The 57,671-nt window shown below is 29.1% G+C and carries 45 protein-coding genes and 1 pseudogene (1 of these 46 running past the window's edge); 22 read left to right on the forward strand and 24 right to left on the reverse strand.

The window, feature by feature from the left end:
* Positions 1–80 precede the first annotated feature (80 nt).
* The 4 genes from F811_RS0113965 to F811_RS17040 all read right to left on the reverse strand — a co-directional run bounded on the left by F811_RS0113965 (position 81) and on the right by F811_RS17040 (position 3,128).
* Positions 81–1,046, reverse strand: coding sequence for an Rpn family recombination-promoting nuclease/putative transposase (locus F811_RS0113965; protein ID WP_020005859.1), 966 nt, complete (start codon positions 1,044–1,046; stop codon positions 81–83).
* A 171-nt stretch (positions 1,047–1,217) separates the two neighbouring features.
* The gene (locus F811_RS0113970; RefSeq protein WP_020005860.1) at positions 1,218–1,715 is read right to left on the reverse strand and encodes a hypothetical protein; all 498 of its coding nucleotides are present in this window, start codon (positions 1,713–1,715) and stop codon (positions 1,218–1,220) included.
* A 13-nt stretch (positions 1,716–1,728) separates the two neighbouring features.
* Positions 1,729–2,235, reverse strand: a complete 507-nt coding sequence (locus F811_RS17035) for an HD-GYP domain-containing protein (RefSeq protein ID WP_245555873.1) — start codon at positions 2,233–2,235, stop codon at positions 1,729–1,731.
* A 53-nt stretch (positions 2,236–2,288) separates the two neighbouring features.
* Complete coding sequence (locus F811_RS17040) at positions 2,289–3,128, reverse strand: hypothetical protein (protein WP_245555874.1); 840 nt, start codon at positions 3,126–3,128, stop codon at positions 2,289–2,291.
* A 150-nt stretch (positions 3,129–3,278) separates the two neighbouring features.
* Between F811_RS17040 and F811_RS17045 the strand changes: the two genes are divergently transcribed.
* The gene (locus F811_RS17045; RefSeq protein ID WP_020005861.1) at positions 3,279–3,455 is read left to right on the forward strand and encodes a PAS domain-containing protein; all 177 of its coding nucleotides are present in this window, start codon (positions 3,279–3,281) and stop codon (positions 3,453–3,455) included.
* A gap of 8 nt (positions 3,456–3,463) precedes the next feature.
* Positions 3,464–3,949 carry a helix-turn-helix domain-containing protein gene (locus F811_RS0113985; protein WP_020005862.1) on the forward strand — a complete coding sequence of 162 codons (486 nt, stop codon included), beginning with the start codon at positions 3,464–3,466 and terminating at the stop codon, positions 3,947–3,949.
* Between the two features lie 44 nt (positions 3,950–3,993).
* Here the strand turns inward: F811_RS0113985 and F811_RS0113990 are convergent, their stop codons facing one another.
* The gene (locus F811_RS0113990) at positions 3,994–4,923 is read right to left on the reverse strand and encodes a tyrosine-type recombinase/integrase (RefSeq protein WP_020005863.1); all 930 of its coding nucleotides are present in this window, start codon (positions 4,921–4,923) and stop codon (positions 3,994–3,996) included.
* A 240-nt stretch (positions 4,924–5,163) separates the two neighbouring features.
* Here F811_RS0113990 and F811_RS0113995 point away from each other — a divergent pair, with 240 nt between their 5' ends.
* The 6 genes and pseudogenes from F811_RS0113995 (at position 5,164) to F811_RS0114025 (ending at position 11,489) form a co-directional block, all read left to right on the forward strand.
* The gene (locus tag F811_RS0113995; RefSeq protein ID WP_020005864.1) at positions 5,164–6,252 is read left to right on the forward strand and encodes a sialidase family protein; all 1,089 of its coding nucleotides are present in this window, start codon (positions 5,164–5,166) and stop codon (positions 6,250–6,252) included.
* Between the two features lie 146 nt (positions 6,253–6,398).
* Complete coding sequence (locus F811_RS0114000) at positions 6,399–7,169, forward strand: ABC transporter permease (RefSeq protein ID WP_020005865.1); 771 nt, start codon at positions 6,399–6,401, stop codon at positions 7,167–7,169.
* Positions 7,170–7,195: 26 nt separating this feature from the next.
* Complete coding sequence (locus F811_RS0114005) at positions 7,196–7,981, forward strand: ABC transporter ATP-binding protein (RefSeq protein ID WP_020005866.1); 786 nt, start codon at positions 7,196–7,198, stop codon at positions 7,979–7,981.
* A gap of 72 nt (positions 7,982–8,053) precedes the next feature.
* Positions 8,054–9,049 (forward strand): ABC transporter substrate-binding protein, encoded by a 996-nt coding sequence (locus tag F811_RS0114010; RefSeq protein ID WP_020005867.1) that lies wholly within the window; start codon positions 8,054–8,056, stop codon positions 9,047–9,049.
* 153 nt (positions 9,050–9,202) lie between these two features.
* Positions 9,203–10,203: pseudogene (locus F811_RS0114020) on the forward strand (ABC transporter substrate-binding protein).
* Between the two features lie 92 nt (positions 10,204–10,295).
* Complete coding sequence (locus tag F811_RS0114025; RefSeq protein ID WP_020005870.1) at positions 10,296–11,489, forward strand: ROK family protein; 1,194 nt, start codon at positions 10,296–10,298, stop codon at positions 11,487–11,489.
* Here F811_RS0114025 and F811_RS0114030 read toward each other — a convergent pair.
* From F811_RS0114030 to F811_RS0114050, 5 genes are all read right to left on the reverse strand, one after another.
* Positions 11,478–12,407 (reverse strand): UDP-N-acetylmuramate dehydrogenase, encoded by a 930-nt coding sequence (locus F811_RS0114030; RefSeq protein WP_020005871.1) that lies wholly within the window; start codon positions 12,405–12,407, stop codon positions 11,478–11,480. The two genes, F811_RS0114025 and F811_RS0114030, sit on opposite strands and share 12 nt — an antisense overlap.
* Entirely contained in the window at positions 12,376–13,764 is a 1,389-nt protein-coding gene (gene murC, locus F811_RS0114035; protein ID WP_020005872.1) for a UDP-N-acetylmuramate--L-alanine ligase, read from the reverse strand. Before murC ends, F811_RS0114030 begins: the two co-directional genes overlap by 32 nt.
* Before the next feature lie 65 nt (positions 13,765–13,829).
* On the reverse strand, positions 13,830–14,903 hold the full coding sequence (locus F811_RS0114040; RefSeq protein WP_020005873.1) for a UDP-N-acetylglucosamine--N-acetylmuramyl-(pentapeptide) pyrophosphoryl-undecaprenol N-acetylglucosamine transferase: 1,074 nt from the start codon (positions 14,901–14,903) through the stop codon (positions 13,830–13,832).
* Positions 14,900–15,994 (reverse strand): FtsW/RodA/SpoVE family cell cycle protein, encoded by a 1,095-nt coding sequence (locus F811_RS0114045; RefSeq protein WP_020005874.1) that lies wholly within the window; start codon positions 15,992–15,994, stop codon positions 14,900–14,902. The genes F811_RS0114040 and F811_RS0114045 overlap by 4 nt, the downstream gene beginning before the upstream one ends.
* A 27-nt stretch (positions 15,995–16,021) precedes the next feature.
* Entirely contained in the window at positions 16,022–16,906 is an 885-nt protein-coding gene (locus F811_RS0114050) for a hypothetical protein (RefSeq protein ID WP_020005875.1), read from the reverse strand.
* A 148-nt stretch (positions 16,907–17,054) separates the two neighbouring features.
* Between F811_RS0114050 and F811_RS0114055 the strand changes: the two genes are divergently transcribed.
* Positions 17,055–18,083: a diguanylate cyclase gene (locus F811_RS0114055; protein WP_020005876.1), complete on the forward strand. Its 1,029-nt coding sequence runs from the start codon at positions 17,055–17,057 to the stop codon at positions 18,081–18,083.
* 849 nt (positions 18,084–18,932) lie between these two features.
* Here the strand turns inward: F811_RS0114055 and pta are convergent.
* The 6 genes from pta to F811_RS0114085 all read right to left on the reverse strand — a co-directional run bounded on the left by pta (position 18,933) and on the right by F811_RS0114085 (position 26,518).
* Complete coding sequence (gene pta, locus F811_RS0114060) at positions 18,933–19,940, reverse strand: phosphate acetyltransferase (protein ID WP_020005877.1); 1,008 nt, start codon at positions 19,938–19,940, stop codon at positions 18,933–18,935.
* A gap of 263 nt (positions 19,941–20,203) precedes the next feature.
* Positions 20,204–21,346, reverse strand: a complete 1,143-nt coding sequence (locus F811_RS0114065) for a serine/threonine protein kinase (RefSeq protein WP_020005878.1) — start codon at positions 21,344–21,346, stop codon at positions 20,204–20,206.
* 316 nt (positions 21,347–21,662) lie between these two features.
* Positions 21,663–22,541, reverse strand: a complete 879-nt coding sequence (locus F811_RS0114070; RefSeq protein ID WP_020005879.1) for a DMT family transporter — start codon at positions 22,539–22,541, stop codon at positions 21,663–21,665.
* An 89-nt stretch (positions 22,542–22,630) separates the two neighbouring features.
* Positions 22,631–24,265, reverse strand: coding sequence for an ankyrin repeat domain-containing protein (locus F811_RS0114075; protein ID WP_020005880.1), 1,635 nt, complete (start codon positions 24,263–24,265; stop codon positions 22,631–22,633).
* 162 nt (positions 24,266–24,427) lie between these two features.
* A complete protein-coding gene (gene mgtE / locus F811_RS0114080) occupies positions 24,428–25,795 on the reverse strand; it encodes a magnesium transporter (RefSeq protein WP_020005881.1) in 1,368 nt (455 codons plus the stop codon).
* A 54-nt stretch (positions 25,796–25,849) separates the two neighbouring features.
* Positions 25,850–26,518: a hypothetical protein gene (locus F811_RS0114085; protein WP_020005882.1), complete on the reverse strand. Its 669-nt coding sequence runs from the start codon at positions 26,516–26,518 to the stop codon at positions 25,850–25,852.
* A 156-nt stretch (positions 26,519–26,674) separates the two neighbouring features.
* Between F811_RS0114085 and F811_RS0114090 the strand changes: the two genes are divergently transcribed.
* The 4 genes from F811_RS0114090 (at position 26,675) to F811_RS0114105 (ending at position 33,497) form a co-directional block, all read left to right on the forward strand.
* Complete coding sequence (locus tag F811_RS0114090; RefSeq protein ID WP_020005883.1) at positions 26,675–28,834, forward strand: ATP-binding protein; 2,160 nt, start codon at positions 26,675–26,677, stop codon at positions 28,832–28,834.
* A 110-nt stretch (positions 28,835–28,944) separates the two neighbouring features.
* Entirely contained in the window at positions 28,945–30,324 is a 1,380-nt protein-coding gene (locus tag F811_RS0114095; protein WP_020005884.1) for an NYN domain-containing protein, read from the forward strand.
* Between the two features lie 30 nt (positions 30,325–30,354).
* Entirely contained in the window at positions 30,355–31,209 is an 855-nt protein-coding gene (locus F811_RS0114100; protein ID WP_020005885.1) for a prephenate dehydrogenase, read from the forward strand.
* 290 nt (positions 31,210–31,499) lie between these two features.
* A complete protein-coding gene (locus F811_RS0114105; protein WP_020005886.1) occupies positions 31,500–33,497 on the forward strand; it encodes a ribonuclease R family protein in 1,998 nt (665 codons plus the stop codon).
* Positions 33,498–33,545: 48 nt separating this feature from the next.
* On the opposite strand, the gene yqeB is transcribed toward F811_RS0114105, so the two are convergent.
* The 4 genes from yqeB to ssnA all read right to left on the reverse strand — a co-directional run bounded on the left by yqeB (position 33,546) and on the right by ssnA (position 41,494).
* Positions 33,546–34,373 carry a selenium-dependent molybdenum cofactor biosynthesis protein YqeB gene (gene yqeB / locus F811_RS0114110; protein ID WP_020005887.1) on the reverse strand — a complete coding sequence of 276 codons (828 nt, stop codon included), beginning with the start codon at positions 34,371–34,373 and terminating at the stop codon, positions 33,546–33,548.
* Between the two features lie 6 nt (positions 34,374–34,379).
* Positions 34,380–36,950: a selenium-dependent xanthine dehydrogenase gene (xdh, locus tag F811_RS0114115; RefSeq protein WP_020005888.1), complete on the reverse strand. Its 2,571-nt coding sequence runs from the start codon at positions 36,948–36,950 to the stop codon at positions 34,380–34,382.
* Between the two features lie 98 nt (positions 36,951–37,048).
* The gene (gene ygfK / locus F811_RS0114120) at positions 37,049–40,024 is read right to left on the reverse strand and encodes a putative selenate reductase subunit YgfK (RefSeq protein ID WP_020005889.1); all 2,976 of its coding nucleotides are present in this window, start codon (positions 40,022–40,024) and stop codon (positions 37,049–37,051) included.
* Between the two features lie 138 nt (positions 40,025–40,162).
* A complete protein-coding gene (gene ssnA, locus F811_RS0114125; RefSeq protein ID WP_020005890.1) occupies positions 40,163–41,494 on the reverse strand; it encodes a putative aminohydrolase SsnA in 1,332 nt (443 codons plus the stop codon).
* Between the two features lie 201 nt (positions 41,495–41,695).
* Between ssnA and F811_RS0114130 the strand changes: the two genes are divergently transcribed.
* From F811_RS0114130 to F811_RS0114170, 9 genes are all read left to right on the forward strand, one after another.
* Positions 41,696–42,349, forward strand: coding sequence for a helix-turn-helix transcriptional regulator (locus F811_RS0114130; protein ID WP_020005891.1), 654 nt, complete (start codon positions 41,696–41,698; stop codon positions 42,347–42,349).
* Positions 42,342–43,535 carry a diaminopropionate ammonia-lyase gene (gene dpaL, locus F811_RS0114135; RefSeq protein ID WP_020005892.1) on the forward strand — a complete coding sequence of 398 codons (1,194 nt, stop codon included), beginning with the start codon at positions 42,342–42,344 and terminating at the stop codon, positions 43,533–43,535. The genes F811_RS0114130 and dpaL overlap by 8 nt, the downstream gene beginning before the upstream one ends.
* A gap of 60 nt (positions 43,536–43,595) precedes the next feature.
* Positions 43,596–44,927, forward strand: a complete 1,332-nt coding sequence (locus F811_RS0114140; RefSeq protein ID WP_020005893.1) for a YgeY family selenium metabolism-linked hydrolase — start codon at positions 43,596–43,598, stop codon at positions 44,925–44,927.
* A 56-nt stretch (positions 44,928–44,983) separates the two neighbouring features.
* Positions 44,984–46,177 carry a knotted carbamoyltransferase YgeW gene (gene ygeW, locus F811_RS0114145; RefSeq protein WP_020005894.1) on the forward strand — a complete coding sequence of 398 codons (1,194 nt, stop codon included), beginning with the start codon at positions 44,984–44,986 and terminating at the stop codon, positions 46,175–46,177.
* A 133-nt stretch (positions 46,178–46,310) separates the two neighbouring features.
* Positions 46,311–47,252: a carbamate kinase gene (gene arcC, locus F811_RS0114150; protein WP_020005895.1), complete on the forward strand. Its 942-nt coding sequence runs from the start codon at positions 46,311–46,313 to the stop codon at positions 47,250–47,252.
* 90 nt (positions 47,253–47,342) lie between these two features.
* Positions 47,343–49,478 (forward strand): xanthine dehydrogenase family protein molybdopterin-binding subunit, encoded by a 2,136-nt coding sequence (locus F811_RS0114155; protein ID WP_020005896.1) that lies wholly within the window; start codon positions 47,343–47,345, stop codon positions 49,476–49,478.
* On the forward strand, positions 49,478–49,966 hold the full coding sequence (locus tag F811_RS0114160; RefSeq protein ID WP_020005897.1) for a (2Fe-2S)-binding protein: 489 nt from the start codon (positions 49,478–49,480) through the stop codon (positions 49,964–49,966). The genes F811_RS0114155 and F811_RS0114160 overlap by 1 nt, the downstream gene beginning before the upstream one ends.
* The gene (locus tag F811_RS0114165; RefSeq protein WP_020005898.1) at positions 49,957–50,808 is read left to right on the forward strand and encodes an FAD binding domain-containing protein; all 852 of its coding nucleotides are present in this window, start codon (positions 49,957–49,959) and stop codon (positions 50,806–50,808) included. The genes F811_RS0114160 and F811_RS0114165 overlap by 10 nt, the downstream gene beginning before the upstream one ends.
* 44 nt (positions 50,809–50,852) lie before the next feature.
* A complete protein-coding gene (locus F811_RS0114170) occupies positions 50,853–52,235 on the forward strand; it encodes a uracil-xanthine permease family protein (protein ID WP_020005899.1) in 1,383 nt (460 codons plus the stop codon).
* Between the two features lie 289 nt (positions 52,236–52,524).
* Here F811_RS0114170 and yqeC read toward each other — a convergent pair whose 3' ends face one another.
* The 4 genes from yqeC to F811_RS0114190 form a co-directional block, all read right to left on the reverse strand.
* On the reverse strand, positions 52,525–53,709 hold the full coding sequence (yqeC, locus tag F811_RS0114175; protein WP_020005900.1) for a selenium cofactor biosynthesis protein YqeC: 1,185 nt from the start codon (positions 53,707–53,709) through the stop codon (positions 52,525–52,527).
* 4 nt (positions 53,710–53,713) lie between these two features.
* The gene (locus tag F811_RS0114180; RefSeq protein WP_020005901.1) at positions 53,714–55,471 is read right to left on the reverse strand and encodes a TrkH family potassium uptake protein; all 1,758 of its coding nucleotides are present in this window, start codon (positions 55,469–55,471) and stop codon (positions 53,714–53,716) included.
* A gap of 67 nt (positions 55,472–55,538) precedes the next feature.
* On the reverse strand, positions 55,539–56,663 hold the full coding sequence (gene hydE, locus F811_RS0114185; protein WP_020005902.1) for a [FeFe] hydrogenase H-cluster radical SAM maturase HydE: 1,125 nt from the start codon (positions 56,661–56,663) through the stop codon (positions 55,539–55,541).
* 110 nt (positions 56,664–56,773) lie between these two features.
* Positions 56,774–57,671, reverse strand: partial view of an Rpn family recombination-promoting nuclease/putative transposase gene (locus tag F811_RS0114190; RefSeq protein ID WP_020005903.1) — the 3' portion only. The gene runs 29 nt beyond the window's last position; the window shows 898 of its 927 coding nt (coding positions 30–927); the start codon falls outside the window, past its right edge; it ends in the stop codon at positions 56,774–56,776.

Genomic DNA, 57,671 nt, shown 5'->3' on the forward strand with positions numbered 1-57,671 from the left:
TATTTATTGAAAATTATTTTAATGTTAATTTTAGATTAAGATAATACATGATGTAATAAATAAACCAAATATTATTTATATTATAAATTTTCTATTTCTTCTATACTCAATCCTGTATTATCACTTATAAACTTTATATCTAAACCAGACTTTTTTAAATTTTTAGCTATTGTTATTTTATTTTTTTCAATACCTTTTTCAATACCTTTTTCAATACCTTTTTCAATACCTTTTTCAATACCTTTTTCAATACCTTCTTTAATACCTTCTTCTTTAGCTTTTTTCATATCTAATTCTATGCTTTTATTAAAAAAGTAAGTATCTACTTCTCTTTTTTTATATTTATCCATTACTGGACTATCATTAACAAATGTACGGCATTTTTTTTCTACTTCTTCAAATATAGTATTTTCTTTCATCAAGACAGACATGTCTTCCCCCTTAAAAAATTTTATCCAAGAAATGAATTCTCTATGTATATTATCTAAACTTTCTATTGCAGAAATATTTTTTAAATTGAATTTAGGAAGCTCTAGGAAATGTAATTGACAATGATCGGTCAGAATTTTATTGTTATTTAACTCTTTTAATACGTAACAGCTATGAATTTTATCTTCATCTGTAAGTATAAAGTTTGTAATATTAATGCTTACAGTTGGTTTTAATTCATCATAAAAAGAACCTCTATTTAAACTAGAACTATAATTATAAGCCCAATAGTATAAAGCCCTTTTTATAAAATCTTCATTTCCTCTCGATTGTATTTCTATTAAAACGGTTATACCTGTTTCTGTAGTTGCTTTTATATCAACTATAGACTCTTTCTCATCATAGTTTTCAGCAATATTGAATGGATTAAGTATTTCTATTTTCTTAAAAGTTTCAAAGTTTAAATCTTTAAATACAGCATTAATAAAGTTTAAAGCTATATTTTCATTTCCAACATGAGAGAATAAATAGCGTATAAAATAGTCATTAATTCTATTTAAATTATCAACTGTAACAGGCTCATTTAATATTTGTTTTAATTTATCTAAATATTTCATAATTTTATTATACTAACATTAATAATAAATGTAAAGTAGTATAATTTTATAAAATATAATAACAAAATATCAGAATTATTTCGTAATTAACTTTTTTATCTTGATAGTATTAAAAAACACTAATTTATACAAAATATAATATACAAATTTTCAATAACATTTATAATTTAATCATTTATTATTAATAAATTTTATATAAATCGATGAAAGATTAGTCAAGTCAGCATCATCTTCTGCTTTTGAAGAGAGAATATAATAAATATCATCTATTCTCCATAAAGTAAACTTCTCACCATTTGAAGAAATATTATATTCAACATTGATATCATCTTCTATAAAATTTTTTCCGCTATTTTTATAATCGCCGTAAAATGATAATAGATTATTAGAGTTTTTAGAAGCTCTGTATATATATGAATTATTCATATAATCAAAATCAATCTCTGCAATGTCTTTATTGATTATAAAATATTTTGCATTTAAACTATCTTCAGGAGCTGAAATTTTTATGCCCAAAGGAATAAATGAATTAGGAGAATCCATCTGCACATAATCTAAAACATTTTCCGATATATTATCATTATTTCGTGTTTTTTTATTTTCATCATTTGAACATGAAACAGCAAATAAAAAAGCACAAGTGATTAAACTGATAAATATTCTTGTCATATATTATAAGCCTTTAATCAAAAGTTTTCATTTCTAGCAGATATTTTTTGAATATAGTAAATAATATATAATCAATTTTTACTTCATCTTTCAAAAAATTATCATACATATAATTTAAAATATCATCATCTGTATCAATTTCATTAAAACATATATCTCTTTTATATTTTAGAAAATCATATAAATCTAATATCTCTAAAATCTTTACTGGATAATACACAGAAGATGTAAAATTAAGTATATCTTTAGAATCAAAAGTAATTAAATACTGATATTCAAAATTTGGTCTTTTCGCTCTCATAGCATCGCATAATGTGATTGCAAAGCCGTAACCATATCCGTAATATTCATGATGAAGCCCTACTGCTAAATTAACGTCCTGATTATTTGATATAGAATATTTAAGATAGTTATAAGACTTAATAGCATGAGAGTAAAGTTCATTATTACTATTTTCTACAGGTAAATAATTAATAATTTCAGTTAATGTAATATCATGAAGAAGTGCCGCAATAGCCATATTAACAATTTCAATATAATCAAACTGTCTTATACCAAATTTAAAAATATTATCTAATTTACTTGTATCTTTAATAAATCTATTTTTTTAGATATTTTATCATAATACGGCATATACTCATTTTTCCATTTAGCCCTTATTTTTGAAAGTATACCCATATTAATATTCTTATTATAAAATATCATATATTCTATTATATTTATGAATAGTCTGTTGCTGTGATCTATTATATTATATCCTGTAAATCCTATAGTATTTGTAAACATATCGTTTTTTTCATATGGTTTATTAAGAAGTACAAAAACACTTTCTGCTACACTTCTTAAAAGCTCTTCATAATTTATATTAAAATTATTAGAATCAAATAATTCATTATCAGATATATTTCCGATAACATTTATTCTCTGCATTAATCCCAATTTTATTAATATCTCTCCTACTATTTCAGCAGCTTTACAAGTAAATTTATCTCTATTTTCTTCTATCTCCAATTCCAATATAAGATTTTTAATATTCTCTATTCTCTTAAAATAATTCATAGACAATATATCTTCAAGCATTTTCTCTTGGGTCTTTCTTACACTTTCTATAGGGTCTTTACAGCTTGTGAAAATAGAATAAAAATAGTCTTTACTATTTAAAGAATTAGGATCTATAAAGAACTCTATCATTTCTAAATATGATTTATATATATAATATTCCGATTTATTAAATAAAATATTATTCTTGCAATCTTCAGTGAATAAAAAATCAACTTTATTGTAAGGCACTGCATTTACAATACCATATTCATTTTTAGAAATAATTTCTATTTTATCTTTTTGTATTAAATCCTTATAGTCTTTGAGCTTATCTAATGATATCAAAGCATAATTATCTAAATTTATTTCCATATAGTTACCCGCTTAAAATAACATAATAATTTGTTATTATATATATATAATAACAATAAAACAAACATTTTATTAAAAAAATTTGTAAAAAGAAAAAAAATTATTATATTATTAAATAAGCAGTATATTATGAAGGAGATAAATATATAAATGGATAAATACAGATATACTCAAGAGGATTTTGCTATACTTGATTCTTATAGAACTATATCTCAATCTCTCGGAAACTACTTAGGTGAAAATGCAGAATTAATATTATACTCCTTTGAAGATAAACAGCATTCAATAATACATATTGTTAATGGTCATTTATCAAATAAAAAATAGGCGATTATTTGTCGGAAAGAGATAAAAGCGTACTGAATGAACTTTTAGATAAAAATAATGATTATAAAAATAATTTTGTAGAAAATGTAACTGGTGAATGCTCAAAAATAAATTATACTTTAATAAAAAATTCTAATAAAATTCCAATAGGACTTATGATGATAAATTGGAATTATGACATTTCTTTGATTAATACTCTAAAAATATTTATTCCAGAACACTCTGCTAACAATACCGAAATAAAAGAAAATAAAAACAGTAAATCTGAGGAGATAATTTTAGATGCTATAAAGAAAGTTATTACTGGAATAGACAAAGATGAAGTGGGGCCATCTGTTTATAACAAAACAATTATAAGAAAATTATTTAATCAAGGAATCTTTGAGTTTAAAGAATCAGTTCAGATAGTAGCAAATTATTTAAATATATCTCACCATACAGTATATCTGCACCTTAGAAGTATTAAAAAAATAAAAAAAATCGATAATAAATAAAATATAATTGACTATAATTAAAATTTATTATAATTCAACACTAATCAATTATTAGAATGAGGGTGAAATTTATTATATACTTCAAATAATCTTGAATTAGTAACATGAGTATATCTTTGAGTAGTTGCTATAGTTTCATGACCTAATAACTCCTGAACACCTCTAATTTCAGCGTCATTATTAAGAAGATGAGTTGCAAAAGTATGCCTTAATGTATGAGGAGAAAAATCCATAGATATATTTGCATTTCTGATTAGGCGTTTCATAGATGTTCTTATACTTCTGTCGCTTATTGGTTTTCCAAATCTATTTATAAATAAATAGTCATTATTTTGAGAATACTCTTTTTGTATCATTCTTCTTTTTTCCATATAGATATCCCAATTTTCATAAACTATAGGAAGAACAGGAATATCTCTTACTTTAGAACCTTTTCCGCATATTCTCAATGTCTTATCACCTTTTTTTATCATGCTAAGTCTTAAAGAAGCTAGTTCTGAAACCCTTAAACCAATAGCATACATAAATAAAGCCATCATTTTATCCCTTAAAAGAGTAAAATCTCCGTCATCATCTATAGCTAATATTCTGTCTATATCCTCTAATGATAAAAACTTAGCTATATGCTCCTCTCTTTTAGGGCTTTTCATATCAACTATTCTAGTTTTATCAGACAATCCGTTTCTTATTAAATATTTATAAAATTTCTTTATAGAAGAGAGATGTCTTGACATAGTGGAATTAGTTAAAGATTTAGACTTTAAAAAAGTTAAATAATCTCTTACACTATAATGATCAGCATTATCTAGTAAAATATTTTTACTTTCCAAAAAATTAAAATATTCTTTTAAATCTTTATTATAACTATTAATAGTATGAGCAGCAAAATTTAATGTCTGTAAATAGTCACTGAACTCATCAAGCAAAACATATACTTTTTCATCTTTAAAAACGTAATCGGTATGCATATTCATAATAAAGCCTCATTTTTTAGTAAAAATATATTAGTTTGAAATGTTGTTAACTGTTATTCTATTATCGAATAGTTCAAATCATAAATTTATGAAGTATGTTAACTTGATAATATTTTTTTATTTTTATTATGTAAAAAAAGTATATATTTTATATAAAAAATTAAGCAATATAATTGATTTTAGTTAGTTAGTTTACTATACTAATTTATATATAAATAAATAATATAAGGTGATTTAATAATGAGAGATTTAGAAAAAAAGCTAATGGAGTTTTCTCTAAAACTAATAGACGAAAAAAAGGCTAAAATCATAGTGCCAGTAACACCAGAAACAGGATATTGGTTCGGCGGCGGTAATATGATAGAAGATAAAGACGGCAATTTATATATATCAGGAAGATATAGAAACTCTGGGGATTCCAGAACAGGACTTGATTTAGGAGATAGAGGTGCCGAATTAGCGATATTTAAATCTTCTGATAAAGGAAATACTTGGACAAAAATTAAAAGCATATTAAAAAAAGAGCTTCCTAGAGGTGTTTTATCTATTGAGGGAACCGCTTTAAGATTTAACAAAGACAATGAAGTTGAGCTTTATATATCATCAGAAAAATCAGAAAATAAATATCCAGATCATCTTAAAGATTTTTTAAAACCTGGTACAGGTGTATGGGATATTGACGTAATAGTATCTGATAAAATAGAAAATTTAAGTGCTTCCAATGTAAAAGAACTTATAAAAGGCGAAGATTCAAGATTTATACACCTAAAAGATCCTTTTATTTATGACAGCTATAATGGTGAAAAATATTTATTATTCTGCACACACCCTTATAATTGGACTAGCTCTAATACTGGATATATGATAAGAAGAGGAGAAAACCTTAATTTTGAAGCACCTGTATTTTATTTCTTTGAAAAAGGACATACTTGGGACATCGCTATGACAAGAGGAACTTGTATTATTGATATGCCTCAGGTCGGAATATTAAAAAACAAAAGAATAAGTCTATTTTTCTATGACGGAGGGGAATGCGTAAGAAATTTAGATGAACATGAAAAAGCTGTAAAAAGACCTAGAGGATATTCATGCGAAGAACTTGGAGGAGTAGCATATATAGAAAATGGTTCATTTGCCCATATAGAAAGAATAAGCAAAGAACTTCCTTTATTTGTAAGCCCATATGGTACAGGCTGCTCAAGGTATGTTGATGTGCTTAGAACAAAAGACGGAATGTACGCTACTTGGCAGCAATCGCAGGATAATAAATCTCAGCCTTTGGTAATGAATTTTTTGAGTAATGCTGAAATAGAAGACATTTTAAAATAAGTTTTTGAAAAAAGTTTTATTAACAATATTAGGTTGATGATTAAAAATTAATTATCAGCCTAATATCATAATACTTTTTAATTAAGACTATAAACAAATAATTACAGTATTAATGGATTAATAAAATTTAATCAAGAGGAAAGAAGATGAACAGCAAACCTATGGGAAATAAAAAATACATATTTACTGCCCTTTCCATTATAATAGCATTATTAATATGGCAATTTGTTTCATCATCTGATGCAGGTGCGGTTATAGCAAGCCCTGCTGATGTTTTTAAATCATTCATTAAAGAAATCACTAATGGAAAATTACTGCATCATATAGCAATAAGTTTGTTTAGAGTATTATCAGGATTTGCCTTAGCTTTTATAGTTTCTATACCTATAGCATTTTTAATGGGTTGGTATCAGCCTATACAGCTTTTAATAGAACCTATAATTCAATTTTTAAGAAATATCCCAGCATTAGCATATATACCCTTAGTTGTCGTGGCACAGGGAGTAGGTGAAAGTGCTAAGATTACTGTTATATTTATATCTACTTTTTTGGTTATGATTATCACTGTTTATCAAGGCGTAAAAGAAGTAGATTCTACTTTGATAAAAGCAGCAAGAGTACTTGGTGCTAAAGATAAAGATATATTTTTAAAAGTAGTAATACCTGCCTCTGTTCCTTATATATTAGTTGGTATGCGTTTAGGACTTGGAGCTTCGCTTACCACACTTATAGCTGCAGAACTTACTGGTTCAAATGCTGGTTTGGGTCAGATGATACAGGAAGCAAGTCTTTACTTCAGAATGGATATTGTTATGCTTGGTATAATACTTATTGGTATTACTGGATTAGTATTAAACTTAATAGTAAGTATTATAGAAAATAAATTAACAGTATGGCAGGAAAAAAAGAAAAGATAAATAACGTATAATTAAGAGATTATAATATGATAAACAAAGAAGTCAAAGTAAAAATTTCTAATGTTAGTAAAATATATAAAGGCACAAACAAAGATGTTCATGCTTTGGATAATGTTAATTTAGATATTTACAAAAATGAATTTGTATGTGTTATAGGCTCTTCAGGCTGTGGAAAAAGTACATTACTTAATATACTTGCTGGACTTGATACTCCAAATTCAGGCACTATAGAAATAGACGGAAAAGCTATAGAAGGTACAGGTGTTGACAGAGGCGTTGTATTTCAGCAGTATGCTCTATTTCCTTGGCTTACTGTTGCAAAAAATGTGGCTTTTGGTTTAGAGCTTCAGAAAAAATCAAAAGATGAAATAAATAAAATAGTAGATCATTATTTAAAAGCTGTAGGACTAATAGATTTTAAAAACTCATACCCTAAAGAATTATCAGGCGGTATGAAACAGCGTGTAGCTATAGCAAGGGCATATGCAGTTAATCCTAATATACTTCTTATGGACGAACCATTCGGAGCTTTGGATGCACAGACAAGAGCCCAGCTTCAAACCGAATTATTAAATACTTGGGATAATGAAAAAAAAACCTGCTTCTTTATTACGCATGATGTAGATGAGGCTGTATTTTTGGCTCAAAGAGTTGTTATAATGAGTCCGCGTCCGGGCAGAATAAAAGCAATAGTTGAAGTACCTATACCCTACCCTAGAGTTCCAGAAACAAAATTATCTAAAGAGTTTAATGATATAAAAAATGAGTTGTGGCAATTAGTATATCAGGAATATTTAGAAGCAAAAAAATAATTCTATATAAAATAAATGCTTTTGATATTTAAATATATAATTAGTAATAAAAAACAAAAAAAAGGAGATAATATGAAAAAGATAACACTATTCATATTTATAATGGCTTTTGCAATATCTTGCGGAGGAAATAAGACTTCTTCAGAAAATTCATCATCTGCTAACAAAATAAGAGTTGCATATTTAGCAGATTTTGCTGGAACTTCAGCTGCTGCTATAGCTCAAGAAAAAGGTTTTTTTAAAGAAGAAAATTTAGACGTAGAATTAGTAAAATTTTTAAACGGTCCTTCTGAAATTGCCGCTATGCTTTCTAAAGATATACAATTTGCATACATTGGACATGGAGCACACTCTCTTGCTATTCAAGGCAAAGTTAATGTATTAATTCCTAATGGTTTAGGAAAATCAGAACAAATTATAGTAGGAAAATGGGCTAATGTTAATGATGTAGCTGGATTAAAAGGAAAAACTGTAGGTACTCAGCTTGGAACTTCTGGTGATATAGTACTCGATATAGCTTTGAGAAAGGCTGGAATTACAAAATCTGATGTTAATGTTGTAAATATGGATGTAAGCGGTATAGTATCTTCTATGGTTGGTAAAAAAGTTGATGCTGTATCTGTATGGGCACCTTATACTTTTGAAATATCTAAACAGCTTGGCGACGAAGTATTTGTTATAGCATCTATTACAAACTATTTAGATGAAGCAGTATTCCCAAGCAGCTGGATAGTTACTCCAGAATATCAAAAAGATAATCCAGATATAGTTAATAGATTTACTAGAGCTATACTTAAAGCTATGGATTACAGATCTGCTAATATGGAAGACGCTATTGAAATAGTTGCCAAATTAAACGGAACTCCTATTGATTCTGTGGCATTAGAGGAAGAAACTGCTATATGGCTTACTTCTGATGATGTAAAAAAAGCATATTCTGATGGAGAGGCAGCAAAATGGTATGAAGCTCAGCAGAAAATATTTATAAACTCTGGTGTTGTTACAGATGAAGTAGATGTTAATAATTATGTACAAATAAAATATATGAATGATAATGTACTTAAATAAATAAAAAATATTACTATTTAGAAATTAATTTTAATATTTTTTTTCATATTTACATATATATTTCTTTGTAATTAATAAAAAATATAGTATAATATCAAATGCTGATATTATATCGGTAAAATAATTTTTATTAGAAATAAAGGATATGTAATTATGAGTGAGAAAAAAATTGTATTATTAACATTACTAACAGTGCTATTAATATCATGTACTAATGGAGGTAAAGAGGAAGAGGTAAAAAAATAGCTAGAATAAGAGTAGGATATATGCCAGATTTTTCAGGTACTTCTGCTCTGGCAATAGCCTTACAGAAAGGGTTTTTTGAAGAGGAAAATTTAGATGTCTCCTTAATAAGATTTTTAGATGGTCCTTCTGAAATTGATGCTATGCTTTTAAATAATTTAGAATTTGCATATATTGGTCATGGAGCACATACTTTAGCTATTGAAGGAAAAGTTAATGTATTGTTCCCAAATAGTTTAAGTAAATCTGAACAAATTATTGTAAGAGCTGATTCTCAAATAAATACTGTTTCTGATTTAAGAGGTAAAACAGTAGGTACTCAATTTGGAACTTCTTCAGAAATTCTTTTGAATTTGGCACTTAAAACTTTGGGAATAAACAGAAATGAATTAAATATTGTTAATATGGACGGACCTACTATAGTATCTTCAATGTCAAATAAAACAATTGACGCTGCTGCTGTGCAGGCTCCTTACACTTTTAACATATTAAAAAATCTTGGAAATGAAGCAAAAACTATTGCCAATACAATTGATTATTCTGATGCTGGTGCTTTTCCAAGCAGCTGGATAGTTACACCTGAATATCAGACTAATAATCCAGACATAGTTAATAGATTTTCAAGGGCAATACTTAAAGCTATGAATTATAGAACTGCAAATATGAATGAAGCTGTTGAAATAGTGGCAAAACAAAATAACACTGATACTGATGCTGTAAATTTAGAAAAAGAAACAGCTGTATGGCTTTCTGGAGATGATATAAAAAATGCATATCTTGACGGCACAGCTTCAAAATGGTACAAATCGCAGCAAAATATATTTATTTATACAAAAGCTATTACAAATTCTGTTGATATTAATAACTATGTACAAATAAAATATATGAATGATAATATATTTAATAAATAGTTATTATTTAAGTATTATAAATATTAAGCGGTGTGTATTCTTTATGCATCGCTTTTTTAATCATTTATTATAGGATTATAAGAAATAAATAAATGAAAAGATTAAAAGTTAAAAATTTAAAAGAGCAAAACTATATTGATATAGTTAAACTCTTAAAAATTGGAAATTATTCCAGAGCTGATTTAGCTTATAATTTGGAATTGAGCAAAGCAAGTATATCCGTACTTGTAGAAGATTTAATTAATATTGGTATAGTATATGAAAAATGCGGAGGACAGTCATCTTCTCTTGGCGGGAAAAAACCTATATTACTCGATATTAATAAAAATATTGGATATTTTTTAGCTGTACATTTTAGAAGAGAGTTATGTCATATTGCAATAGTAAATTTAGAAAATGAAATTATATATGAACATAAAATGGAAGTTGTAATAAACAAAGATTATAAAATAACTTTTAATCCAATAATAAAAAAAATTAAAGATATTATATCAAAGCATAAAGAAAAAAGAATATTCTCTCTGGGTATTTCAGTACCGGGTAAAACAGGGAAAAAAAATAATTTGCTTATAGACTGTATGGGAATACCAGAATGGAAAAACATACCTCTCAAAGAATATATAGAAAAAAATATCAATATAGATGTTATAATAGACAGATATGCATGTGCTATGCTTACATATAATATACTTGAAGAGATGAAAAAATATATGCCTATACAAACTTCTTCGGTATATATTTACCTTAGTAATTGGCTTGGAGTATCCGTTTCAAATAATGGAAAAATTTTATACGGTACGCATGATACAGCTGCCAACTACTCGCATACAATAGTAACAGATTCAAATTATATATGCTCATGCGGGAAAAAAGGATGCTGGGAATCTGTAGCTAGTATAAAAGCATTTATGAAAGAACTTCAAAACAAAAGTGATAAATATAAAGATTTAACATTTGATGACATTATAAAAAATTATAAAAATGATGATATAGTTATAGATACATATAAAAACTTTTTAGCTTATTGGGTTTCTATAGGAATATACAATATAGTTAATACTTTTGACCCAGAGATAATATTTATAGGCGGAGAAATGATTTATCTGGGTAATGATTTTATTAATGAAATAAAAAATAATATAAAAAATAAATTTAATTCATACGACTTTCTTACAGAAATCAAAATAGTCGAAAACTTCAAAGAAATTGAAATACATGCAGCGGCAGCGATAGCTATATATGATTTTTATAATAACAGTTTATACAAATATCTTTCAGCTAAGTAGAATAATATTAATCTGCGGATTAAAAGCATAATGCTGCTCTATTTTTTTTCTAGTATCTTCTATTAAATTAATAACATCTTCAGCTTTGCTAGGTTCTGCATCTTCTTTATATAAATGCTCATTAACAATATAATTTGGAAATCTTTTATGCCATCTCATAGCACCAAATTTCATATCAAGTCCGCCTACACGCTCTACCATTTCATAGGCTTTAATATCATGAGAATCCTCAAAAACAGGTCCTATATTTGCCTCCATTGGTGCAACAGATCCTCTTATATATCTAAACCAATCTATTCTGTTATCAATACTTTCTGGCAAATCATTATCCAATTTGAACACTGCTGATAATATTACTATGAATTTTCTTTCGTCTTCAGTTAAATTCAAATATTCATCTTTGCTTAATTCTAATACAGAGCAGTCTTTTTTATTAAAGATTTTTACTGATTCCAAAAATTTCAATAATGATATTCCAAAAGATTCTAATTTATCATAAATAGCAGCCCCTATTCTAGTATTAACTAAAGCTACAAACTCTAATCCAGATAAATTTCTAATTCTGGCTTCATGAGAAAGCCTTTCTAAAATAGCAGAACTATTAGATTTTAAAATTCCGTCTTCTAAAAACTCAAAAGTCTCAAACTCCCCTTCTAACGATACTATTATTCCATTATATCCATTATCAGAAACAATTACTTTGCTAGTATCTCCAATAACAAAATAATCTATTTTTTTATTATATAGGAAATTTGCTATATCCAAAAAATCCTCTATCTTTTTTGCAACTATATACAAATCAATATTTCCGCCAACATTAAAACTGCTGAATTTACTAAAAGGCTGATTTTTATAATATTCTATATTTTTTTCTTCGAGAAAACTCTCAACTATCTTGTAACTGTCTTGCATAGTCATTGCTAACCCTCACTATATTACCAGCTCCTAACGTTATTATTATATCACCATCTTTTTTTATACTCTCTAACACTGGCAATACTTCATCTATATTTTTTATATATCTTACATTCTTATTTTGTTTTTTTACTATATCACATATAATCTCACCATTAACCCCAGCAATAGGAGCTTCTCCTGCAGCATAAATATCAGTAATAATTACCTCATCAGCATCATTAAAAGCATATTCAAAATCATTTACAAGCAATTCGGTTCTGCTGTATCTATGAGGCTGAAATACTGCTATTATACGCCTATTTTTATATCCGTCTTTAACCGATGACAATGTAGCTTTTATCTCTGTTGGGTGATGGGCATAATCATCAAATAATGTTATCTCTTTATCATACAGTTTATTTAATCTTCTGCCTACGCCTTCAAAAGTTTTAAGACCTTCTTTTATATCAGGAACATCTATTCCTAAATGATAAGCAACACCTATAGAAGCTAAAGAGTTTAATACATTATGTATTCCAATAAGCGGCACAGAAAACTCTCCCAAACACTCTTTATTATGATATGCTATAAAATACGTAATAGGAGCTTCTACTCTAATAGAATCTTTATCCACATAAAAATCATATGATTTATCAAAACCATAAGAATAATATTTTTTATTGGCACTTTTAGATAAATCCCTTACAACATCATTCTCAAAACATAAAAATGAACAGCCGTAAAAAGGAACTTTATTAATAAACTCTAAAAAAGCAACCCTTAAAGCCTCAACATTTCCGTAATAATCCAAATGATCATTATCTATATTAGTTACAACATTAATAACAGGAGAAAGCCTCAAAAAACTTCCATCACTTTCATCAGCCTCACATACCATATACTCACTGCTTAAATCATTACAAGCAGCATTACTTTTCAAATTAAAATGATTTCCGCCTATAATACAAACTGGATTAAGTCCTGCATGCATCATTATCTGACTTATAAGCGAAGTTGTAGTGGTTTTGCCATGAGAGCCTGATATTGCTATGCCGTATCTCAAACGCATAAGCTCTGCAAGCATCTCCCCTCTCGATATAACTGTTATCTTTTTTGCCTTTGCTGCAACTATTTCTTCATTTGCAGGACTTATAGCTGATGAAGTTACAACTGCTGTAATATCATCTTCTATATTAGAAGCATGATGACCATAATATACTTTTATACCAGATTTTTCTAAAGATTCAGTTTTTGCTGTTTTTGCCAAATCACTTCCAGTTATAGTAAAACCAATAGCATTTAATACACTTGCTATTGCACTCATTCCTATTCCGCCTATTCCTATAAAATGTATCTTTTCTTTTCTTTTTGTAAACATTATGTAAGTTAATCCTTTAATATTAAATCAAAAAATTCAATTATTATAAAAACCAATCAATTATTTTATTTATTTTTTAAATTACTCATTATATCATCTACTATTGAAGATACAGCCCTTGAACTCCAACTGCTTCTAATTTTTTCACGCATAGCTTTTAATCTTTCATCATTATTTAAATTATTTATAACAACACTTTCTAACTTTTCTTTATCTAAATCAGATTCCTCTATTAAATAAGCCATATCTTTATTAAGCAAATCCAAAGCATTAAAATACTGATGATTATCTGTTGCATATGGAAAAGGTACAAGCAAAGAAGGTACATTAACCGCCAATATCTCACTTATAGAACTGCTTCCAGCCCTAGATATAACAAAATCAGCCGCATGAAGTAAAGTTGCCATATCTTTATAATAGCTATGCACAAAAACATTATCAAATTTAGCATTATTCACTTTTTCTATTATTTCAGAAGCCCATTTATGACCAGCAAGCCATTCTATACGTACATTTTTTACTTTATCTTTAATATCTTTTATACACTCAAAAAATAGTTCATTTAATTTTAATGCTCCCTGAGAACCGCCCATCACAACTAAAAGTTTATCATCATTAGATAATTTCATAACTGTTCTAGCACCCTCTCTATTAACTACAAAAAAGTCATTTCTTACAGGGTTTCCAAAAACTTTTCCTTTAGGCATAAACTCTAAAGTCTTTGAAAAAGTTAAATAAGTTTGTTTTGCATATTTGTAGAATATTCTATTAACTTTACCCGGTATAGAGTTCTGCTCGCATAAAAATATAGGTATATTATTCCATTTAGCCACATACAGCATAGGAAGAGATACAAACCCACCCATTCCTATTATACAATCGGGTTTATGTTTTTTAATAATTTTTAATGACTTCATCAAAGCAGGTATAAATTTTAATATAAATAATATTTTTTTCCAAAAATTACCAGGAGGATTAATATTAATAGTATTAAAATCATAATTATGTGGTATAAGATGATAGTCTTTTTGAGCAACTACAAGTCTAGGTTTGTGTCCCTGATGTTTCACATAATCATATATTGAAATAGCAGGTGTTATATGTCCTGCTGTACCTCCTCCGCATAAAATAATATTCATTTTTCACTCCTTTGAGTTATTTTTAAAAGTATAGCAACCATTATCATATTGATAACTAAAGCATTTCTTCCATAACTAATAATAGGAAGCGGCATTCCAGTAGTAGGTATCATAAGAGTTGCAACCATTATATTTAAATATGCCTGAACACTTATAAACATAGTTATAGCAAATGAAAGATTTTTTAAAAACAGATCATTTGTCCGCGATGATATAATAAAACCTCTTATAGTAAATGATAAAAACAAAAGAAGTATTATTAAATTACCTACCAAACCATATCTTTGAGACACTGAAGCATATATAAAGTCAGTTAATGCTGCAGGCAAATGAGTGCTTACATCTCTTATTTCTTCATCAGGTATGCCAGTAATTCCTCCATAATTAAATGCCAATTTTGCCCTTCTAATTTGATAAATATCCTCTTCCGACTGAGACTGTGGGTCAAGATATGAATTAACTCTGCTTCTCATATACGGTATATTAAATATAAATAAAGCAAATAGTATTGCAAGAAGCAATGCCGAAAAAAGTAAAGATTTAAAAGGTATACCGCCGTAAAAAAATATTGAAAAGCCAACCATAGCAAATAATAATGCTGTTCCAGAATCAGGCTCTATAAGTATAAGTCCGGATACCAAACATAAAATAAGAAGCGGAGGAAAAAGCCCCTTTTTTATATCAAATAATTTCTCGCCTTTTTTACTAAGTACACTTGCAAAATATATACTGCATGTCACCTTTGCTATTTCAGAAGGCTGTATAGTAATTCCAGAAGGAAGTAAAAGCCATCTTTTAGCATAACTTCCAGCCACTGTTATACCAAATAAATATACCCATACTAAAAGAAGCAATGTAAAAAGTAAAAGAAAAGGCACCATCTTATCTAAAAATCCAAAAAAATCTGGGAGAATAAGAACTACTAAAGTACCTAATAACATTATAGATAATAATTTTAAATGATTATTAAAATATCCGCCATTAGGCTCATGTATAGTTTGAGCACCATATATAGCTACTAAACCAGCCACAAGTAAGGCTATATATATAATCAATAAATATCTGTCCGGCATTAATTTTCTTTTTATCATATTAAAATAAACACTCTTCAAATTATTCTATAATATTTTATAAGCTAATGACATTTTAAGCTCTATAAAAGTCTCATTATTATAATAAGGAAGTCCTACATGAAGACCAGCTGAAGCTCCTATATTGAATAATAATCTCTCTTTCAAAAATTTAAAATTGACAATAGCTGCTATTCCTAATTTATGCGATAAATGTTTAGAATTAATCAAATAAGTAAGTCCGTAATATCCGCCTATATAAAATAAACTAATTCTTCCTAAAAGAAAAAAATCATTAATAAGTTCAAACTCGCTTTTTTTATGAAGTATAGAAGTTCTAGGGTCATAATAGTATTCTTTATCTCCAACATTAACATATGAAATATTTAAATTATTTATCAAAACAAAATTATTAAAATTAAATATAAAGTAAGGAGAAACATTTATTATATAGCCAAAAGCACTGCCTTTCTTCATAGCATAAAGTTCATCAAAAGAATAGCTTACATCTTTACTGTCGAAACCAGCATATCCAAAGTTCATTATATTAAACATAAAATCAGCATATCCGCTTATTCTCACACCCAAAAACGAAAGCGGCCTAATATCAGCAAATACTCCTACCATATCCGAAGATAAAGAAAAGTTATTTTCTATACCAAAATCTGCTTTAGTACCTTTGAATAAAAAATTAGTAGCATCTTTATACATATACAATCTATAGTATAATCTGGTTTCTAAATTAAATTTTATATAATTAAATCCTCCTAAAGCAGTTTGTTCTATAAAAAGTTCATTACTATAAATACCAGTGTTTGTATTTAATGATAATTTTCTCTCATACATATCCATATTAAAAAGAGTATTTATATCAGCAAAAACAAGGCTTGGATATAAACAAATCATTACTATAATAATATTTATCTTTTTCATTTAAATCTTTAATATCCAATACAAACTTTTTAATATGATACTTTATAAAACAAAAAAATCAAGATTATATGTATTAAAAATATATTGAAAAAAAATATATATATGTTAATATTAATTTAAGGCTGTATCTTATTTTAAGGTATTTTTAATGTATAGAAGTATTATCAAATCCATAATGGAAAATCGTATTGGAGTGATAAAAAAAGACTCTAATCTATTAGAGTTAGTATCTATTGCATCTAAATCTTCTAATAAAATACTTGCCGTTGTAAATGATTCTGATAAAATTGTAGGTGTTATAAATTGCGATAATATTTTAATAAATGTTATCAAAGATATCTCAAAAAAAAGTTCTAAAAATGCTGTAATCAATAAAGAAGTATCTGATTTTATGAATAAGAATCTTATAATAGCACATCCTGAAGATGATATACTTATGACTTTTGATATTATGAAAAATAATAAAATAGATTATTTAGTCATCATAAACTCAGACAATTATCCTATAGGTATTGTAAATATTTACGATTTATTTGAAAATGTAATAAAAATCAAAATGCGTAATATGAGTTTCAGTGTAAATGAAATCGAAAAAAAATATTCCATAGAAAAAGACAAAGTTATAAAAAAACTTATGAAAGAAATAGATACTCTTCATGCACAGTCTACAATAGATCCGCTGACAGGACTTTTTAATGTACGTTATTTTAATAAAATAATAGAAGAAGAAGTTGACAGAGCAAAAAGATACAAATACAGCATTTCTATAATATTTATGGATTTGGATCATTTCAAAGATATTAATGATATATACGGACATGACTGCGGAAATGTAGTTCTTCATGAAATTGGTAAACTTTTAAGCAATGCTTCTGATAATAATGTTCATATGCTGAGAAAAAGTGATATTGCTATACGTTACGGTGGTGAAGAGTTTATAGTAATATGCCCTAATACCAAAAAAGAACAAGCCTACATAGTAGCTGAAAGAATACGTAAAACTGTAGAAAAAAAGAGATTTAATTATGAATCTACTATAATAAATGTTACAGTGAGTGTAGGAATAGCTGAGCATAAGGGTACATCGAAAAAGCCTATAGCTGACACCATAAAAAATGCTGACTCGGCTATGTATGAAGCTAAACATCTTGGAAGAAATAAGGTTATAATGCATTAATTTATATAAAAGTCAATTCACTAATTCAATTCTTAATCTTTTCACATTTTTTAAATATTAATAATATAATAATTAATCTAAGTATTAGACTTGTTTCAAAACTAAATTAAGAAATATTTATACTATTTTAATTTTTAATATTTTTATTTTTATAACTGGGGCTTTGCCCTTACGAAGTACACAGCGTGACCGCTCTGCGTGCTTCACAAAACCCCACTTCTTTTCCCGTCCGCTCTGCGTGCCATATGCAAGGCACCTACTCGGTGGTGACCCATGCACAGCCCGCCTCACTCTGTGTGCCGTAGGCAGGCGAGAAGCAAAATGACTGCATATTTATATACTAAAAATTTTTAAGTTTGTCAATTTTTTTATTCAACTTTTTCCCGCCGCAAAAAGTTGCAAAAAGTGCAAGTATAAAAATAATACTAAATAGCACTAATTATGTTTTACATGTAGGATAAATTATTAAATTTAGGCTGAAATATTAGCCTTTCGCTACTGCGGGCTGTGCCTGCTTCTTTGTGGCACGCCACAGGCGGACAGCGTCCAAAAGAAGTGGGGTGCTGCGTAGCACACAGCGTGGTGGGCAAAGCCCTGCAATATTTTAAATTTAAAAAAATATTTTCTTGACAAACTATATTTGTTTAGGTATATACTAAAATAATAAGTTATACGACATGTAAAACATTGCTTTTACAATTTATAAATTATTAAAATTTTATATATAATCTTGTCAAGTACTTTTGAAACAAGTCTATTCAAAAAATATATACAATTATAAAAAATAAAAAAAGCCCCGATATTATTAAAATACCAAGGCTTTTTATATAAATTAAAATAAAAAATTCATTACATAGCTTGTAAAGAAGTTAATACTGCCAAATCAGCTATATCCTGAGCAGAACAGCCTCTTGAAAGGTCATTAGCAGGTTTAGCAATACCTTGAAGCATAGGACCTATAGCAGTACATTTACCTACTCTTTGAGCTATTTTATATCCTATATTACCAGCATTTAATTCTGGGAATACAAGTACATTAGCATTACCTTTAATAGGAGAACCAGGAGCTTTTTGAGCACCTACTTTTTCTACTATAGCAGCATCAAACTGCATTTCACCATCATAAGCAAAATTTACATTACGTGAATCTAATATTTTTTTAGCTTCTATAACTTTATCAACACTTTCATGTTTAGCAGAACCTTTTGTAGAGAAAGAAAGCAAAGCAACTTTTGGTTCTAAACCAGTCATAACCCTGTAAGATTCAGCAGTAGATTCAGCAATATCAGCAAGCTGTTCAGAAGTAGGCTCAGGTATAACCGCACAGTCAGCAAAACAAGCTATACCATTTGTAAATAAAGATTTGTCTGGGCTTTCAATGAAGAATGTAGAAGATAAAGTTTTAATGCCTTTTTTAAGACCAATTAAAAATAAAGCAGCTCTTAACATTTCACCTGTAGCATATACTGCTCCTCCTACCATACCGTCAGCATCGTTGGAAGCAAGCATAGCAGCACCAGTATAAACTGAATTGTTAATAATTAAATCTTTAGCCTGATCTTTAGTCATACCTTTTTTTTCTCTGGCTTTAAAAAGCATTTCAATATAACTTTCAGTTTTAGCATCTTTATTAGGGTCAAAAATTTTAGCAAAATTACCGTCTAACTCTAATGCATTTTCTTTTGCTAAAGCTTCTATTTTAGAAGTATCTCCAACTAATATAACGCCTTTAACTAACTGTTCTTTCTTTAAAATAACTGCAGCTTTAACATGTCTTTCATCATATCCTTCAGCCAATATTATAGTTTTAGGATTAGATTTTACTTTTTCTCTTAAATTATCCATAAATGATGCCATAATAAAAAACCTCTTTAAAAATAAAATTACTATCTATATAGTTTAATACATAAATAGTATTTTTGCAAACATATACCATGCATATGTATAATTTTTATATAATATATACGATTTAAAATTAATTTTTTTCAATATTTAAAACAAATTCATATAAAAATAAAAAATCTATTTTTAATAATTAAAATTTCTTTAATACTTGTTATATATAAAAAGGGAGCATTCAATGCTCCCTAGTAAAATTATTAAAAATTATAATTTATAAATCAGCTCCATTTTTTGTATGTAACCAAAGTAGGATCTTCAACTTGTTTAGGGAAATAATCCTCACAAGAACCTTCTCTGTAAACATCAGCAGTAGCACAATGCAAACCGCCTCCAAATGGATAAGCATCTCTAAATGGTACTGGTATAACATTCATTCCAAGTTTGTCCATTTGTTCCAACTGATGTACTTCGCTTGCTTCTACCAATACTGTTTTATGGTCTAATACTAAACAGTTCATAGAAAGCCAAACACTTGAATAACAAAGAGGAGGAGGAGTTTCATGTGCAGGCTGTGCTGCATCAACTATTTCCCAGCCATTAGCTTCAAATATTTTTCTTTGTTCTTCTGGAAGTTTTCTAGTAGGGTTATTAATTATCAAACCAGGTCTTAATGGTACAAATGTAGCATCAATGTGAATTGGATAAGGGTCTCCAGGGAAGTTTACAGCATGTACTCTGAAATCTGGATACTGTCTTCTTAACCATTCCATAGCTTTTCTGTTTGTTGTTAGTCCATGCTGACAGAATAAATCTTTACCTAATCTCATAACATCAGCAGCATCAAAAAGTATTTCATGTTCCGTAGTTACCATATGAAGTTTAGCAGTTCTTTCAAGTAATACCTCTTCTGTTACATCTCCATCAAAATAATGCATATCATAACTAGCATCTCCAAGTTCTGGACGAGGTGCTGCTATCCATCTGAAATCAGGGTCTTCATCAAAATATTTTCTAAGTATTGGAGAATAAGCCAAATATTCAAAATATCTTGATCTGAATGACATAGGAGCTGCTATTATATCACTGCCTACAGTAAGAAGTACATCTCTAGGAGGCATACAGCCGAACATACTTCCAGTCATAAAATGAGGTGTTACAACAGCCTGATTCCATTGAAGAGGTGTAGGTCTGTCAACTTTTACACCATGCTGTTCCAATATTTTACAAAGATTATCCAACTGAGCATTTGCTTTTTCTACTGTATCTAAAGGTCTTGGACCTGTCATACCTCTCATAGGGCTGTTTAAAGGTACTTTAGCTTTAGATGCAGGTTCAGAAGGAGCTATACAGCAGTTATCAGCTCTTCCTACTATAACATGTTTTAACGGGTCAAAATCATTCCACGAATTAACGATTTTCATATTGAGAAATCTCCTTATATTTATTACGGTTTTTTATTTATTAAACTAATAATATTTTAAAAAATAATATTATTATGATAATTGCTTTAGAAAATTAATTGAAGTTGTAAAAAAGATAAAATCACCTCAATAGAGATGAAATAGGATAAGAAAACTTTTTTGCTTTTAGTTTAAGATTTTTCATTATCAGTACTCCTATTGATTATCAAAAATAAGATATTAAAGAATAATCAATAATTAGAAACGTATAAACATATAATATTTATATTGAAAGATTATATATTTTTTATTATTTTTGTCAATAAATAATATAATATTAGTCAGTTTTTTTTATATTGCTTCCAATCTCACATATAAATATAGCTGATATCATACATATACCCCCTATCACAAAATTCACAGTAAGAGGGTCTTTCATGAAAATAATGCCGCCCAAAGCTCCCAAAAATGATTCTAAACTCAAAATAATACCAGCTTTATTTGGATTAACATATTTCTGTGATACTGTCTGAAGAAGATATGCTATTCCAGTAGCCCCTATTGCAAGATAAATAATAGAATATATACTTTCTCTTGATACTGCATTTATATCGAATGGTGTTGAAGTGATAATTCCTGCAGATAATGATATTATACCTGCTACAATAAGCTGTAATGAAGCCATTATTATACCGTCTACATATTCAAGCATTTTATCTATAAGTATTAAATGAACAGCAAACACAACCGCACAAAACAAAGCAAATAAATCTCCTGCTTTAATACTACCAAGCCCGTCAAATGATGTTAATAAATATAATCCTATAACAGTAATCACAGCCGCTATAAATGCTGCAATATGAGGTCTTTTTTTATATAATGCCCAAGCAAGAAACGGTATAAATATAACATAAGAGCCTGTAAAAAATGCTACCTTTGAAGCTGTTATAAACTTAGAACTCATAGTTTGAAGAAAGAAACCCAAAAATAAAGCAGCACCTACAGGTATTGAAAGCAGTATATCTCTCTTTGTTATCTTTTTCATTTTTTTAAAGAAGATTAAAGAAAGAAAAATACCGCCTGCTAAATTCCTAAATCCCACAAGATAAAAAGGTTCTATTTCCTGTACAACAACCTTTACCGCTACGAAACTATATCCCCAAATTAATGCAGTTAAAAATATACCTATAGTACCCAGTCTTTCTTTATTATCCATAATGGTGTCCAGAACATAAAAATATGATGATAGATAATATAATATTTATATTAAAAAGTCAAAATGTATTTTACAAAATAAAGGGCTATTTATGATTTTAATTTACTCTGAAATAAATCAGCTATACTATTATATCCTTTTTCTTTAGCAATAAAATATTCTCTTTCAAATACATTATTAGTATAATTTATTGTATAATATTCAACTAATTTTTCGCATATTTCAAAATAACCGTTTGAAGAAGCTATATATAATGCCGTGTCTCCATTAGCATTTCTATCTTTCACAGAAGCATTATTTTTAAGCAAATATTCTACAATATCAAGCTTTCCATTATCAGCTGCAATCATTAAAGGAGTTTCATCAAGTTTGCTTTTTTTATTAATAATATCAGGCGATAACTGAAAAATATATTTTACAATATCGATATATCCCTTAGCACATGCAAACATAAAAGAATTCCAACCGTTAATATCATTTTCTTCTATATCTTCACCCTTCTCTACTAAATATTTTACAGATTTCAAATTATCATATATAACAGCCCACATTAAAGGCGTAATAGCACCTTCAGTACCATTCAAAGACATGCCATGCATAAGAAGAAGCTCTACTATATCTATATTACCAGCTATAACAGCATGTACTACTGCATTTCTATCTATACTATCATAAACATCTACATCAGCATTATTATCAAGAAGAGTTTTTACTATCTCAATATTCCCAATATAACATGCATACATTAAAGGAGTTACATCATCATCATCAGCCTTATTAACATCAACACCATATTTAATTAATAAATCTATAATTTCCTTGTTTTCTATCTCTATAGCAGATATTAAAGCAGATTTTCCATTATCTGTAACACCATCTAATGGAACTTTATTCATAAGAAAATAATTTACTATATCTTTATGACCTGCTGAAGCAGCTATTGCCAATGCTTTAGGAGCTTTTTTCCTAGAATTATCAAAAAAATATCTCACTACATCTAAATGCCCATTATAGGCCGCTGATATAAATGCACTTGAAAATACATTATGTTTACTTCCGCCTAATTTTGAATGTATATAATGAACTAAAGATAAATTACCGCTTATAGCTGCTATTGTAAGAGAATATTTAGGAATTTCTATATCATTAGTATTAAGTATATATTCCACTATATCAATATTACCGCTTGATATAGCATAAGATAATACAGTCTCTTCGTATATATCAATATCATTAATATTGGCATTATTATCTATAAGAAATTTTACTGCATCAAAATTAGATTTCTGACAGGCATACATAAGAGGGGTTACATTAGTATCAGTTTTAGCATTTACATCTGCACCGTTTTCTACTAGTATTTTTATAATGTCAAAATGATTCTCTGAACAAGCATAATGCAAAGGTGTTTCGCTGTTGCAGTTGCTTAAATTTACTGATGCTCCTCTATTTATAAGCAAATTTACTATATCTGTATGACCATTGGCACAGGCATTCATAAGAGGCGTTATATATAATTGATCCGCCTTATTTACATCAGCACCTGCATCTAAAAGAAGTTCAACTATTTTTTTATACCCTGCTCTACAGGCATGAGTTAATGGGGTTAGCCCCAATATATTGCTTAAATTTACATCTATATCTTTATTTTTAAGTAAAATTTCTACTGCTAATATATTATTTTTTGCTGAAGCTCCATGCAATTCTATTTCAATTTCTCTCATAAATATTAAACCCCATTATATATTTATAATTTAATATAAAAAGCCAAATAGTCAAATATATTTTTATTTATTTAATAATAATTTATTTGTCATTATAAATTATAATATTAATTTAGCAATTTTTTTTAAAAAAAATTTATAAATTAATAAAAAAAATATTACTTAATTAACATTATTTAGTATAATAAAAGCCAAAGTTGCTATAGAACAGTATATTGCTGTACCTATTATATCACATATAGATGTAAGCATAGGAGCACCGCTTATAGCAGGATCTATATTTAATTTTGTTAATATAAAAGGCAGACAAAGACCAATAATACTCCCTATAAATACTATACTAAACATTGATATACCTACAATAGCAGCTATCTCAAATCCTCCGCGTATTACTCCCAATATATAAACACCTAAAGCCATGCTAAGTCCAAGCATAGAAGATACTATTAATTCCTTTGAAAGCATATAAAACCAATCTTTAAGTACAACATCTCCTATAGCAAGCGAACGTATCACAAGCGTAGCAGACTGACTCCCTGCATTGCCGCCACTTCCTATAAGCAATGGCAAAAATACTACCAATACTATATGTTTTTGAAGTGTATTTTGAAATATACCTATAACTCCGCCTGAAAATATATTAATAAATACTAATATTAATAGCCATAGTATTCTCTGTTTATATAAAGTTGCTATAGGTGTGATTTTTAAATTATCATCAAACTGATCCTCACTTGAAGTAATACCAGCCATTTTATGAAAATCATCTGTATATTCTTCTTCGGCTATATCAAGTATATCATCAACTGTAACAATACCAAGCATGGCATGCCTATCATCAATTACTGCAAGAGAATGAAGATTATACTTTTTTATCACTTCAATGGCATTTTCCTGCTCTTCATAAACCAATATATAAGGACAGCTGCTTGTTATTTCTGATATAAGAGTATCTTTGTCAGTAAAAAATAATTTTCTTAGAGGAATAGAACCTATTAATGTACGCCTTTCATCTATAACATATATAGTAGTATAGGTTTCAGCATCTTCTATATTGCTTCTTATATATTCAAAAGCCTCCCCCACTGTCCAATCTGGCTTAATACTTATATATTCAGGTGTCATCAAACGACCTATACTGCCTTCTGGATATGCCAAAAGCCAAGAAGCTATTTCACGCTCCTCACTGCCTAGAAGCTTTAATATATTTGCAGACATTTCCTCTGGTATAGACTCCAAAAAATATGTCCTATCATCTGGATTCATATTCTCCAAAAGCTCTTTAATATCAGCTTCAGGCATGTTTTCTATTATTCTTTGCTGATCTATAGGAACTAACTCTGGAAATACACCTAAATAATAATCTTTAGGAAGTATACTAAAAACTTTATATTTATCTTCATTTTTTAAAGAAGTTATTAAATTGGCTGTTTCAACCTCCTGCCATAATGGAAGTATATCTCTTAATGCGTCCCAGTCTTTTTCTTCTATCAAATCTTCAATTTCAGGCTGTAAAAGTTCTTTAAGCATACACCGCTCCCGCTAAAATATTATAAACCAATTAAATAAAAATATAATTAAAAATTAGTACCTAGTTCCTACTAAATAAGTACCTACCTGTATACCAAAATCAAATGAATGTATATTATATTTTGAATAATTAGGATTTTTATAATTCATAGCAAAATCATAATTAAAATAAAGTCCTGCGGCCACTGCTGCAAAACTGCTTAAATTATACTTAAAATCTATAGTAAATTTCAAATACGGTATCACTGCAGTTTCAAATGAGCTTTCTATTTCAGTCCTATTCAATTTAACTCCGTAATCAGCATCCTGAATATTAGCAGCTAACGGTATTTTTACACCTGTTCCTATACCTAATGATAAAACCAAAGCTGTAACCCTAAACATAATACCTGTATTTAAACTATCAAATGTATACGAAACAACATTGGCATCTTTTGTATTTATATATTTATAAGAACTTCTGTAATATCCAATATCTGCCAAAACATCAAAACCTAATAATCCGCCGAAATCATAAAAATATCCTGGCTGAACCAATACCCCAAAATCAAAAGCACTACTCGTTTTTAATATATTTAATTTACTGCCATCAAGTCCTCTTACATCAGCAAAGGCAAAACTTCCTGTTAATGGCACAAATAATGCCACGCCTCCTCCATGCTGAGCAAATAAACTAAAACTAGAAACAGTTAAAAATAATAATGATAATACAATTTTTTTCATATGATTCCCACTTTATATTTTTATATATTTTCTATAATATAAAAAAATGATAGAATGTCAATTATTTATTTTAAGCGATATTTATAAAATTAATAAATTTGAAATTTGTATTAAAAATGATAAAATGCCTTATATTATAATTGGCTGGAAAATAAAATGATACTAAATTTAAATAAATTCGGAAAGTTTAAAAATAAGTCCTTTGAAATATCTGATAAACTGACCCTATTTTACGGAGAAAATGAATCTGGTAAAACCACAATATTTGATTCTCTTATGCTTTTATTCTCAGAAAATAAAAAAACTTCAACATTTGCAAAACAAATAAAATCAAGATACGGTGATGATATAGATATTAATATTATACCAGAAATAGACCCTTCAAAAAAAATGCATCCTCAGTCTTATAATAATTTATATTCAATAAGGCAAAGCGAAATAATATTTGAAATGTCCGACAGCAAAAAGGATTCCAAAGATTGGGAAAGCGAAATAAAAAAGAAATTATTTGCCTCCGATATAGATGTTGGAAAAATAATATCCGAAGTAAAAGCAGAATACTCTGGAAAATCTCAGTCGGCAATACCAGCTCAATTAAAAAATTTAAAATATAGAAATGAAGAAATAAAAGAAGAGCTTGATAATTTATATAATAAAGCTAATACAGAAGTTAGTAAAAAAGATAAATTAAAAGAGTTACATGAACTTCTAAAAGAAAGCGACAATATCATAAAAGAAAAAGTTAATGAATACAATAAATTAAACAGCCTAAGAGAAGAAAAAAATAAATCAAAAGAAAAAAATACAGCATTAAATATACTTACTATGATAAATGATTTTTATAAAAAAGATAAATTTATAAAAGAAAATCTCAATCTGCAAAATGATCATTCAAAAACAATAAATGACATTGAAAGAAAAATAGATGAATGCAAAAATAGTATAGCATATATTAAAGGAAAAATAGAACCTCTTCAAAAATCCACAGAAGAAAAGAAAAAAACTGATTATGAAAGCATAAGATTAAGAATAGATAAGGCTGTAAAAAAAATAGACGTATTAAAAGAGAAAAATAATAGAATACCAAAAATAGTTTTTTTGTCTGCTGTAATTTTGGTATCATCACTTTTAAGTTTATATTTTAAAAATCCGTATTGGTTTTTGATAATACTTCCTTCCATACCTTTTATGTTTATAAAAGAAGGTAAAAACGAAAAATTTATAAATGATATATTAGACTCACTTCCAGAACTTGATATTGATACTGACAATTTAGAATTATCATCTCTTAAAGATATTCTAAATAAAGAATTGGCAAAAATAGAAATTATACTTTCAAACAATGATGAAGAAGAGCTAAACAATTATAAAAAACAGCTAGAAGAAACTATTATTAATTTGGAAAATTATAATAATGAATTAAACAGTTTTTTTGATAAGCTAAACGTGAAAAATAAAGAAAACTACTATGAAATAAAAACTAATTTTGATAATGTTTATAAAAATACAGAAGAATTATTTGCCAAACTCATCACAGAAGCAAAAAAATTCGGACTTAGAGATATACCTACACTAGAAGCAAACTGCAATAGAATATTAAAAGAACTTGATGATAAAGGCATTAATCCAGACAGCTTTAATGAAATGGAAATGAAAGCTATAGAAAACAAATTAAAAGAACTAGAAAGAGAAATAAACACTATAAAAGAAAATATGAATAAAGTTATATCAAATGCTTCGTATATTAAGGGAGAGCTTAACAGTACTGATAATATACATGACAGCATAATAAATTTTGAAAGTGAGCTTGCAGAAAATAATGAAGAGATAAAAAATTTAAATAAAAGAAAAAAGGCTTTGGAATTGTTAGAAAATATGCTATCTAAAATAAATAAAAAAAATGATGATATATTTAATTCTCTCTCTAATGAAGCTAAAGTATTATACAATCATATCACTGGAAAAAGCTTATCCGATAACGGAATAGAAATGTCTGGATTTGATAAATCAAAAATTATGGTAAAAGATAAACAAAATGAAAGCAGAAATGTAGAATTATTATCTTCAGCTACAAAGGATGCAGTTTATATAGCTATGCGTCTTTCTATACTCACAAAAATACATGAAGCTGGAAGATTAATACTATTAGATGATCCTTTTATAACATTTGACAATAACAGAACAAAAGAAGCATTATCCTTTATAAGAGAATATACCAATAAATATAATATACCTATAGCAATATTTACTAAAGATGTATTTATACGCGACATAATGAAAGACTATAAAGAAGCTGTAATACATGAATTATCATAAGAATTACATATTGTTTAAATAACACAAATTATCTTTAATAGTATTGTATTTTTATTAATTTTTTATACAATATATCTATATAATCAATAATTAATAATAGTGATGGCATTATGAAAAAAATAGGTATATATATAGACTTAGAAAATATAAGATATTTAGATTTTCATGTAAATCTTAAATCAATGCTCAAAAGTATTTTAGACTATTACAAAGAGCAATTAAAAGATGAAGATATTGTATTTTCTATAAAAAAGGCTTATGGAGATTCAAAATCCATAAAGAAATATGCAAAACATTTAAGAGATTTGCATATTGATATCATTCATTCTGTGCCTTTTAAAAAAGCAAAAAATATGGCAGACATGAAATCATCATTAGATGCCTTTGAAGATTTTATCATATATAAAAAAATAGATATTATTATATTCGTAACAAAAGATGTTGATTACAGCATTGTTATGGATAAATTAATGAGGCATGGCTGCATAGTATCTATGGTTACAACATCCGATAATTTTGAAAAAAACATATTTCAAAATGCATGCTGTCATGATCCTTTCAAAATAGAAAAATACAGAGATAATGTTGTTAAAGAAAATAATTCAGAAATAAAAATAGATAATCAAAATAAGAATAAAAAGACAGTTAATGAAAATAATAACAATGAAATAATCAGAGAAAATATAATTGATAATAATAAAAAAAATAAGGAAGCTAAAAAACGTAAAAAAAATAATGAAAATAAAAGTGATAAGAATAAGTATAAACAAAATAAAGACACTATAAAAAATGAAATCCAAAACAAAGAAATTGAAAATAATATTAATAATTTAGAAAATAAAACTGAAAGTATTGAACAAAATAATTATAATAATGATTATAATAAAGAAAATAAAGTAATAGAAGAAAAAGATTTTTGGCAATGCTTCTCCGATGAGATAAAAGATTTTTATGATAAAAATGAAAACTTAGAAATATCCAAATCTTATATATGCAATAAAATAAATGATAAGCTCTGCCAAAAAGGAGAAAGTGCACTAAAATTGGCAGGATATCAAAATATAAATGAAGTTATTGATTTTTTAAATAAAAATGAAATTAAAACAACATCAAATAATTCTTCATTTACTATAGAAGAAACTATAAAATCATTTGAAAATAAAATGAATGATAATATTTTAAACAAAAATGAAATTAATTATACTGATGAAATAAATGATAAGAACTTTATATATGTATTAAAAAAAGTGCTTTCAGAAGATAAAGAAAATAAGGCTATAACATTATCATCTGTAATGAAAAAAATTAATAAAGAGTTTAATATGGCAAGCGGACAAAGTGCTATAAAACATACAAAGTTTAAAAACATAAAAGAAATAATATTAAAACTAGGAAAATATGCTGAACTTACTGAACAGGGTAGAAAATTTATTATAAAAGATAAAGACAAGACATTAGAAACACTGGAGAGTATTGCAAAAGAGTTATAAAAATACTAAATATTATTTTAAGGAAATTTTATGTCTAATATAACAGTAATTGGAATGGGATTAATGGGAGGCTCTTTAATTAAGGCATTAAAGGCAAGTAATGAAAACTATAATATATATGTAGTAGATACAAATAAAGAAAATATAGAATCTGCTTTAAAAGACGGATATATTGATAAAGGCTCTTATAATTACGATAATATAAAAGAATATATTGAATGGGCTGATATTATCATGATATGCACTTTGCCTTCCATAGCAATAGATATTATTTGCAAATATAAACATTTAATTGATGATAATAAAATACTCTCTGATTTTTGCGGTGTAAAAACTGATATTTTTAATAATACTAAAGATAAAAAGTATATATCTCTTCATACTATGGCTGGAAAAGAAAAAGGAGGATATCAAAACTCATCTGAAACACTATTCAAAAACTCTAATGCCATTATAGTAAACAATGACAATGCAAATGAAAATGATATAAAAATAATAGAAAAATTAGCTTATGATATAGGTTCTGGAAAAGTTATAATATCAACAGCTAAAAAACATGATGAAATGATAGCTTTTACAAGTCAGCTAATGCATATAATAGCATGCGGTATTGTCAATCATGATCATTTTTTAGCTTCGCTTGGTTTTGAAGGCAATAGTTTATCAGACCATACTAGAGTGGGAACAATAGATGCTAATATGTGGAGCGAATTATTTTTATATAATAGTGAATATCTTTATGAGTCATTAGATAAATATATAAAATGCTTGGAAGATTTTAAAAATGCTTTGCATAATAAAGACCGAGAAAAGTTAAAAAACTTAATGAATAATTCTAATAATATAAAAAATGAATGGATTAAAAGAAAAAATAATATTAATTAGATATTGACAAAACTTTATAATATGTTAGAATACACTAACAAATATTAATAATAGCTAATAACTTTGTATCTTTTGATACTATTTTATAACCTTCATTTAATTAAACTTTTTACCCCCATATAGTTATGGGGGTATCAAAAATAAATGCTTTCTAATATAGAAAACAATATTAATATGAATATGTAAAAAAATCTTATGTTTGACATTATAAATAATACTGCTATAATGAAACTAATATCAAAAAATTAATTAATATAGTCTATTATAAAACACGGGTAAATTAAAAAACTATGAAAGTAATAAAATTATTAAAAAGAATAAATAAAGAAAAAGAATTAGATATTTCTGCTTATAAAAATAAATACGTAGAAACTAAAAAAGATAAATTACGCTTTGAAAAAATGCTTCAAAAGTCCGTATCAATGGGACTAGTAATGAAAAAATCTAATATACTAAAACTTACCAATGAAGGAAAAGTATATTTAGAAAGAGAATTAAGAAAATCATCTGAAAAAGTAAATAGCACATCAGAAAGTAAAAGAGACAGAAGAAATGCAAAAAATAAAAAATCTGATACAGTAAATAAAAAAACAAGCATACCAAAACCAGAAATAAAAGTAGATATTAACAATGCTAAAAAAGACGCTGAAATAATAGCAAAAGCATATAATGTACCTACAGATTTCCCAAAAAAATGTTTGGAAGAGGCAAAACTTTTACCAGACAGTATGGAGAATGTAGAATTAGAGTTCGACAGGATAGATTTGAGAAATATAAGAACTGTAACTATAGACGGAGCAGATTCAAAAGATTTTGACGATGCTATAAGTATAGAAAAATTAAATGACGGATATAAATTGGGCATTCATATTGCTGATGTAAGTCATTTTGTGGTAATGGGAAGTGCTTTAGATAGGGAAGCTAGAAAAAGAGGAAATAGCGTTTATTTAATAGATACAGTTTATCCAATGTTTCCGCATGAACTTTCAAACGGTATATGTTCTTTAAATGAAGGTGTAAGCAGATTTACTATGACGGTATTCGTAACAATAGACAATAGCGGCAATGTTAAAGAAAGCACTTTTCATAAAAGCGTCATAAAATCAAGCAGGAGATTAACATATGACTATGCCCAAGATGTTTTGGACGGTATAGAGCATGATGAAGATTGGCTTGTAGAATTATTAAAAAATGCTGACGATGTTAAAAAAATACTTCTCCAAAAAAGAATAGAAAACGGCAGTATAGAGTTTAATCTAAATGAAACACAAATAATATTAGATAAAGGCGGTAATCCTAAAGATTTTTTTATTGGTGAAAGAAAAGAAACTCATAAAATAATAGAAGAATTAATGCTTATTGCCAACTGCGAAGTAGCCAAAAGATTAAAAAATATAAAAGGCTCTATTTACAGAGTACATGACAGTCCAGATATGGAAAAGCTCGATACTTTTACAAGAATAGCATTTAACAGAGGCTACAGACTCACAAAAGATGCAGACGGTAATTTGGATTTTCATTCATTTATAGAATCTATAATGGGAAAGCCAGACGAAAAATTACTTCTTACCCTACTACTTCGTTCTATGAAACAGGCTATATACGATGTTAATAATATAGGGCATTTTGGGCTTGGATTTGAATGCTACACTCATTTTACTTCGCCTATAAGACGATATACTGATTTACTTACTCATAGACTTTTAAAACTTTCATTAGAAGGTATAAATAATTTAAAACCTACTATGCAGCAGTTTTATACCAATTCGGCACAATGGTGTTCAAAAACAGAAAGAGTTGCAGTTGAATGCGAAAGAAGTTTGGCAAAGGTAAAAGCTGCAAGATTTATGAAAGACAAAGTAGGAAATGAATACAACGGAATAATAAGCGGTATTACAAACTTTGGAATATTTGTTGAAATAGAAGACAGAGGAATAGAAGGCTTAATAAGATATGCCGTATTAAAATCGCATTATAGATATGATGAAAATGAACAGGCAGCCTATAGTGAAGAAGATGCCAAATGGTACACATTGGGCGACAAAATAAGAATAGTAGTTTATAAAGTAGATATTAAAGAATTATTCATTGACTTTATACCAGCAAGCGAATTCGATAATAGTTTTGATGACAGAGATATAATAGACAGCAGAGATTTCTTAAAGAAGAAAAAAAACAAAAAAGAAATATATTCAAGAAAATCTCATAAATCATCTAAAGATAGAAAAAGAGGAGCAAAAGACAGAAGAGAGAGAAAAGAAAGGAAGAAATCAAAAAAAAGAAGATAATATTTAATTAATATAAAAGGCTTCTTAAACATAATAAGTTAAGCCTTTTTATTTATTATATAAATACATCATAGCAGTAAGTACAGCACCGCCCAAATTTCTAGCCTTATCAGAGATAGTAAAGCAATTATCATATTCAGATTTTCTAGGATCAATATCAGCTATTTTTAAGCCCCTATGCACTTTAAAACCATCTCTTATAATGCCCCTCAAAAGACCGTCAAAAGCAGCAAGCACTTCTATTTTTTCATTATTGTTGTTTATGTATGCTATAACTTCTTTTTCTCTTACAAAATCGCCTATGTTTTTTATGTTTTCAATAATACCATCAGCACTTGCATGTATTACCCTTTCAGCTTCTTTTCCGCCTATATTGCCCGGTATTCCAGTATTTGGTATAGCCTCACCTTTGTTATACATTCTTCCAAGATTATGACCTCTTACAGTTTCTATAACAATGTCAACATCCTTACCAGCAGTAAATCCGGGACCTAATGCTATAGTATATTTTGCCATAGATTTATTAGTGCCTAAATTCTTTTTTGCTATTATAGCATCAATCAAAAATGTAGGTTTTACATGATTTAATATTTCACAATTAGGATCAATAAGAATAGGTATCTTACTATAATTTGTATCAGTAACTATATTAAGAGCTTCTTCATAGCTTTTTACTAAAACAGCTTCAATATCTTCAACTCTGCTTTTACCATCATAAACAGCTTCAGATAATGCAACCTTTCTTCTAATTGAAGAGGGGTATTGTGTTTCTAATAATATAATCTTAAAATGAGCCTTATATAAAGAATACACAACACCAGTAGCTAAATCTCCAGCCCCTCTTATAATTACAAGTTCATCATTAAATAAACTCATAATAAATTATTTTGAATAAGGAGTATTTTTAAGCGGAAGTTCTGTCTGGAACTCACCATTAAATTTGTAATATGCTAAAGCAACAGCAGGAGCAGTAGGTATACTAGAAATCTCACCTATACCAGTAGCCCCATAACCATAAGGCACACCAGGTTTTTCTATAATAATAGATTCAACATCTGGAGTTTTATCAGCCCTAAATAATCCTAAAGTACCAAATTTTACTTTAGGCACACAATTTTCAAGCGGGAATTTTTCTGTAAGAGCATATCCTAAAGACATAACAACACCGCCTTCAATCTGACCTTCCAAAGCTATAGGGTTAATAGCCTTTCCTATGTCATGAGCTGCAACAATCTTTTGTATAGTACCGTCATCATTAAGTAGGCAAACCTGAGTAGCATAACTATAAGCAACATGAGAAACAGGGTGAGGTTTATCAACGCCCATTTTATCAGTTATAGTAAGCCATTCGCCATAAAACTCTTTGCCTTCCAAATCTTTTAAAGTTTTTCCTTTATCAAGTTCTTTTTTAAGCTCCTCGCAGGCTCTCTTACAAGCTTCACCTGTTATAAGAGTTTGTCTTGAGCCTGAAGTGGTACCAGAATCTGGAGAAGTAGCCGTATTAGGCTGATGAATAATAATCTTATCATCATCTAAATCAAGAGTTTCTCCTACTATCTGATAAAGAACAGTAGCAATACCCTGCCCTATACAAGAAGCAGCAGAATATACATGTACTTTTTCATCTTCAACAACTAAACGAACTCTTCCAGTATCTGGAAGTCCCACACCTACACCAGAGTTTTTCAAAGCACAAGCTATACCTACATTTTTATTATTATAATATATATCTTTAACAGCCTCTAATGTTTCAACAAGTCCAGTAGCTTCATCAGCTATTTGATAGTTAGGAAGTACCTGACCAGGACGTATAGCATTTCTATATCTTATTTCCCAAGGATCTAATCCGCACATTTCAGCAAGTAAGTTTATATTCATTTCAGTAGCAAAACAAGACTGCGGCACTCCGAATCCCCTGAAAGGTCCAGTAGGAGGATTATTAGTATAGAAAGATTTACCCTCTATATCTATAACCTGATAATTATAAGGACCAGCAGCATGAGTACAAGCTCTCTGAAGTACTGGACCAGATAAAGAAGCATAAGCACCTGCATCAGTAATTAAAGTAGCTTTCATAGCAGTAAGTATACCATTTTCATCACAGGCAGTAGTCATATCTATACTCATAGGGTGGCGTTTTGGGTGCCAATTAATACTTTCCTGTCTTGTAAGTTTGAACTTAACAGGTCTTTTTGTTCTGTATGCCATTATAGCAGCATAATGCTGAACGCTCATATCCTCTTTACCGCCGAAACCGCCGCCTACATATTTATTTTCTACTACAACCTTATCTGGCTCTATACCCAAAGCCATAGAAACTTCTCTTTTTGTATCATAAACACTTTGATCGCTAGAATATATAAATATGCCGTCATTAAAAGGCATAGCAACAGCAACTTCAGCTTCCATAAAAGCATGCTCTGTCCAAGGAAGTTCATAATGCCTTGTAACTTTATATTTTGATTTCGCTATTACCTCATCAGCATTTCCTTTAACTAATCTTTCATGAGTAAGAAGATTGCTTTCTCTCTCTTCATGAACCAAAGGAGCATCTGCTTTCATAGCCTCTTCTGGATTTCTTACCAAAGGAAGCTCTTCATATTCTACTTTTACTAAATCTCTAGCTTTTTTAGCTGTGGCTTCATCTTCAGCCACTATCAAAGCTAGTCCGTCAGCAATAAATCTTGTAGTCTCACCCTCACCTATAAGTACGTCCCAGTCATGGAAAATATGACCTATTTTTTTGTCACCTGGTAAATCTTTAGAAGTAATAACATCAACTACACCTTTTAAAGCCTTTGCTTCGCTTGTATCAATTTTTAATATTTTTGCTCTAGGATATTTAGTTCTAACAGCTACACCATAAAGCATTCGATCTATTTCAACATCATCACAGTATTCACCAGTACCTAATGCTTTTTCTTTTGCGTCTATTCTTGCAATATTTCTGTCGCCTAATTTTACCTTTCCTTTGTAGTCTTTAACATCAATATTTTCTCTTATCATTTTAGCTGCTAATTCTATAGCATCAATAATTTTTTTGTATCCTGTACATCTGCAAATATTATTTTTTATAGCGGCTACTATTTCAAGTCTAGTAGGATTATTATTTTTATCTATTAAACCTTTAGCACATATAACCATACCCGGTATACAGAATCCGCATTGAACAGCCCCAGCAACTGCAAAAGCATGAGAATATACATCTTTTTCTCTTTGAGTAAAACCTTCTATAGTTTGTACACTTTTTCCCTGAAGTCTTCCTATAGTTTGTATACATGCTTTAGTTGGTTTTCCATCTATTAAAACAGTACAAGTTCCGCATGCTCCCTCAGAACAGCCGTCTTTTACAGATTTGCACTTGCAGTCATTTCTAAGAACATCCATTAATTTTCTGTCAGAATCAAAGCTCATTTCCTTGCCATTAATGATAATATTAACGCTCTCGCCCATATAAAATTACCTCCCATTTTAATAATATTAATAAACATAACAATGGAGATTTATATTCTCCACTGTTATGCCATTATATAATAATAAAAACCCAAAAATTATTTCAATATAAGATATTTATAATTATTAAATACGCTATCGACTATACTATAAACTCCATTAAAGTTTTTAGAACTTCCAGCTTTATAAGATTCTTCCTTGCCGTCTATTCTAAGTTTAGCATTACCTTCTTTATCTAAGAATAAGAAACCGTCATTCTTAGAGTTTTTCATATCATCTGCAGTGGCAAATAATGTAAACTTATCTTTATAAGGTGCTGAACTATAAGGACAGAATGTTTCACAGTTACCGCATTCATTACACATATAGTCAACATGTATAATCTGTGATATTTTAGCTCCGCCCTCAACTTTAACTGATATATTTGCTCTATTAGGACAAACCTCAGCACAGCTTTCGCATATATAGTCGCAAGTTAAACATCTACTAGCTTCAGGGTCTTTTGACACCTCCTTTAGATTACCTTTTTTACTGTAAGAAATCTCTTCAGTAGAAACAGAAGGCAAATTAGGAGCAACTGCTTTTCCTAGTACTGCCTCAGCAATAACTTTAGCATCTCTTATAGCTTCAACTATAGTAGCAGCTCCGTAAAGTCCGTCTCCAGCAATATAAACATTTTTGAGAGATGATTCATTATTAGCATTGCATTTTGGTTTTCCTCTGTCATCAACTTCTATTCCGTTAGATTTATAAAACTCTGATTCAATCTGCTCACCTATAGAAGCTATAACTGTACTTGCAGGAACTTCTACTGTTTCTTTAGTTTCAACAACATTTCTTCTTCCTTTTTCATCATAGTCTGATAATTCCATTTTTCTGCATAAAAGTTTTCCGTTCTCTATTTTTACAGGTGCTAATAATTCCATAAACTCAACACCATCTTCTAAAGCCTCTTTAAGTTCTTCTTCTAAGGCAGGCATATATCTTTTAGTTCTTCTATAAACTAATCTAACATTTTTAACGCCTTTATTTTTCTTAGCAGCACGGGCAGCGTCCATAGCAGTATTACCGCCTCCTATAACTACTACATCTTCTCCTAAATCTACATTGCCGTTAGTTTTATTGAACTCTTCTAAGAATTTGAGAGCATTTATAGATTCTCCAGCCTCAAGCTTCAAAGGCATGTTTTTATGTGCACCTATACAAACAACAGTATAATCATAATTTTTAGAAAACTCTTTTATATCTTTTATCTCTTTTCCAAGTTCAAATTTTACACCCATTTGCTTGCATAAACTCACATCATTTCCAATCTCTTCAGCTGATATTCTAAAATTAGGTATAATATTAGCAACAACTCCGCCAGCTTTTTCTCTTTTATCAAATACTGTAACTTCTATTCCAGCACGTGCCAAGAAAAATGCTGCAGAAAGTCCAGCAGGTCCAGCCCCTATAATACCAGCTTTTTTTCCTATAGAAGGTGCTGGTTTTAAAGTAGAGATAACATTTTTATAACCAGCTCTAGCAGCCTCTAATTTGCAAGCTCTTATACTTACAGGCTCTTCATAGAATTGTCTAGTACAAGTATCCATACAAGTATGAGGACATAATATACCAGTAACAAAAGGCATAGCATTTTTTTCTATAATTACTTTGAAAGATTCATCATATTTGCCTTCAGAATTAAGTCTTATATATGTTGTAAGGTCTTGATGTATAGGGCAAGTTTCCATACAAGGTGCAGTATAACAGTCTACCAAAGGAACTTTTTTCTTAATTTTTCTGCTTGCAAGAGGTTTGATAGGTTTAGTATGATGTTTATCTTTTTTGCTTGCTTCAACTATTTTTTCAGCTTTAGCAACATCTACTTTTGTAAATGGTTTATATTCTTTAAGATTTTTAGCTATTTGTTCAGTTCTTTGATAACCGCCTGTTTTTAATAAAGTTGTAGCAATAGTTACAGGCCAAATTCCTGCATCTATAACATCATTAATATTGAAATAATCACATCCGCCAGAGTATGATATTCTTAAATTTCCGTCAAAATCCTTACTCAATCTTGAAGCTACTGTCATAGAAAGTGGGAATAATGATTTACCAGACATATACATCTCTTCAGAAGGAAGTTCTTTCTGCTTAACATCTACTGGGAATGTATTAGTGATTTTTACTCCAAATAAAAGAGAGTTGTCAGAAGCTAATTTCTGAAGTCTTTGAAGCATTGGAACTGCATCGCTGTACTGTAAATCATCTTTAAAGTGAAAATCGGTAAATGATATATAATCATAACCCATATCATCTAATGTTTTTCTAGCATAATCATAACCTAAAAGTGTAGGATTGCATTTAACAAAGGTATTTAATTTTTTTTCTGTGATTAAATAAGAAGCGATTTTTTCTATTTCAGTAGGAGGACATCCATGAAGAGTAGACAAAGTAACAGAATTACATACATCAGCATTAATTTTATCAATATCTTCTTTTTTGAAGTTTTTGAATCTGTCAATATTATCATTAAGCCACTTTATACATTCTTTAAATATAGGAGTATTAGAAGCGTCTTTTAATCCTTCAATAAACTTATCTATCTTTTCTAGTTTAATACCTTCATAATCATAACCAACAGACATATTAAACTGAAAACCGTCCATATCTCCCAAATCCCATTCTTTAGCTATAACTTTTAAAGCCACCCAAGCCTTAACATACTCATCAAAAGCCTGAGGTACATAAAGCTCTGTTGACCATTCACAGTTATAACATTCATCATTAGCAGCTATACAAGGTTTGGCTACGCATTTACTTAATTCTTCACCGTCCATTTTTTGTACTGTTTTGAGTTCAAAGAATCTGCTTCCAGTATAGTATGCGGCTATTATATTTTGTGCTAACTGAGTATGAGGTCCTGCTGCAGGTCCTATAGGAGTCTCTAATTTTCTTCCAAAAATTTCATAATATTTAGATTTATCAGCTTTAAAGACTCTCGAAATACCAAATACTTTACCTGTCTTTTTTTCTTCCAAAATCCAATTCATAAGATTTCCAAAAGGAATAGGTGTCATTACATCACTCATTATATAATTCCTCCAAATAATTATTACTGTTATTTATTTTATTTCATACTTACTTATATACATAAAATATTTATATACCAAATAATGAACAAATATATATCCATTATTTGGTATAATTCATAAAGAGTCTATTATTAATTATTTATTGATTTGTTTCCAAAGTTTATCAGATTCTTCTTTTATTTTAGCATAAGCTGCTTCTTCATCAATTTTTGTAAGTTTTCTATCTCTCATTAATACTTCGCCATTACAAATAGTAGTATTAACATGTCCGCCATTCATACCGAATAATATATGTCCGTTAATATTTTTATCGCTTAATTCTGTATAGTTTTTATAATCCATTATAATAACATCAGCAGCAGCATTTTCTTTTAGTATGCCTAGAGGAGTTTCAAAATAACGGTTAGCTATTTTAGCATTATTTTCAAAAAGCATTTGAGGTATTTCGCCCCAAGCAGCATTAGGATTGCAAAGACTATGTTTATGAAGAACATTAGCTACTTTGTATGATTCTGTCATATCATGAGTATATCCGTCAGTACCCAAACCTGTTAATATACCTTTTTTCATTAATTCCATAGTAGGAGGACATCCGCAGGCATTACCCATATTAGATTCTGGATTATGAGAAGTCATAGTATCAGTATCTTTTATTGAATCCATTTCATGAGGATTAATATATATACAGTGTACAAGTATAGTTTTCGGACCTAAAACTTTAAAATCATAAAGTCTGTCAACTATTCTTTTACCATGATCTTTAAGGCAGGCATGCAAATCTTCTATACCTTCAGCAACATGTATATGACAGCCTATGCCTTCAGGTAAATCTTTCATACATGCTTCCATAGTTTTGTCAGAAATAGTAAAAGAGGCATGCATACCCATCATAGCTTTAATCATATCAGTTTTATCAGCCATAGCATGTTTAATAAAGTCAAGATTTTCTTTAACAGAAGCCTTAGATTTAGCCTCCCCGTCCCTATCAGAAACTTCATAACATAGACAAGAACGCACCCCCATAGTTTTGGCAGCTTCTTCTATAGCAAATAAAGAACCTTCTATATGCCCGAAACTTGCATGATGGTCAAATACTGTAGTAACTCCGTTTTTTATTGATTCTATATAAGTGGCCATAGCACTTTGTTTTGTCTGCTCTAAAGTAAGATTTCTATCTATAGTCCACCACATTCCGTCTAATATTTCTAAAAAACCTTTAGGATTATAGCCATTAATACTGAAGCCTCTAGCCATAGCAGAGTAAATATGTTCATGCACATTTATAAATGCAGGCATAATAACTCCGCCTTTAGCATCTATATACTCAGCATCTTTATATTTAGCCTTTAAATCAGAAGTTTTTCCCACTTCTTTAATTAATCTTCCATCACAAAGCACCGCACCGTCTTCTAAAAAGGGCATATTATTATCTCTTGTAATTAATTTTCCTCCCCCTATTAATAGCATAAGCTGACTCCTAAAATTATATATTTTAATGAAATTATTTTTTTCTATACATTTTAATAGGATATTAAAAAAAGCACATTTGTCAACGAATTTTCAAAAAAAATTTAGATTTTTCCTTGAAAATCTAAAAAAAAGTTAGTATACTATAAACGTATCTATTGATGATATAATTAACCATAAAAAGTATATTTTAGGATATTTATGAGCTCTAATATAATACTTGAAACATTGATAAGCGTAGCACATGGTATAGCAAGACAATTCGGTAATAACTGCGAAGTGTGTATACATGAACTAAAAGAAGATGATTTAGATCATACTATAGTTTTTATCATTAACGGAGGAATCACTGGAAGAAAAGCTGGAGAAGGTGCATCAAATGTAGTGTTGAATACTATAGAAAAATTAAAAAAAGGAGAACCTATAGTAGATCATTTATCATATCTTACAAAAGCATCAAACGGAAAAATATTAAAGTCTTCAACTGTATTTATAAAGGATATAAACGGCAAGTATAAATATATACTGTCTATAAATTTTGATATAACTAATTTAATGCCTTTTAAAAGCGATTTAGAAAGTCTTTTAAACACAGAAGATAAATCAAAATTAGAAGAAATACCAAATAGTGCTCAGGAACTTATGGAAAAACTTATAATAAAAAGTGAAGAATTAATAGGAAAACCTGCAAGCATAATGAATAAAGAAGAAAAAATAAGAGCTATAAAGTTTTTGAATAATTCTGGAGTATTTTTAATAACAAAATCAGGAGATAAAGTATCAAATCATTTTGGAATAAGTAAATTCACTCTATATAATTATATAGATTCAAAAAAGGAGGATATAAATGAGTGAGCTTAAATGGGCTGAAAATAAGATGCCTAAAACAGATGATAAAAATTTACCAATAATGTCTATTGAGGAAGTAAAAAAAGCAAAGGCATTTCACCAAAGTTTCCCTCAATACACACAAACACCATTATCAGAACTAAAAGAAATGGCTAAATATTTAGGTTTAGGAACTGTAAAAGTAAAAGACGAATCATACAGATTTGGTCTTAATGCCTTTAAAGTATTAGGCGGTTCTTACTCTATGGCTAAATACATAGCACAAAAAATGGGAAAAGATGTAAGCGAGTTCACTTATGATGTGCTCACTTCTCAAAAATTAAAAGATGAATTCGGTCAGGCTACATTCTTCTCTGCTACAGACGGTAACCATGGAAGAGGTGTTGCTTGGGCTGCAAATAAATTAGGACAAAAATCTGTTATATTTATGCCTAAAGGCTCAACAGAAACAAGATTAAAAAATATTCAGGCTGAAGGGGCTACTGCTACAATAGAAGAATACAACTACGATGAATGTGTTAGAAAAGCTGCTGCTGAAGCTGCTAAAGTTCCAAATGGTGTAGTTGTACAGGATACTGCTTGGGAAGGCTATGAAGAAATACCTGCTTGGATTATGCAAGGTTATGGTACTATGGCATTAGAAGCTGATGAACAGTTTGGAGAGAGACCTACACATGTATTTGTACAGGCTGGTGTTGGTTCTTTGGCTGGTGCTATGGTTGGATATTTCTCTAACAAATATAAAGATAATCCTCCTATAATGGTTATAGTTGAAGCTGAAGCTGCTGCTTGTTTATATAAAGGTGCTGAAGCTGGAGACGGTAAAATAAGAATAGTAGAAGGTGATTTAAATACTATTATGGCTGGACTTGCATGCGGAGAGCCTAATATCACTTCTTGGGATATACTTAAAAATCATGCTAACTGCTTTATAGCTGCTGAAGATATAGTTGCTGCAAGAGGAATGAGAATGCTTGCTGCTCCATTAAAAGGAGATCCTCAGGTTGTATCTGGTGAATCAGGTGCTGCTCCTTTCGGTGCTTTGGCTACTATTATGCTTAAAGATGAATATGCTGAGTTAAGAAAACAATTAAAACTTGATTCTAATTCTAAAGTATTATTATTCAGCACTGAAGGTGATACTGATCCTATAAGATGGAAAAACATTGTTTGGGAAGCTAAAGATAGATAATTAATAAATTTAAATAAATTTTTATTAGAAATAAATATATATTTAGGGAGAATAAAAATAATGAGTGCTATTTCAAAAGAACAATTTGAACAAATAAAAGCAAAAGCTGAAGGCTATAAAGCTGATATGACTAAATTCTTAAGAGATTTAATTAGAATTCCTAGTGAATCTTGCGAAGAAAAAGGCGTAATCGAAAGAATAGCTGAAGAGATGAAAAAAGTAGGATTCGATAAAGTTGATATAGATCCTATGGGTAATGTTTTAGGTTATATGGGAAGCGGTAAAACTTTAATAGGTATTGATGCTCATATAGACACTGTTGGTATAGGAAACAAAGCTAACTGGAAATTTGATCCTTATGAAGGTTATGAAAATGACATCGAAATAGGCGGTAGAGGAACTTCTGACCAAGAAGGCGGTATAGTTTCTGGTGTTTACGGTGCTAAAATAATGAAAGATTTAGGTCTTTTAAATGACAAATATCAAGTTGTTGTAGTTGGTACTGTACAAGAAGAAGACTGTGACGGATTATGCTGGGAATATATATGTAAAGAAAGCAAAATTAAACCTGAATTTGTAATATCTACTGAACCTACTGACGGCGGTATATACAGAGGTCAAAGAGGAAGAATGGAAATAAGAGTAGATGTTAAAGGTATTTCCTGCCATGGTTCTGCTCCGGAAAGAGGAGATAACGCTATTTACAAAATGGCTGATATACTTCAGGACATCAGAAGCCTTAATGAAAATGACGCTAAAGATTCTACAGAAATCAAAGGCTTAGTAAAAATGCTTGAAGAAAAATACAATCCTCAATATAAAGAAGCTAACTTCTTAGGAAGAGGTACTGTAACTGTTTCTCAAATTTTCTATACTTCTCCAAGCAGATGTGCTGTTGCTGACTCATGCTCTATATCATTAGACAGAAGAATGACAGCAGGCGAAACTTGGGAAAGCTGCCTAGAAGAAATTAGAAATCTTCCTAATGTAAAAAAATATGGTGCTGAAGTATCTATGTACAATTATGAAAGACCATCTTGGAAAGGATTAGTTTATCCAATAGAATGCTACTTCCCTACTTGGGTAATTCCAGAAGATCATGCTGTAACTAAAGCTTTAGAAGAAGCATACAAAGGTCTTTACGGTACTGAAAGAATAGGACCTACTCCAGAAATAGATAAAGAAAGAAAAGCTCGTCCTCTTACTGATAAATGGACATTCTCTACTAACGGCGTATCTATTATGGGACGTAACGGAATACCTTGTATAGGTTTTGGTCCTGGTGCTGAAGCTCAGGCTCATGCTCCTAATGAAATCACTTGGAAACAAGATTTGGTTCATTGTGCTGCTTTATATGCTGCTGTACCTACTATTTACTGTGCAAATAAATAATTAAATAATATAAAAAATAACCAATATAAAAATAAAATTAAAAAGGATTTTTAAATATGAGTATACAAAAATACATTTCAAAATTAGACAGCCTTGAATTCGGCAAAATGTATAAAAATGATTTCTTCCTAACTTGGGACAAAACTTTTGATGAATTACAAGCAGTTTGGACTGTTGCTGATGCTTTAAGATTTTTAAGAGAAGGCAACATCTCTACTAAAGTATTTGATTCTGGTTTGGGTATTTCTTTATTCAGAGATAATTCTACTAGAACTCGTTTCTCTTTTGCTTCTGCTTGTAACCTTTTAGGTTTGGAAGTTCAGGACTTAGACGAAGGTAAAAGCCAAATAGCTCATGGTGAAACAGTTAGAGAAACTGCAAACATGGTATCATTTATGGCTGATGTTATAGGTATCAGAGATGATATGTACATTGGTAAAGGTCACGAATATATGAAAGAAGTTTCTGCTTCTGTAAGACAAGGATACAATGACGGAATATTAGAACAAATTCCTACTTTGGTAAACTTACAATGTGATAGAGACCACCCAACACAAATGATGGCTGACTCACTTCACTTTATTCATGAATTAGGCGGATTAGAAAACCTTAAAGGTAAAAAAGTTGCTATGACTTGGGCTTATTCTCCTTCTTACGGTAAACCTTTATCTGTACCTCAAGGTGCTGCTGGTTTATTTACTAGATTGGGTATGGATGTTGCTTTGGCTTATCCAAAAGGTTATGAACTTATGCCAGAAGTTGAAGATATTGCTAAGAAAAATGCTGAAGCTGCTGGTGTTAAATTAACTATCACTAATAGTATGGACGAGGCTTTTGAAAATGCTGATGTTGTTTATCCTAAATCTTGGGCTCCTTTTGCTGCTATGCAGGAAAGAACAGACCTTTACGGTAAAGGCGACACTGACGGTATCAAAGCTCTTGAAAAAAGATTACTAGAACAAAATGCTCAGCATAAAGATTGGTGCTGTACTGAAGATATGATGAAAAAAACTAAAGATGGAAAAGCATTATATTTACACTGCTTACCTGCTGATATTAATGATGTTAGCTGTAAAGATGGCGAAGTTGCTGCTTCAGTATTTGACAGATACAGAGTTCCTCTTTATAAACAAGCTAGCTACAAACCTTATGTTATAGCTGCTATGATATTCTTATCTAAATTCAGAGATCCTCAAGCTATATTAAGCAAATTAGCTTCAGATGGAAAACCAAGAGTATTTGGCTGTTAATAATAAAAAAATATAATGGTAAGTATCTATGATAAACATAATAGTACTTACCATTTTATATCTATAATATTGTGAAAAAAAGCACTTATTATAGATAATTAACTTAATTTAATTTTGATTTTAGGATATAAAAATGGAAAATAAAAAAAGAATTGTTATTGCTTTGGGCGGTAATGCTTTGGGAGATACTTTAGCAGAGCAAATGCAGGCTGTAAAAATAACTGCTAAAAATATAGTAGATTTGGTTGAAAACGGATGCGAAGTAATTGTGGCACATGGAAACGGTCCTCAAGTTGGATTCATTAACAATGCTATGAATGAATATACTACTAATCATAAAACAGGTAATGATATACCTTTATCAGTATGTGTTGCTATGAGTCAGGCTTATATTGGTTATGATTTACAAAATGCTATTATGGAAGAGTTTTCTAATAGAAATTTGCAGGTTCCTCCTATAGCTACATTAATTACACAAGTTATAGTTGATGAAAAAGATCCTGCTTTTCAAAACCCTACTAAACCTATAGGTCAGTTTATGACTAAAGAAGAGGGAGAGTCTAAATCAAAAGAATTAGGCTGGATAGTTAAAGAAGACGCTGGAAGAGGATACAGAAGAGTTGTTGCTTCACCAAAACCAGTTGCTATTGCTGAAAGTACAGCTATAAAAGCTATGCTCAATGAAAAAGCATTAGTTATATGCTGCGGAGGCGGCGGTATACCAGTAATAAGAATAGGCAATCATTTAAAAGGTATGCCTGCTGTTATAGACAAAGACTTTGCTGCTTCAGTACTTGCTAAAGAACTTCATGCCGATATGCTTATAATATTAACTGCTGTAGAAAAAGTTGCTGTTAATTTCGGAAAACCTGATGTTAAATGGCTTGATTCTATGACTGTAGAAGAAGCTAAAAAATACTGCGATGAAGGTCAGTTTGCACCTGGTTCTATGCTTCCTAAAGTTCAGGCTTGTATGCAGTTTGCAGAAGCTACTGGAAAAGAAGCTATGATTACATTACTTGAAAAAGCTAAAGATGCTATAAACGGCAAAACAGGAACTAGAATAACTAAATAATTTTATAAATAATAACTTAAAGGACATAATTTATTTTTATATAATATGCCCAAATTTTTATTTAATACTGAGGTAATTAGAGGTAATTAAATGAAGACTTTTATTAAAGAATTGAGTAATTCTATACCAAGAGTAGATGCTTTAGATAAAATAACAGGAAAAACAAAGTATTTAAACGATATAGATTTCGGTAAAGATATACTTTATGCAAAAATGGTATATTCTACAAAAGCAAGGGCTAAAATATTAAAAATAAATATCCCAGAACTTCCAGACGGATATTTTACTGTTGATTACAGAGATGTTCCTGGAAAAAACATGACTACTATGGTTGTTTCTGATTGGCCTCCTTTTGCTGAAAATACAGTAAGGTATATTGGAGAGACTATACTTCTCGTAGTGGGTCCTGATAAAAATATAGTTTATGATATAGCAGAAAAAATTGTAATAGAGTACGAGGATTTAGAGGCGTCTCTTACTATAGATGATTCCAAAAAATTATTGGGTGGTGCTATAGTAGGAGATAATAATATATTTGTATCATTTAAAGCTGGATATGGCGATGTAGATAATGCATTCAAAAAAGCAAAAACCATTATAGAAGAAACATATTATACTCCATATCAAGAACATTTGTATATGGAAGTTAATGGTGCTGTTGGTATATTGGAAAATGAAAAAGTTTCAATTTATTCTTCCACTCAATGCCCATACTATGTACGTAAAGCAGCCGCTCCAGTGCTTGGTGTTGAAGAGGATAACTTAAGAATAATAGCTCCTCCTATAGGCGGAGGATTCGGAGGAAAAGAGCATTATCCTGATATATTGGCTGCTGCAGTTGCTGTTGCCGCATACAAAGCAAAAAAAACTGTTAAACTCATATTAGACAGACAATTTGATATGGCTTACAGTGTAAAAAGACAGCCTGCTCAAATAACAACAAAAGCAGCTCTTGATGAAAATAATAATATCATTGCTCTTGATGTAGTATCCGATATGGATGCAGGTGCTTATGAAGCTAGTTCAAGAGTTATTATGCAAAGATGCACATACACTGCTGCTAATGTATATAATTTTCCTAATGTAAGAGTTTTAGGAAGATTATACGCCACTAATAATGTACCTAGCTGTGCATTCAGAGGATTCGGCGGACCTCAGGCTATATTTGCTATAGAAAGAACTATGGATAATATAGCCAAAAAAATAGGTATTGATCCTATAGAGTTAAAAAGAAAATATTTTGTCAAAAAAAATGATCCTACAATAACAGGCGGTATATTTCATGATAATATAATACTTCCTCAAATGCTTGAATGGGCTTTAAAAGAATCAGACTATGAAAGAAAGTATAAAGAATATAAAAACACTATGTATAAAGGAATAGGAATATCATGCTTTTTACATGGCTGTGCATTCACTGGAAGCGGAGAGAGAGATATAATAAAAGCCAAATTAAAATTAAGAAAAAAAGGAAATAAAGTAACTATACTCACTTCAAATACAGAAATAGGACAAGGACTTCATACCACATTCAAAAAAATAGCCGCATACAATTTATCTATTCCATTAGAAGATATAGAAATAGCCGAATACGATACAGAAATCGTTCCAAATACTGGTCCTACTGTAGCTTCGCGTTCTGTTATGATAGTAGGATATCTAATACAAGAGGCTTCTAAAAAGTTAAAACAAAGATGGAGTGAATCTGAAGAAATAGAAATAATAGAAGACTATAAACACCCTACACATTTAATAGATTGGGATACTTCTACTTTAAGAGGAGATGCATATCCTAGCTACGGACTTGGAATTAATGTTGTAGAAGTTGAAGTTGATAAAGTTACATTAGAAGTAAAAATTGTAGGAGTTTGGGCTGTATTTGACTGCGGATATCCTATAGACGAAAAAATAGTTGAAGGACAAATAAAAGGCGGAGTTGCTCAGGCATTAGGCTGGGGAGCTTTAGAAAAAATAGTAAATAAAAATGGAAGATTCCTGCAAGTAAAAATGTCTGACTATATGATACCTACTTCTTTAGATTTGCCAGAAATAAAAACATGCATTATGGGTGAGCCTTACGAATACGGACCTTTAGGTGCTAAGGGTGTTGGAGAGATAACATTTGACGGAGCTGCAAGTGCTTATGCTTCAGCTATGGAAAGTGCTTTGAATTATCATTTCACAAGTATTCCTATACTGCCTGAAAATATTGCGGAGGTATTATAATGGCTATAAACTTTACTGTTAATGGTGAAAAAATTACTACAGAACTAAATCCTTTAACTAGATTAATAGATTTTTTACGCGATGAATTAAAACTCACTGGCACTAAAGAAGGATGCGGAGAGGGAGAATGCGGTGCTTGTGCAGTATTTTTAGATAAAAAAGTAGTGAACTCCTGCCTTATACCTATAGCATTATGTGAAGGAAAAGAAATAATTACTATAGAAGGGTATACAAAAACAGAAAAAGGAAAAATTGTAGTTCAGGCTTTTTTAGATGAGGGTGCTGTGCAATGCGGTTTTTGTACTCCGGGTATGGTAATGTCTTCTGAAGCTATATTAAGCAGTACTAAAGGAAAACCTACCGAATATGATGTAAGAAAAGGTTTATCAGGCAATCTATGCAGATGCACTGGGTATGACCATATAGTTAATGCTGTATTAAGAGCTTCTGATATGGCTTCTAAGGAGGGTAAAAACCTATGGCAGTAGAGAAAACTTTAAGTGCAAAAAATATAAATGAAGCTTTAGAATTAAAAGCTAAATATAATCCTATAATATTTGCAGGCGGTACTGATTTGATGGTTGAGCATTTGAGAGGAAGTAATTTAATAGCTAAATTTGACAGACCTGTATTATTTATAAATTATTTAGATGAATTAAAAGATATAAAAGAAGATGAAAATAATATCATTATAGGAGCATTAACTACTTTTGATGAAATTATTAAATCTCCTTTAACGCCTCAAGTATTAAAAGAAAGTGCCTCTGGTATAGCAGGTCCTCCTATTAGAAATATAGCTACTATTGGAGGAAATATCTGCAATGCTTCACCTTCAGCTGATAGTCTTCCTTCATTATACGCAATGGACAGTGTTTTGCGATTAAAAAATAAAGATTCTCAGAGAGATATAAAAATTAAAGATTTTATTACTGGAGTGGGCAAAACTATTATTAAAGATGATGAAATACTCACACATATAATAATACCAAAAAAAGATTATAAATATTCTTTCTACAAAAAAATAGGTACTAGAAAAGCAAATGCATTATCAAAACTAGCGATATGTGCTTTAGCTCTTAAAGAAAATGATAAATATAGATTTAAAATAAGTTTTTGTACATTAGGTACTACTATAACAAGAGATGAAGCTATAGAAGAAAAATTTATGGCTTCAAATATCAATGAATGGAAAAATAACATTAATCTTATACAGGAAGCATATTCTAATATTATGAAACCAAGAGACAGTGCAAGGTCAACTGCTTTGTATAGGAAAAAGTGTGCTTTAAATTTAATAAAGTATTTTATAGAGGATATCTGTACAAAATAGTTTATTAATTTAAATAAAAACAATTTAATGAATGGAGAAGAAATATGAGTACGAATGAAAAAACTCAAAATGCTTTGTTTGAATACGAAGCCGTTCCAAAGATGTCGCAGGCTTTTCCGCTAGCCATTCAGCATGTAGTTGCTATGATTGTAGGCTGTGTAACTCCTGCTCTTATAGTATCATCTGCAGCAGGACTTAAGAGCGGAAGTCCAGAACAAATACTCTTAGTTCAGTCATCTTTAGTATTTGCTGCTATTTCTACAATAATAATGGTTTTCCCTATACCTATCACTAAAAATTATCATATAGGTGCAAGACTTCCTATGATTATCGGTGTTAGTTTTGCTTATGTATCTACTATGCAGTCTATAGCAAGAGGTCCTGAAGGTACTGGTCTTGGTGCTCAAGGTCTTGCTATTATATTTGGTGCTCAGGTAATAGGCGGTATAGTTGCTATTATATTCGGGCTTGCTGTTGAAAAAATAAGAAAGTTATTTCCTCCTCTAATAGCTGGTACTGTTGTATTTACCGTTGGTCTTTCATTATATCCTACTGCTGTAAGATATATGGCTGGCGGAAGTACATTATATAGTATAAATGGAGAAGTTGTTCCTTTTGGTTCTTGGCAGTATTGGGCTGTTGCTTTTATCACTCTTATTGCTGTTATCATATTCAATCAGTTTACTAAAGGATTCTTAAAACTAGCTTCTATACTTATGGGTTTAATAGTAGGATATATAGCTGCCTTTTTCTTTGGAATGATTAATTTTACTAGTGTTGCTAATGCAGGTATTTTCCAAGCTCCGAAATTACTTCCTTTTGGTATAGAGTTTGATCCTTCTGCTTGTATTGCTATAGCTCTTTTATTTGCTGTAAACTCTGTTCAGGCTATAGGAGATTTCTCTGCTACTACTTCAGGCGGTATGGGAAGAATGCCTACTGATAAAGAATTAAAATGCGGTATTACTGCTTATGGTCTTACTAACATATTATCTTCTATGTTCGGCTGTCTGCCTACTGCTACTTACAGTCAGAACGTTGGTATAGTTGCTACTACTAAAGTTATTAACAGAATAGTATTTTTAATTGCTGCTATTATCATATTGGTGGCTGGATTATTCCCTAAATTCTCTGCTTTGCTTACTACTATACCTTCATGCGTACTAGGCGGAGCTACTATTATGGTATTTGCTTCTATTGCTATGACTGGTATAAAATTAGTATTCACTGAAAATATGGGACCTAGAAATACATTAATAGTTGGTCTTGCTGTTGCTTTAGGTATGGGTACTGTTCAAGTTGGAGGAGCTTTAGACACTTTCCCTGCTTGGGCTAAAACTGTATTTGGAAGCAGCCCTGTTGTTATAGCTACTTGTGTTGCTATTATACTTAATGTTGTTCTTCCTAAAGAGGAAGCTAAAAAATAAATAAATTATAATAAAAAATAAAGCATAAGTTATTATTAATTTAATACTTATGCTTTTTTATTAGACTTGTTTCAAAACTACTTGACAAATAATTTTATGAGTTTGTTATTTTATGCTAAATTATATAATATTAATTATTAAATAAATCATATGTTTTACATGTCGTATGATTTATCATTTTAATATATAAATATGCAGTCTTTTTGCTTCTTTGGGTCACCAAAAGAAGTAGGGGTGTGGGGGCTAGCCCCCACAATTAATAAATAAAATTAGTTTTGAAACAAGTCTATTAATTTAAATCTTCTCTTGTATCTATATCTTTTAATTTATTTTCATCTATTGTATAAAAAAAACAGTCATCTATATTTTTTTTAATTATTTTTAAAGCTCCATTGTCATGCTCTAAACTTAAAATATCACTAATATATTTTGATGAAAACACCGCAGGATTAGATGGTCTCTCTCCTGTAAACATAGCACCTATATTTTTATGACTATAATAAAAATATTTAAGCATATTAAAAATATCATAACTTTCTAAAACAGGCATATCACATACAAAAAAAGCAAATGAGTCAGCTTTGAGTTTTATAGCCTCATTAATACCAAGTTTTATAGAAGAGCTTATACCTTCATTATGATTATCATTATATACTGAAATATAATCCTTATTTTCAAATGATTTATTTATTATCTCATCATATATACTTACTGCTATTACAGAAGTTTCTATATTTTTTAAATTATCATATTCTTTAAATAATTTTCTTACATCTGATATTTTATTAATAGTATTTTCAAATAAGGTTTTATTATTTAGAGTTTTAAACTTATGAATTAATTTATTGCCCTTAAAACGTTTGCTGTTACCAGAGGCTAATATAATAAATGCTGTTTTTTTATATGTAATATTATTATTCTTTGTAAAATCATTTAAATATAAACTTATATTATCACATTTGTTTTTAAGTTTATTTATATAATATTTATTTGCAATATATTCAATAGTTTCTAAATCCACTATTTTTTCACTATCTATTTCACTGCATAAATTATATCTGAAACATACCTCTTTAAACTTTCTTCCTAAACTATGAAGCCCCATTACTATAACTATTTTGTATATTTTTCCGTATAAAAACTCTGGTATAATAGGCTCTTCATCATTTGGTATTTTTATGGGATAATACTTTGCTCCATCTGCCTCTATCAAAATAATATCTGCAAAATCAATGGCTTTTTTTAATTCATCATCTCCTGCATACATTAGTTTTTTATCATCATACTCTTTGCCTAATATAATAATATTATCATTATCAAAAGAATGCGAACCTATTGTTTCTATGTATTTTTCAGGTTTAAAAATTTTTGCTGTTGTTGTTATAACTACTCTTTTATCTTTATAACTTTCTGATAATCTTTTTATATATGAGGTCTTTCCTCCAGCACCGCATACAACAATAACTTTAGACATAATATTAACCAATAGTTACATCGCTTGTAGGCAGATCTATTATTCCATATTTTCCCTGCTTAATAGAACCTATACTCATAAATAAAGTAAGATACCCTACTCTGCCTATGAACATCAAGAGTATAAGTATTAATTTGCTCCATATTGTAACTGTAGGTGTTATACCCAAAGAAAGACCTACTGTACTTATAGCCGATACTGCCTCAAAAAGTATAGGCATCATAGTTTTTGATTTTTCTATATAAAACATAATAAATGAAGCAAGTACTGAAATACTTATAGCAAGCGTAACTATAGCAACAGATTTATTAACAGTATCACTTTTTATTTTTCTGCCATTAACTACAATATACGGTCTGTTAAAAATTGCTGTAATTACTGAAAACATAAATACAAATAATGTAGTAGTTTTTACGCCCCCTCCTGTACTGTTTGGAGAAGCACCTACAAACATCAAAAATATCACTACTCCTATAGTAACAGTACTCATAGAATTATATGCTATAGTTTCAAATCCTGCTGTTCTAGGACTCACACTTTGAAATAGGGAAACTAATATTTTTTCTTTTAAAGGCAAATCCTTTAAAGAATTTGAATATTCATTAAAAAATATAAAAACACTTCCTACTATTATTAAAATAACACTTGTATATATAACTATTCTAGCCTGAACATCAAATACATATCTTTGTCCTTTTATCTTATTAATTACAGCCCTTGATACTGTAAGCATTACTGGATATCCTATACCTCCAAGAGTAATAAGAAGCATAATAGTAACATTCACTGTAATATTGGCAGAATACTGATGAAGATTATCTGTATAAAGAGAAAATCCTGCATTACAAAAAGCACTTATAGAATGAAATACAGAAGAGAATATACGCATTCCCAATTTACTGTCAGTTTCCATAACTGTAAATAAAGAAACTGCTCCCAACAACTCTATAAAAAATGTTGATAAAAAAATTACTTTTACAGTTGATTGTATTATATCTTTATTTTGAGTATTAAACATCTCTAAAGTTCTAACCCTATCCTGAACACTTCCTTTATTTACCGAAAATAAAAGTACTATTGCCGATATGGACATAATACCAAGTCCGCCTATTTGTATAAGTGTTATTAATACAACTTGACCAAACAATGTAAACTCTTTGGATATATCTATGACACTAAGACCTGTAACACATACCGCACTAGTAGCTGTAAATAATGCATCAACAAATGATAATTTACCGCTTACTGTACTTAAAGGAAGATATAATAATAAACTTCCTAATGTGATAACAAATATAAAAGAGGCTATAATCATCTGATATAATGTAAACTTAGAATATGAAAGCCTAAGCCAATTTATAACTATAACCAAAAAGAAAAGTATTGACCCTGCTATAGTCCATATTATTCTATTTGCATATATATCATAATATTTTTTGCTGAAAAAATTAAGAAGTAAAAGACCTATAAGCTGAATGATAGGAACTACTATATAAAGTTTTCTAGGTGCTATTCTTATTTGATCTATAAGTATAAAAACAAAACAAACTGTAATAACATTAATTATCTTATCATAATTAGCTATATAAAAATTATCAGCATTGACTTGTCTTATCTGCATAAGAAGAACAAATATTGCAAATATAGAACCTGCTATTGCTGCTAAATTTGATACTCTTTTAAAAAACTCATCTATAGTCTGTATTATATTTTTATTATTATTTATATTATTATCTGTTCTATTATTAAATATATTTTTCATAAACTAATCTTTATTTTTGTAGTATTAGTATTTTAATATATATTTAATTATATGTAAATATATAATTTTATTTTTTGCCTCTGTTGATATCATAATCGCCTCTCATTCCAGTAAGAATATATCCGATATTTTTCATATTATTTTTTAAACTTTCAACACCTTCAGCAGATTCAGTCCCAGTAGATATTTTATCATTGTATAATAAATATTTTTTTCTAACGTCCATAGGAGATAAATTCGGCATAACAACATTAGAACCATGAAGTATTCCTAATTCTCTGCCTCCTTCTTTTATAGTACCTAAAGCCGTAGTAGCGGGTATCAATGCTAAAGGAAAAATTAAACGAAGTATGCTTATAAGTATTAAAGTAAGTTCAAGTTCCCCTTTTTTTTCATTAGCAAAAGGTGTATCTTTATGCGGCAAAAACGGTCCTATACCTATCATCTCTGGTTTTATCTCCTGCATAAATACTAAATCATCTGCAATATTTTCTAAAGTTTGATAAGGACTTCCAACCATAATGCCTGTGCCTGTTTGAAATCCTAACTTTTTTAAATTTCTTAAGCATTCTTTTCTATTATTCAAACTCATCTCCATTGGGTGAAGTTTTGAATAATGAATATTATCCGAAGTTTCATGCCTTAATAAAAATCTGTCAGCTCCTTTTTCTTTTAATACTCTGTAATACTCTTCTTCTTTCTCCCCTATTGATAATGTTAATGCACAGTCTGGAAATTTATTTTTAATTGCCTCTACTATATCAGACATTATATTTATATTATAATAAGGATCTTCTCCTCCTTGCAAAACAAAAGTTCTAAATCCTATTTCATATCCAAGTTCGCAGCATGATAAAATATCTTCTTTACTCAATCTGTATCTTTCAGCATTTTTATTGCTCTTTCTTATACCGCAGTATATGCAGTCATTTTTGCAGTAATTAGTAAACTCTATAAGACCACGCATAAAAACATACTTTCCGAATATTTTATCTGCCTTTTCCCTAGCCTTTACTCTAAGATATTCTTTTAATTCTTTTACGCTCTCTTCTTCTTTATGAGTCAATTGTTTTTTATTAATATTATTATCATACTCAAAAGATGATAATAAAAATAAAGCATCATCATAAGATATGCTTTCTTCTTTATCTATTTTGTTAATAATTTCTTTTGCTCTGTTTATATCAATCAAATTTATATTCCTTTACATATAAAAATATAATAAACTTTTATAAGAATAAAATATACATTAAAACAAAATAATATAATCTATATAAATTAAATAGTTTTAGAAAATATTTATTAAAGTTCTTCTATTTCTTTTATACTAAGTCCAGTAATATCGCTTATTAGTGATATATCTATATTTTTATTTTTCATATTTTTTGCAGTTAATATTTGATTTTTTTTTATACCTTGTTCTATACCCTTCTCCATACCTTGTTCTATACCCTTCTCCATACCTTGTTCTATACCCTTCTCTATACCTTTTTTAAAACCTTCTTCAATGCCTAATCTTCTCTCTTCCTCAAGCATTATTTGATTACCATATAGATAAGCCTCTCTTTTATCATATTCATTCATCATTAATCTATCTTTAATAAAGTTATTGTATCTTCTCTGTACTTCTTCCATTATAGGCTTTTCTTTAACTAACTCAGACATAATTATCTCCTTATTATCTTTTTCTTTCATAGTGAAAAATTTAATCCAGCAATCTAAATCTTTATCTAATAAATTGTCTTTAAATTTCTTAAGTTCAATTATATGTATTTGCAAATGATCAGTAAGAAGTCTTTTGCTATTTGTGTCGTAAATCATATAGCAAGAGTGAACATTATTTGAGTCATCTAAATTAAAATTAAGCAAATTTATACTAACAACTGGAGTTAAAGCATCATACTTCTCCCCCTGCTTTAATAGCTTGCTATAATTGGAAGCCCAATAATATAATATTCTTTCTGGAAATCTTGAGTTTCCTTGAAGCTGAATCTCTATTATAACAACTGTACCATTTTGTGTAATACATTTAACATCAACTATAGTTTCTTTATTTTGATAATTTTCCTTATAATTAAATGGAGTAAGTATTTCCACACTTCTAAAAGTTTTCATATTAGCGTCAAGCATTGTAGAGTTAATAAAATCAAGTAATATTAAATTGCTGTCTTTAGATGAGAATAAATATCTCACAAAATAA

It is taken from the genome of Brachyspira innocens ATCC 29796, from assembly GCF_000384655.1.
In the GTDB taxonomy this organism is placed as follows: domain Bacteria; phylum Spirochaetota; class Brachyspiria; order Brachyspirales; family Brachyspiraceae; genus Brachyspira; species Brachyspira innocens.

Bases quoted from the DNA above. Each gene is read 5' to 3' on its own strand.
- F811_RS0113965 (WP_020005859.1), bottom strand. From the start codon at position 1,046: ATGAAATATTTAGATAAATTAAAACAAATATTAAATGAGCCTGTTACA.
- F811_RS0113970 (WP_020005860.1), bottom strand. From the start codon at position 1,715: ATGACAAGAATATTTATCAGTTTAATCACTTGTGCTTTTTTATTTGCT.
- F811_RS17035 (WP_245555873.1), bottom strand. From the start codon at position 2,235: ATGGCTATTGCGGCACTTCTTCATGATATTACATTAACTGAAATTATT.
- F811_RS17040 (WP_245555874.1), bottom strand. From the start codon at position 3,128: ATGGAAATAAATTTAGATAATTATGCTTTGATATCATTAGATAAGCTC.
- F811_RS17045 (WP_020005861.1), top strand. From the start codon at position 3,279: ATGGATAAATACAGATATACTCAAGAGGATTTTGCTATACTTGATTCT.
- F811_RS0113990 (WP_020005863.1), bottom strand. From the start codon at position 4,923: ATGAATATGCATACCGATTACGTTTTTAAAGATGAAAAAGTATATGTT.
- F811_RS0113995 (WP_020005864.1), top strand. From the start codon at position 5,164: ATGAGAGATTTAGAAAAAAAGCTAATGGAGTTTTCTCTAAAACTAATA.
- F811_RS0114000 (WP_020005865.1), top strand. From the start codon at position 6,399: ATGAACAGCAAACCTATGGGAAATAAAAAATACATATTTACTGCCCTT.
- F811_RS0114005 (WP_020005866.1), top strand. From the start codon at position 7,196: ATGATAAACAAAGAAGTCAAAGTAAAAATTTCTAATGTTAGTAAAATA.
- F811_RS0114010 (WP_020005867.1), top strand. From the start codon at position 8,054: ATGAAAAAGATAACACTATTCATATTTATAATGGCTTTTGCAATATCT.
- F811_RS0114025 (WP_020005870.1), top strand. From the start codon at position 10,296: ATGAAAAGATTAAAAGTTAAAAATTTAAAAGAGCAAAACTATATTGAT.
- F811_RS0114030 (WP_020005871.1), bottom strand. From the start codon at position 12,407: ATGACTATGCAAGACAGTTACAAGATAGTTGAGAGTTTTCTCGAAGAA.
- murC (WP_020005872.1), bottom strand. From the start codon at position 13,764: ATGTTTACAAAAAGAAAAGAAAAGATACATTTTATAGGAATAGGCGGA.
- F811_RS0114040 (WP_020005873.1), bottom strand. From the start codon at position 14,903: ATGAATATTATTTTATGCGGAGGAGGTACAGCAGGACATATAACACCT.
- F811_RS0114045 (WP_020005874.1), bottom strand. From the start codon at position 15,994: ATGATAAAAAGAAAATTAATGCCGGACAGATATTTATTGATTATATAT.
- F811_RS0114050 (WP_020005875.1), bottom strand. From the start codon at position 16,906: ATGAAAAAGATAAATATTATTATAGTAATGATTTGTTTATATCCAAGC.
- F811_RS0114055 (WP_020005876.1), top strand. From the start codon at position 17,055: ATGTATAGAAGTATTATCAAATCCATAATGGAAAATCGTATTGGAGTG.
- pta (WP_020005877.1), bottom strand. From the start codon at position 19,940: ATGGCATCATTTATGGATAATTTAAGAGAAAAAGTAAAATCTAATCCT.
- F811_RS0114065 (WP_020005878.1), bottom strand. From the start codon at position 21,346: ATGAAAATCGTTAATTCGTGGAATGATTTTGACCCGTTAAAACATGTT.
- F811_RS0114070 (WP_020005879.1), bottom strand. From the start codon at position 22,541: ATGGATAATAAAGAAAGACTGGGTACTATAGGTATATTTTTAACTGCA.
- F811_RS0114075 (WP_020005880.1), bottom strand. From the start codon at position 24,265: ATGAGAGAAATTGAAATAGAATTGCATGGAGCTTCAGCAAAAAATAAT.
- mgtE (WP_020005881.1), bottom strand. From the start codon at position 25,795: ATGCTTAAAGAACTTTTACAGCCTGAAATTGAAGATTTGATAGAAGAA.
- F811_RS0114085 (WP_020005882.1), bottom strand. From the start codon at position 26,518: ATGAAAAAAATTGTATTATCATTATTATTTTTAACTGTTTCTAGTTTT.
- F811_RS0114090 (WP_020005883.1), top strand. From the start codon at position 26,675: ATGATACTAAATTTAAATAAATTCGGAAAGTTTAAAAATAAGTCCTTT.
- F811_RS0114095 (WP_020005884.1), top strand. From the start codon at position 28,945: ATGAAAAAAATAGGTATATATATAGACTTAGAAAATATAAGATATTTA.
- F811_RS0114100 (WP_020005885.1), top strand. From the start codon at position 30,355: ATGTCTAATATAACAGTAATTGGAATGGGATTAATGGGAGGCTCTTTA.
- F811_RS0114105 (WP_020005886.1), top strand. From the start codon at position 31,500: ATGAAAGTAATAAAATTATTAAAAAGAATAAATAAAGAAAAAGAATTA.
- yqeB (WP_020005887.1), bottom strand. From the start codon at position 34,373: ATGAGTTTATTTAATGATGAACTTGTAATTATAAGAGGGGCTGGAGAT.
- xdh (WP_020005888.1), bottom strand. From the start codon at position 36,950: ATGGGCGAGAGCGTTAATATTATCATTAATGGCAAGGAAATGAGCTTT.
- ygfK (WP_020005889.1), bottom strand. From the start codon at position 40,024: ATGAGTGATGTAATGACACCTATTCCTTTTGGAAATCTTATGAATTGG.
- ssnA (WP_020005890.1), bottom strand. From the start codon at position 41,494: ATGCTATTAATAGGGGGAGGAAAATTAATTACAAGAGATAATAATATG.
- F811_RS0114130 (WP_020005891.1), top strand. From the start codon at position 41,696: ATGAGCTCTAATATAATACTTGAAACATTGATAAGCGTAGCACATGGT.
- dpaL (WP_020005892.1), top strand. From the start codon at position 42,342: ATGAGTGAGCTTAAATGGGCTGAAAATAAGATGCCTAAAACAGATGAT.
- F811_RS0114140 (WP_020005893.1), top strand. From the start codon at position 43,596: ATGAGTGCTATTTCAAAAGAACAATTTGAACAAATAAAAGCAAAAGCT.
- ygeW (WP_020005894.1), top strand. From the start codon at position 44,984: ATGAGTATACAAAAATACATTTCAAAATTAGACAGCCTTGAATTCGGC.
- arcC (WP_020005895.1), top strand. From the start codon at position 46,311: ATGGAAAATAAAAAAAGAATTGTTATTGCTTTGGGCGGTAATGCTTTG.
- F811_RS0114155 (WP_020005896.1), top strand. From the start codon at position 47,343: ATGAAGACTTTTATTAAAGAATTGAGTAATTCTATACCAAGAGTAGAT.
- F811_RS0114160 (WP_020005897.1), top strand. From the start codon at position 49,478: ATGGCTATAAACTTTACTGTTAATGGTGAAAAAATTACTACAGAACTA.
- F811_RS0114165 (WP_020005898.1), top strand. From the start codon at position 49,957: ATGGCAGTAGAGAAAACTTTAAGTGCAAAAAATATAAATGAAGCTTTA.
- F811_RS0114170 (WP_020005899.1), top strand. From the start codon at position 50,853: ATGAGTACGAATGAAAAAACTCAAAATGCTTTGTTTGAATACGAAGCC.
- yqeC (WP_020005900.1), bottom strand. From the start codon at position 53,709: ATGTCTAAAGTTATTGTTGTATGCGGTGCTGGAGGAAAGACCTCATAT.
- F811_RS0114180 (WP_020005901.1), bottom strand. From the start codon at position 55,471: ATGAAAAATATATTTAATAATAGAACAGATAATAATATAAATAATAAT.